Raw genomic sequence first — 57,671 nt, forward strand, 5'->3', positions numbered from 1 at the left:
CGACCTCGGCGGGCGGGGCGCCTATGGCCGTGGCCGCGGACGCCTCCCGCGAAAAGGCCGCCGAGTTCCGCCGGGCGGATGCCCAGGACAACCTGGCGAAGAAGGCCGAGGCGCCGAAGCCTGCCGCCGCGGTGGTGGAGGTGGTGGCCTCGGTGGCTCCGGCTCCTGCCGCCAAGACATCCAAGCGGGACCAGCCGGCCCAGGGTGTTGCAGCCTATTCACCCGGAGCGGTTGGCGGGGTCGTGAGCGGCGTGGCGTCCACTCCCCCGCGGCGGGTGGAGTGGAAGGCAGCGGCGGAGTTCAAGCCCAGCTGGAGCCTCGACTCCAGGCCAAACGGCCTGACCCGGATCACGGTGAAGGGGCCCGCGGGGGCTTCCTCGGTGCTCTTGAAGCGCAACGCCGCCGGCGTGGAGTTGCTGGTCCTCCGGGTGCTCGACCCCGGCGGGGAGATGGCGACCTGGTCCGCCGAAACGCGGCTGGCGTCGGGCGATGCGCTGGACCTCTACCTGCTGAACGCCCGCGCGGCCGAGCCCACGAGGCTGCCGGAAAGCGGGCCCGTGGATGGCTTCAGGGCGCGCATCCACCCATCCTCGAAAAAAGATCCGGCGCCGTGAAAGGGTTCTGATTCCTGCGGCATTCCCTCCTGAACCGCGCCATGCCGGCGCGGCCCATCCGGGAGGAACCCATGTCGCTGCGCCGCTCCACCACCGCCCTGCTCACCTGCGCGGGGCTCGCCATGACCACCCAGGGCGACGCCCAGGCCCGCATCCGCCCCACGCCCGCCGGGATGGACCGCGGGCCGAAGGGCGAGAACCCTGACGCCACGCTGTCGCCCTACTTCTTCGTGAAGAGCGATGACGCCTCGCTGGATCAGCTGCCCCTGAAGGCCACCTCGGCCAAGGTGGCCATCGCGGGCGTCATCGCCGACGTGAAGGTGACCCAGGTCTACAAGAACACTGGCACGAAGCCCCTGGAGGCCATCTACGTGTTCCCGGGCTCCACGCGTTCCGCGGTCTACGGCATGACCATGACCATCGGCGAGCGGGTGCTGAAGGCGCAGATCAAGGAGCGAGGCCAGGCCCGGGCCGACTACGAGCAGGCCAAATCACAGGGCCGCAGCGCCTCGCTGCTGGAGCAGCACCGCCCCAACGTGTTCCAGATGAACGTGGCCAACATCATGCCGGGCGACGAGATCCGCGTGGAGCTGTCCTACACCGAGTTGCTGGTACCCACGGAGGGCACCTACGCCTTCGTGTATCCCACGGTGGTGGGCCCACGCTACGCAGGCCGGGTGGGCACGGAGTCCAGCACCGGCGAGCCCTGGGTGGCCAATCCCTACACCCATGCCGGCGAGAAGCCCGCCACCACCTTCGACCTGGAGGTGAAGCTGTCGGCGGGCCTGCCCATCCAGCACATGGCCTGCGCCACCCACAAGACCTCCATCGCCTACGACGGCAGGGCCGAGGCCACCCTGAAGCTGGATCCCAGCGAAGCCCAGGGCGGCAACCGCGACGTCATCGTGAAGTACCAGCTGGCGGGCGGCGCCGTGCAGTCGGGCCTCCTGCTGGATCAGGGCCGGGAGGAGAACACCTTCCTGCTCATGGCCCAGCCGCCCAAGCGCGTGACCCCCAAGGATCTGCCGCCCCGCGAGTTCGTCTTCATCATGGACATCTCGGGCAGCCAGATGGGCTTCCCCATCGAGGTGTCGAAGGTGCTCATGAAGGAGATGATCCAGGGCCTGCGGCCCCAGGATCTCTTCAACGTGATGGTGTTCGAGGGCAGCTCGGCCCTCTGGTCGCCCACCTCGCAGCATGCCTCGCCGGAAGCCACGGCCCAGGCCCTGGCCTTCGTGCGCTCGCAGACCGGCGGCGGTGGCACCGAGCTGGGCAGCGCCATGCGGAAGGCCCTGGGCCTACCCCGGGTGCCCGGCATCTCGCGTACCTTCGTGGTGTCCACGGACGGCTACATCAGCGCCGACGGCCAGGTCTTCGACATCATCCGGAAGAACCTGGGCTCGGCGAACCTCTTCACCTTCGGCATCGGCAGTTCCGTGAACCGCCACCTCATCGAGGGCATGGCCCACGCGGGGCAGGGCGAGGCCTTCGTCATCACCAAGCCCGAGCAGGCTGCCCTTGAAGCCGAGCACTTCCGGGCCTATGTCAGCTCGCCGGTGCTCACCAACCTCAAACTCACCACCAGCGGCTTCCAGATCCAGGACCTGGAGCCCATCCAGCTGCCGGACGTGCTGGCGGACCGACCCGTGATCTGCCTCGGCAAGTGGAATGGCGAGGCCAGGGGTACCGTCACCCTCTCGGGCATCAGCGGCGCCGGCCCCTGGAGCCAGACCTTCGAGGTGGGCCAGGTGAAGGGCCGCAGCCACGGCGCCCTGCGCCAGCTCTGGGCCCGCCAGCGCATCCAGATGCTCTCGGACTATGACCAGTTCGGCCAGGACGAGGCCCGAAAGGCCGAGGTCACGCGGCTCGGCCTCGCCTACCACCTGCTCACAGCCCACACCTCCTTCGTGGCGGTGGACACCCTCGTGCGCAACACCGGCGGGCACAGCACCACCGTCACCCAGCCCCTGCCCCTGCCCGAGGGCGTGTCCGACGCGGCCGTGGGCTACGCGCGCGGTGGGATGGTCGGCGGCGTGGCCGCCAGCCCCTTGGCCTATGCGCCCGCTCCCATGGCGAAGCGCGCCGCGGGTTCCACCGTCGTGGAGGTGGTGGCCCAGGATCGGGTTGCCCGACAGGAGAAGGCGAAGGAGGCCTCTGTTCTCCGCATCCGATCCTTCTCCGGCATCACCGGCACCTCGGATCCCGCCGCCCTGTGCCGCGAGGTGGAGGCCCGCCTGCTGGAGCCCGCGCTGGCCGCAACGCTGGCGGGGATGCCTACGGGCAGCACCCTCGAGCTGAAGGTGGATGGCTCCGGCCAGGTCGTGTCGGTCCGGTTCAGCCAGTCCTTCCCGGGTGCCGCGAAGGCAAAGGCTCTGATCGTCCTCTGGCGCCTGCGGAGCTGGACCGGCGGCCTGGCCGGCAGCCTGGAGGTCACCCTGGGCTGAGCTTCCATCCGCCACGGCTTCACCACGCGCCTTTCCTCCGGGGAAGGCGCGCTGGCGTCCAGGCGGGATGGGCGTACCTTCGTAACCATGCGATTGCATCCAGGAGTGGCCTTGATGCTGAGCCTCGGGGGCTTTGAAACACCTTCGCCGGTTACGCCGGAAGATGCCGCATACGCGACCGCCCGAGCCCGCATGCTGCGCGAGCAGATCGTGGCCCGGGGCATCACGAACCTCCGGGTGTTGAAAGCCATGGGCCGCGTGCCCCGCCACGAGTTCGTGCCCGCCGAACTGCGATCCCGGGCCTACGAGGATGGACCCCTGCCCATCGGCCACGGCCAGACCATCTCCCAGCCGTACATCGTGGCCTTCATGACCGAGGCGCTCGATCCAAAACCAACGGACCGCGTGCTGGAGGTCGGCACGGGCTCCGGCTACCAGGCGGCGGTGCTCGCCGGGCTGGTGGCCGAGGTGTGGAGCATCGAGCTTGTCGAGCCCCTGGCCCGGCGCGCCGAGACCGCCCTCCAGCGGCTGGGCTTCACCCACGTGAAGGTCCGCTGCGGCGACGGCCACCTCGGCTGGCCCGAGGCGGCGCCCTTCGATGCGATCATCGTGACCTGCGCCCCGGAGGAGGTGCCCCGGGCCTTGGTGGACCAGCTGAAGCCCGGTGGCCGGATGATCATCCCCGTGGGCTCCCAGTGGGGGAACCAGGAGCTGGTGCTCCTGCGGAAGACGCCCGCGGGCCTGGAGAAGCGGGCCGTGCTGCCGGTGAGGTTCGTACCGATGCTGAGAGGGACGTGACCTGGATCAGGCCTCCGGCTGATGCAGTCGTCCGGGGGCGATGAGTGAAATCATTCCGCCCCAAGGGGCGCCGGCCTCATCACGCCTCCGGTGGCCACCCGGTGTCGGATCTTCTTCCAGGTGACAATGGCCACGAGGGAGGAGCAGGCCAGGAAGTTGCCCAGCAGCACCGCGGACATCTTCGGGTCGTGCAGCACCAGGCGGCTGTAGAAGTGCCCGGTGAGGTGCGCCAAGGCGAAATAGCTCCAGGTGACTCGCGAGATGGCGCCGGCGCCATGGGGGCACTTCAGGGCGGCCATGATCTGGGGCAGGTACGCAAACAGACGGAAAGTGTTGGTGATCACGAACAGCCAACTCACCAGGTCCACGGTGCTGGGCATGGTCATCTCCCCTGGGACGCAGGCCGTTCGGGCCCCGTGGCGCGTTCGGTGAACGGAGGATCGGCTCGTCAGTCTCTGGAATGCTCAGCAGAGAATGGATCCTGGGTGAGTGTGGTTCCGGAATCGATCCGGGAGAAGGAGGTCCGCGTCCGATCTGCGAGTCCCGTGCAGAAGGCCAGGAGGGTCTTCCACGAGGGCAGGGCTGGCGCGGCGGGCAGGGAGGAAGGAGTGCTGACCGAGACGGGCATGATGGACCTCCACCCAGGGTCGCAAGGGTACCGGACCTCGGCACCACGGACCGCTGATGGGCCAAGATTGCGACTGGCCTGGACCCACGGGCAGAGCATGAACATGCGTTTTTTTCTGGTTCGTGATCAATGTCCGGGCTTCTTCAGGAGATGAGGCCCTGGCGCAGGGCCTTGCTCACCGCTTCGGACTTGGAGTGCACATGCAGCTTCTCGTAGATGCTGCGGATGTAGTTGCGTACGGTGTTCTCGCTGACCCCCAGCAGGTCCGCGGCTTCGCCATAGCCATGCCCTTCCGCCAGGAGCGCCAGGAGCTGGAGTTCCCTCGGGGTGAGTTGCCGCTCTTGAGGTTCAGGTCGAGGGGTCTTGCGGAACAGCACCACCACCTTCCGGGCGATCTCCGGTGACATGGGCGAGCCGCCATCCCGGGCCTCCTGGATCGATTCCAGCAGCCGCGCCGGCGGCGTCTTCTTCAGGAGGTAGCCCGCGGCACCGTTGCAGATCGACTCGAACACGCTTTCCTGTTCTCCGTAGACGGAGAGCATCAGGACCTCGATGGTGGGCCATTGGTCCTTGATGATCCGGACGCCTTCGCGACCTGACATGCCGGGCAGGTTGATGTCCATGAGCAGGACATCCGGCCGGTCGCGAGCCAGGGCAGGCAAGGCCTCTTCCACCGACTCGTAGGCACCGGTGCAGACGAATCCAGGACTGCCGTGGATCAGCAGGCGCAACCCTTCCCGAGTGGAGGTGTCGTCCTCGACCAGGGCCACCTTGATCGCCGTGCGTTCATTCATCCTGGGCCTGGGGGTGGTGAGGTTCTATGGTAGGGGACGGAGGAACTTGGGGGGATGGCATGATCATGCTCCCCCCCGGAAGGGCAGGTCGAGGTGGATGGTGGTGCCCTCGGGGCCCGACGTGATGCCCAGGCGGCCACCGATGTCCTTGGCCCTGACCTGCATGTTGATCAGGCCCCGTCCCCGCCGGGAGCCCGTGGATTCCGATCCGGGCGGCTCGGGTGGCAGTCCGGAGCCATCGTCGCGGATCTGGGCACTCAGCAGACCATGCCCCAGAGACACCTGCAGGTTCACGGAGCGGCACCCGGAGTGCTTCAGGGCATTGTTGATGGCCTCTTTCAGGATGAGGTACATGCCCCGGCGCTGCTCGGGCGAGAGCTTCACCTTGGCCGGGTCCGTTGGCAGGGACATCGTCCAGCGGATGTCCTTGGCCTGGAGGGTGGCAGACGCGAATTGGCCGATGCGCGCCAGGAGGTGCTGGAGGTCGTCCCGCTTCGGATTGATGGACCAGACGATATCTGCCATGGAATCCACTAGGTCGCGCGAGGACTCGGCGATCTCCGAGAGGAAACGGGCCGTCTCCGACTGGTCTCCGGGCGTGCGTCGCTTCACCACTTCGCTGAGGATGGCGATGCGGGAGAGGCTGGCGCCAATGTCGTCGTGGAGATCGGCGGCGATGCGCGTGCGGATGCGCTCCATCTCCAGCAACTGATGGATCCTTGCACGGTAGCCCAGCCAGGCCAGGGCACCCAGGCCCCCAGTCACCAGAACGACGAACCAGCCCCGCATCCAGACGGGCGGGAGGATGGCGAAGCGGAGTTCTGCGGGAAGGTTGCTGGCCTGCCCCTCGGCCCCCACGGCCCGGACCTGGAAGCGGTAGTGGCCCGGAGCCAGGTTGGCCAGGTCGACGTGTCGCAGGCTGCTCGCCAGCGTCCAGTCATCCGACACGCCCACCAGCCGGTACTGGTAGGAGAGGGCCCAGCCCGCCAGACCATCGGGGCTGGTGAAGTCCACCTGGACGCGATTCTGGTGATGGGGAAGGGCCGGAAGTTCCCACTCGGTGACACCGGATTCGGGGAGCGTCCTGGGTATTCCGGCGATCCGGAGCCCCGTCAGGTAGACGGGGGGAGGTGGGTCGGGATTGGGTGGCAGTGGCAGGTACCTGGATAGCCCGCCGCTGAGACCAAACCAGAGCGCCCCTTCGCGATCCCGGTAGGCCACTCTGGGGATTCCGGTCGCCAGTCCCTGGGCCTCGGACAGGTGCAAGACGCGCTCATGCTGGAGGTCCACGCGATCGATGCCGGCACCAGAACCTACGTAGATCCGGCCCCAGCGGTCTTCCACTGTGGTCCAGATCGAGTTGCTGGCCAGTCCCTGCTCGGTGGTGAGGCTCCGGAAGCTGGGCCGGTCGGCCTCAGGGTTCTCGATGATGCCTGCGCCTCCGAGCGAACTGGCCAACCAGAGGCGCCCCATCGAATCTCTCATCATCGATCGGATCCACCCCTGCGGGAGCCCCTGGGCATGGCTGAAGACATCGAACTGCCCGTTCCTGAAGCGCACCACGCCCGCGCCATTGAAGGCGACCCAGACGTGGCCCGCCCGGTCCTCCACAAAGGCGGTGGGCAGGGAATCGAACAGGCGGGGCAGGCCGTCCTTGTCCCTGAAACCCTCGACCCGATCCTGCGACCTCCGCCAGCGTCCCAGGCCATTCGTGATGGGCGATGCGACCGAAAACCAGATATCACCCCGGCTGTCCTCGAACAGGGCGAAGGCCTCGTCCACGCCTGTGGCCTCCGAGAGCTTGTAGATCCGGGGCTGTTTCCGGGTGGCCAGGCCCTCCGCGCCTGTTACCTGTTCAAAACGGGCAAGCCCGTGCGTCGAGGCGAGCCACCAGGCGCCAAGATGGTCCTGCAGCAGAGCCTGGTTCCAACTCCAGCCGGGAGTATGGGGACCGACGGGGAGGCGGGTGGGGACGAACCCCCGGGCCTTCTGGCTGTCCAGCCAATAGGTCGCGCCTCGAGCCCGCCCCGCAACCAGGGTGCCCTGCTGGTCTTCAAAAAGGGCATCCACCCGGGAATCCGAGAGCCCTTCGTTCTGCGTGAAGGTGGTCAGCCCATCGTGGCTCCAGCGCTGGACGCCGCTGTCGTTGCCCAGCCACAGGTCGCCGTTCGCGTTCTCCTGGAGGACGAAGACGGGTGCCTTGATGCCCTGGGCTGGTCCAAGATTCCGGATGACGCCGTGATCGAAAACCGTCAAGCCCACTGCCGTTCCCGCGAGGATGGTCCCCGACCCCGAGCAGAGCAGCACTTGGACGTCAGGACTGTCCATGCCGTTGGTTTTGGAAAACCGCTGCAACCCTTCCGGTCGCTGGGCGCCCGAGGGCATCCGGAACTTGGCGATGCCTTTGGAGGTGGCCACCCAGAGCGTTCCGTCCTTCTCGCAGGTGAGGGCGCGGACTTGGCGGGTGGGCAGACCTTCCGCCTCCGTGAGTCGGGTCACGCGGCCGTCCAGGTCCAAGCCGTAGAGCCCGCTCCCGGTTCCGACCCAGAGGCCACCACCCTCCTTCTCGGCGAGTGCGGTCACGACTGGATCGTCGTAGAGCTTGTGGGGAAGGCCCAGGTCCACGGGTTGGAGTGTCGTTCCGGCGGGGTCCAACCGGAACAGACCGCCGGTCGTCCCGCACCAGAGCACGCCCCTCTTGTCCTCCAGGAGATGCGTGGGTGCCAGGGAGCCGGGCGGCGAGGGAAGGACCTTGATCCGGGGTCGATCGGCCTGCCCATGTGGGGCAGTGGGATCGAGTCGACACAGGCCTTTGCCTGTCGCAAACCAGAAGCAGCCATCCCGAGTCTGGATCAGGTCGTGGATGACCTGGGACGGCAGCCCTGCCTCGATGCCAAAGCGGACGAAGGCGTATCCGTCAAAGCGGGCGGTGCCCTCGGCGCTGCAGAACCAGAGGAACCCGTGCGAGTCCCGGACGATGCGCCCGATGCCGCCTCCCGGGAGACCGTCTGATGCCAGAAAGGTCTTGATGGGAAGCCGCTGCCCGCTTAGTGCGGAGGGCGCCAGCAGGGCGAGGGCTGCCATGAAGGTCGGGAGAATCCTCACTCGGCCGCCTACCGTTGGCCTGGTGGCAAGGAGATCTGGATGCACGAACGATCCAGGCGCATGGCATTCCATTCAGCAAGGGAAGAATCCCGATGGTAACCGCGGGTCCAGCACGTTCCTCCTGGTTCCTTCGAAGCTGGGGTCCTCCTGTCCCTCCCCTGATCACGTCATGGCTTGCGCACCAGGGGCTGGCTGGGTGTGGTGTTCATGCCGCTGGAGCTCCGGGCCACCACGCGGAGGCTGAAGGCCCCCTCGGGCAGGGTGAAGCCCGTCTCCGTGGCGGGTAGGATCCCGCTGATGCAGACGAAGTCATCCTCCTCGCCGGAGAAGGAGCGCCACACCGTGTAGTCCGCGGCGTCCTGGGCGGCCTTCCAGGTGAGGCGATTCCCGGCCAGGGCCAGCTGGGTGGGGGCGTCTGGCACCGGCTCACCGGGTACCAGCACCTCCAGCCAGCCCACGGGATCGCTGAGGTTCCCCGTGGCGTCGATGGACCGCAGGGTGTAGCGCTGCAGGCCCGCGGGGGCCTTCACGTCCACCCAGCCCCCCGTGGTGACCGCCGAGGCGGTGACCCGCTCGGCCGGTCCCGCGCTGCCGGTGGCCTTGGGCAGGCCGTCCACCAGCGTGTAGGTCATCTGCTGCCGGTCCACGAACACGCCGGCCAGATCCCGGGCCGCCGGTTGGGACCAGCTGAGGGTGGCATCCAGCGTGGCACCGGCGCCCTCCTTCAGCTTGATCGCCCCAGCCACGGGGCTCGGCGGAGGCAGGATGTCCGGCAGCCGCACCTCGATGGGGGCGCTGAGGGGCCCCTCCACGCGGCGACCGAACTCCTTGGTGACGCACTGGATTCGGAAGTAGAAGGTGGCGCCGCCATACTGGGCCGCCTCCGCCGGGAAGGTCACCAGGTAACGCTCGGTGGTGACCGGGGCCTCGTTCACCTGAGTGAAGGCGCCAGGGCCACTCTTCACTTCCAGGGTGGTCCGGTGGTCCTTGCGGACCGTGGAAAGCTGCAGGCCTTCGCCATGCATGGCCACGACGCCCTTGACCGCCAGCGTGTGCAGGGCGGGATTGGACACCAGCATGCCGGCTGGCAGGGCCGCGGCGGTCGTTACCGGACTCACCCCGCCGGGCTTGGGAGCAGGTGCCGCCGGTGCGGTCATGGGGTGCAGGGCGCTGGCGCCGACGCCGGGCTTGAGCACATCCAGGCCCTTGATGCCGGCCTGGAAGGAGACAGAGGGACGGGGCAGGGAGATGACGTCGATCTTCTGGGGCGCCTGCTGGATGACATATTCCAGCGCCATGCCTTGGAGGGGCTTGGCCCACTCCAGGAGAACCTGGATCTCCTTCGGGGTGGCCGGGGGCAGCAGCATGACGTTGAGGCTACGGGCGACCGAGGTGAACACGGGCTTCACGACCGCCGTGATCTTGAGGGCGCTGGCATCCACCTTCGGTGCAGCGGTCACGTCCTTGGCCAGGGCCACCTTCGAGGCCGGCGTCAGACCAACCTGCGGTCGGACCTTGGGGGCCAGGGTGGTCTTGGGGGCGTGGAACTGAGCCGCCTTGGCCTCGGAGGCCTGGGGCACCTGGATGGCGCCCCGGGCCGCCTTGAGGCTGCCGGAGGCCAGCACCTGGGTGGAGGGACGGAAGAATCGGCGCACGGGCAGGGTGGGGTGGGCCTCCTTGGTGACCTGGCCGGTGAACTGCGAGACGGCCAGGCGGCCGGGCAGGCTGCTGTCGCTCACCTCGATGAGTCCTTCGGCGGAGCGCGCGCTCACGTTGCCCAGCTTGTCCACGGAGCAGATGGCATAGCGGTAGGCCACACCTGCTTCCAGGGTGGTGTCGGTCCACTCCGGAGTGGAGGTATCGGCCACCTTGTTGAATGTGCCACTGCCCGTGGCCCGGTGCACCTCGTACCCCTTGAGGTCGGGATCCGGCGAGGCCTGCCACACGAGGTTGGCGGGCGGCACAGTGCCATCGGAGTTGGAGCGCAGCACGGCGGATTCCCCCAGCCGCTGCAGGGCGGACACGGGCATGGTGGCCGCGGTGCGGGAGAGCTTCATGCGCTTGGTCTCCCCCACGGAGAGGTTGCCGGCATTCGCCGAGGCAGTGCCTGCAGGTGAGGTGGCCAGGGGGGAGGCGGTGCTGGCCTGCGGCGCCGCCAGCAGGAAGGGCGTCATGGGGGCTGCCGCGACGGGACGCCGGGCGGCCAGGCTCTGGTCCAGGGCCATCAGGCGGGAGTCCTTGAGACGGGCATTCTGCGCCACGCGGAGGTCCGTGCGGGCCAGGGCCTCCGTCTTCAGCATGGGGCGCCCGGGAACCTGCGGGGGCTCCAGATCCTTGGGGATGCCCGGCACGGAGGGGGCGGTGTCCAGGGACTGCTCCTGGCCGCCGAGGTCCACGGCCGTGACCTTGTAGACGTAGGTCTTCTCGTCCTGGAGGGGATTGCCCTCGGTGCGTCGGCTGTCGGTGTAGAGCGACTTGGGGGCCTGGCGGCCCCCGGGCCGCAGGCGGCCCGCCGCGACGGAGTCCTTCACGGCCTTCGAGGTCGCGGCGCTCAGGGCGGGCAGGCCACCGGGCTTGTCCAGGCCCTCGATGGCCTGGCGGTGGGCGTCCTGGATCTTCTGCGGTGTGCGGGCCACCTCGGGCAGCGGCTTGAGCATGCGCTCCATGGAGCTCTGGATGCCCAGGGAGCGTCGCAGGGTCTGCTCCGGATCCTCAAGCTCCAGTTCCACCTTCTTCACCGGGTCGGCATTGAGGCGCCGCCAGGGGCCACTGGGGCTATCGGCGCGGTAGACGTTGTAGCCGGTCACGGCGTCGGAGGGCGTCTCATCCCAGTTCAGCAGCACCTCGCCATTGCCGCTGGTGGCGGAGAGGTTGATGGGCTGGGGGACAGGTGTGGGCTCCAGGGTGTTGAACACCTTGGGGGAGACCACCTCCACCGTGCCGCCCTCGGCCAGGTTCACGGTGATCTTGTAGCGGAACTGGCCCTTGCCGGGGTCGTCGGTGTATGTGAGGCCGAGCACCTCGGCCAGGCCCGAGTCCATGTCCGCGCGGACATGCATGAGCTGCAGGTCGGTGCGGTTCAGCTTGCCCGTGGCCCGCAGCTCCCGGAACTTCTGGAGGGACTTGTCGATGGAGAGGTCCTTGGCGCGCTCGGGGAGGGTTCCCCTGGGGGCGCCGACGGCGGCCCGGGGCACGTCCAGGGATCGCAGTTTCGTCACGGGGTCATGCTGCACGTTGCCGAAGGGGTAGGCCAGGATGCGCTCGCGCTCCTCTATGGGCATGGCGTTCAGGCGCTTCTCGGCGGCCTTGCCCTGGAGGAAGCCCAGGGGCTTGGAGCCGGTGAGGTCCTTCCAGGCCGTCTCGCCGACCTTCTGCCGGAAGACGCGGACGCCTTCTGTGGGCATCTCGCCCTGGTCGTTGGCCCAGCGGAGCACCACGGTGCGGTCCTTGCGGACCAGTCCCGTGAGGTGGAAGGTGCCCTGGGTCTTGCCCCCGGGCAGCAGGTTCGCCTTCAGGGCCAGCCGGGGCTGGAGCAGGGACCGCGTGCCCGTACCGGGGCCTGCCATGGTGGCGGCAGACGATGCGGAGGTGGTGGTGACGGTCTTTGCCTGCGGCACCAGGGGCTGGGCCGTGGTGGCCAGCAGCAGGAAGGAGAGGGTGGTCAGAGTGGGATTTGCCATGGCGGGCTCCCTCACAGGTCCAGGTGGGCGGAGACGGAGCCGCTGAAGGCGCCTCCCAGCACGCTGTAGTGGATGGACACGGAGCCGGACAGGGTCGGGCTCCCGGGCATCTGGAAGGCCATGTTCGTGGCGATGCTGCCGCTGAAGATCGTGATTCTGTAGGTGTGCCAGAAGGTCTCGAACTTCATGCCGAAGGAGGCACCGCCGTCCGCCGCGATGGTGCCCAGCAGGTGCGGGTTCTTGTCGGCGTCGATCTCGATGATGAGATCCCCCCGGACATTCAGCCAGGCGTTGCCCCAGATGATGCCGAAGTCGCCCTCCTTGCTGTAGCTGAGGGCGACCCCGGCGCCGAAGGCAGCCCCGCCGTTGGCGAAGTCGGCGGTCATGTAGCCTGACCCGTCGTAGGCGTTCAGGATCCGGGCGGTGATGGGGGTCTCCCGTGTCCCGATGTGCACGAACTGCTTGTCCGGTGCGAAGTGCAGCTGGATCTCGCCCTGGGGCTTGAGCATGCCGCCGAAGAGGTTCAGGTTCGCGGTGAGCGTGGCATCGAAGGTGTCGGGCTTCCGAGTGAAGCGGATGTCCGCGGTCACCACGTTGTCCTCCGGTTCCTTGTCCCGCCCACAGTAGAGCCAGCCCTTGCCCTGGAGGATCGTGGTCAGGTTCTGACTGACGTAGAGATCCAGGCCGCCATGGAACGTGGACTTGTCGCTGGTGCCGGCGTCCACGCCCGCGATGACCGCCATGCCGAGGGAATTGTCGGGGTTGCCCTTGATCTCGGTGGTGTTGCGGATCTCGTCCGGCATGAAGTTCTGGGCGAGGCCGCCAACCAGGCCGTAGACCTCGAGATTGGGGGCGACGGGAATGCCCGCGTCCGGCATCTCCAGGTGGCCCAGTGCGTAGAAGTACGGGAAGGAGGAAGAGCCCTTGTAGCTTCGGCCGAAGCGCAGACCCGCCTTCAAGTCAAAGGAGCTGTCGCCCATGGCCACCTTCAGGTCGCCGTTGCCCAGGAAGTAGGCATCGCTCACCACGTCGTTGGCGCTCTTCACCTGGAAGCCCAGGCTCGCATCGAAGGAGCCCATGCTGGCCACGCTCTGGGCCACATGGTAGGGATGCTCCAGCTCCACGGTGCCCTTGCTCTCGTCGCTCGGCTCGGTGGTAAAGAGCAGGCGGTTGTAGAAGGAGGGCAGGATGGGGTTGATCTCCATGTCGCCGCCCAGGCCCACGTAGAAGCGACCGTCGCCCAGCACGCCGTAGCCGGTTTCTCCGAGCCCAAGGGGGAAGCCCCAGATGTTCAGATGCGGCCGATCAGCCAGGTTGGACCAGCGGGAGCCCTTGAAGTCGAGGCTGAGGGGATCATGGCTGCCATCGATGCCGGCGCCGCTGGCCTCCAGCACAAGGTGGTCGAAGTCCACCGAGGGGATGGGCGCCCCGGCGATGGCGAAGTCGAAGCGGCCGGTGAAGTCCAGGTTGGTGGCGTTCAGGCGGGCGGAGTCGAGCACCATGTCGATGCCCACCAGCCGCGTCTTGACGGCCATGGGGCCGCCAGGAGTCTGGGTGTTGATCTCGATCTGGGTGGCCCCGGCCTGGGTCATGTGGAAGGTGAGGGGGGCCTTGAAGTTCACCAGCAGCGGCTGGGCGGTCATCTCCAGCTGGGCCTTCACCACGGGGCCATCGATCAGGGACCCCTCCATGAAGTGCAGGTCGAAGGGCTCCATGCGGATGGGGGCGATGTGCAGGTTCACCAGGTCGGGAAGATTGACGTTCACCGAGCCGCTGAAGGTGCCGTTCCCTTCGAAGCGACCGTTCTGGCCTGGCACCAGCACGGGCTGACGCTCCCACGCCGCGGTGTAGTGGAAGAGCTCGGCTGGCAGATACAGCATGTAGTTGGGCGTGAGGACGCCCATCCAGCCTGCGGGCAAATCAGCGGGCGAGTGGGACGGTGAGAAATCGCAGATCGTGCCGCTGTATGCCCCAGAAACCTTGAAGGAGCCCACGGGCACGAGCCCGGGGATGGAACCGCCGGTCACGTACAGACCATCCACCAGTGAGGCGGGCATCTTGCCGAATTGGGTGATCGAGGAGAAGCCCGGACCCCAGGCCACATTCCCGGAGAGGGTGGTGCCCGTATGGCTCTGCAGGCCCTTCGCCACCTGGAGGGAACCTTGGTCAATGGTGAGACGGTAGCTGGTGAGGCCCGAGGGGTGGAGGGTGGCGGCGGGCAGGGGGAAGGTGCCGCTGAAGCCCTCCCAGCCGAGGTCGAGCTGGACGAACTGGGCGCTGGGGGAGGTCTTCCTCAGGGCGATGGCCCGGGTCCGTGCCGGAGGCGGCGGGGCGGGCGCGGGCGACCGGCCGCGGATGGAGCCGGTGATGGACCCGGTCAGATAGGGCTTGTCAGTGGCCCCCACCTGGCAGAACACGTTGAGGGGGAACTGCAGGCGCACGGGCCCGCTGAGCAGGGGCGTGCCCCGCTCGAAGGTGAAGGCCAGCTGCTGCACTTGCCAGGTCTGGCCTTTGTGGAGCAGGGAGATGTTCGTGGCGAGCGTCGGGGCGATGGGACCGGAGCCGGACAGGATGGTGCTGTCGAAGGCCACCGGGCCGCCTTCGAACTTGGGCTCCTCCCCCGTGGCGCCGTTGCGCACCGGCGGCTCGATGACCACCTCCAGCTGACCCTTCAGCTGCACGCCGGCCGGTGCGAAGACCGCCTCGCCGGCGATGAGGGTGGCGGTGAAGGGGCCTTCCGCCAGGGGGATGTCGCCGGGGCTGAGGGTTCCCGCCAGGCCCTGCTGGGTGAGGGTGAGGGGGGCCACGTTCAGCTTCAGGCCCGCCAGGGTCGCGGTGCCCTCCACGCGGCTGCCCTTGTCGGACAGCACGACCTTCGACAGGTGGTAGGTCCACCCCTGGTGCTCGTTGGTGACTTCCTTCAGGGCCTCGTCCAGGGTGCCTTCGGCCACGGCGCCCTTCAGCACCAGGTTCTTGAACTCCAGCTTCCGGGGCCCCACGGGCATGGGCAGCTCGAAGTAGGCGCTGCCGCTGAACTTCTCGGGGGTGGCATCGCCATCGGGTTCGACCCGGATGGCCTTGAACCCACCCAGGGTGAAGCTCTCCACCTGCATCTTCGGCTTGAGGAGCTTGTCCACCAGCTGGGTGGCCACGGGCTTGAGGGCCTGGATCACCTGCGGTGGAACCTGGGGCGTGGCTGGCGCGGCCGCGAGCAGAGCGATGAGGAGGGTGCAGGCACGGTGAGAAGGAGCCACGGGGACCTCGCAGGGGATCAGGCGTGATGGAGATGGACCCGTGATGATAAGAGAAAAGGTCCCGCCGATCAGAAGTCCACGCTGGAAGATTCCGTTAATTTTTTATCAGGTCCCCCTGGTGTCATGAACGGGGGACCCATGGCGCGGCCACCTGCGAAGCCTTGGTATGACTGCTCCCAGATGGCGGCACCGCCTCACGTTCTCCCCTGATTGGCCCGGTCTCTCCGCGGCATCTGGGTGCATCGGAGCGGTGTTCCTGGTCGGATTGAAGTGAGACGGAGGTGAGGGGCGCCCCGCCGGAGGCAGGATCGCCTGGGGGTTGCTGCTGTGGCGGGGGGTGTCGTTGCGAAGAGAAGGCGATTCCCACACCCCATGAAGGAGCGCGCCGCCAGCACCTAGGCGGGCGGGTCGGGATGCTGGTCCTCATACCTGCGGTCCACGGAGATCTCGACGGCGATGGCCGCCGCCTGTCGGGCGCCCACGCCCTCGGTGCGCCGCTCGTATTCCTCCTCCTCGAGGTCATCCCGGGCGCGCAGGGCCGTGTCGGCCACGAGCTCCTGCTCGCCGGGCAGATCCACCCGCAGCTCCTCGATGAGCATCATGATCGTCGCCGCGACGGGCAGCGCGAGGAGGGCCCCGAGGATCCCCATCAGGGTGCCGCCCACCATGAGGGAGAAGAAGACCACGGACGAGGGCAGGCGCAGGGCCTTGCCGTAGATGTTCGGAATGAGGACCCGGCTCTCGAACTCTTCGTAGGCCAGCATCGCCAGCAGGACGATCACGGCCGTCGTGGGGCCGTGGCCGAGGGCGGCGATGACGGCCGGGACGATGGAGAGGATGGCGCCGATGTAGGGCAGGACATCCGCGACGGCGGCGAATACGGCCAGCGCCATGGCGTTCTCCACGCCGCAGGCCGTCAGCAGGATGAAGGTGAAGGCGCCGATCAGCAGGCAGGTGACCAGCTGCCCGCGGATGTAGGCCCCGATGATGGTCTCGAGGTTCAGCATGATGCGCGAGAGGCGGATGTGGTGGCTGCGGGGGACGAGCGCATAGAGACCGCCCCGCAGCCGATCGCGGTCGATCATCATGTAGAGCGCCAGGAAGATGGCACTCAGGCCGTAGGCGGCGATCTCGAACAGGCGCAGGGAGTAGGCGAAGGCCGTGGCCCCCATGGTGTTGCCGGGGGCGCCGTAGCGCAGGTTGCGCAGCCAGTCGGCGAAGGGCGCGCTCAGGTGGTAGTGCGACAGGCGGTCGGCCAGGCCGGCCCGGATCACCGGTTCCCGCTCGAACAGGGCTGCTGCCTGCGCGACCACCGAAGGGACCGTCAGGGTGAGGATCAGGACCGCGCCGAGGAAGACGCCCGAGAAGAGGATGGCGATCCCCAGCCCCCGCCGCACCTTGCGGGCTTCCAGCCAGGCCACCGCGGGGTTGAGCGTCTCCATGACCAGCAGGGCCACGATGAAGACGAGGATGACCGGCCAGAGCCGGATCACCAGCCAGGTCGCAATGAGGATGAGGGCCAGCCGGAAGAGCGTGGCCGCCGACACGCCGAACTGGACCGTGCGCGGCTCGGGGGCGGTCCGGCGCCGATCGTGGCCCGGCGGGGCAGTCGGGAGGGCTTCGGGCTGGCTCACGGCGTGGCCACTTCCATCCAGATCTCATTGCGCCGCAGGAACCAGGGGACGAAGGGGGAGTCGAACCGGGCGAAGACGGGGCCACCGGTGGTGGGAACGCCATCCTTCTTCAGGGCCGCGACGAACGCTTTGCGGTGCTTTTGATATAGGCCCTCGGACCAGCCGCCGGAATACCGGTGCACGGCCATCCGGCGCGGCGGGATCTCGCGCAGCTGGACGCGGGCATCATCGGGTTTCGGCAGCGTGGCCAGGGTGAAGCTGGCCGGCATGGCGAACTGGATCATGAAGCCCCAGGGCGACTGCTCCTGACACACGGGCGCGGTCATGGCGATCGTCTCTGACGGCGCATGCTGGGACTCGAAGGACGGCCCAGCCACCTTGGTCCTGGATTGGTTGTCGCCCGAGATGTATCTGGCCAGGAGCTTGAACCCTCTGGTCCCGGCTTCATCGAAGCCGGCTTCCACCCTGGACTCGGCCACGAGCAGGGGACCGTATTTCCTGATGTCGTATTCATCGGTTGCGGTCTCGAGGGTGAAGGGCGGCTCCATGACGGCCATGGTGGCTCCTGGGACAGGGACCCGGGGAGGCGGCGACGGGTGTGTCTCCGCCGCTTGTCCACGGGGCTGTGAGTGGGAAGGCAGATTCCATTCCGAATGGCGAAGTCGGCCTAATCGCTGCAAGGCAAGCCACCTGCCAAGGCTTTGGGCGCCAGGCGACCGGCCGGCACCCCCCTGGTTCCATCAAAATGGAGCAGCGGACCGCTCAATCCGAGCGAGGGCTCCCCATCAGGGTGATCCTGGCCCGGGCGGGGGACCCGGCTGGATCCTTCGAATTGAGGGCTGCCCGCCATCAACTTGATGGCATCGAGACTCGAGCCGAGTGCTCGCTCAATTTCTATAACCTACAAACAAAGCCGCTTGGCCGCTGGCTCGAAACGTGCCCCTTTCGACCGCAGGGAGCTCGCCCACCGGGGCCGTGGCGCCCCGGGAGGCGCCCAGCGCCGCTCAAGGCCTTCGCCGCCTGCGCTGCAGGGGGGGGAAGAATCCGCAACACCCACCAAGGAGAGCCCCATGAATGGCAAGGTCATCGTCCCAGTCTTCTCCCTGCTCCTGCTGGCAGGTTGCGTGGTGGCACCCGCCCCCGGCGGGGGTCTGCAGGTCATCCCGATCCTGCCCACGCTCGTCGAGGTCGATTACGACAACCACTATGAGCACGGCGGCTACCACTACTTCTATACCGATGATCGCTGGTACTACTCGTCGTCACGGAGTGGCCGGCGGAGCGAGCTGCCCCGGTCGCACTGGCCGAAGGAGACCCGCCGCCGCGATCACGACCGTTCCCGGTAGAGGCGCGGATTCTGGTTGCCCCCTGAGGGGCAACCCTGCTCGAGGTCGCGCATGTTGAGAACCCGATGGTCCAGGAGCGCACGGGCCGTGGCCCGTTCGCACCGCTTGTCCCACCAGGAGGGCTTCATGAAACCCAATACGCTTTTGGCAGTCCTGCTGATCACCGTCGGCATCGCCGCCCTCATCTACCAGGGCGTGACGTACACGACCCGGGAGAAGGTGGTCGATGTCGGCACCATCCATGTGATGGCCGACAAGACCCGGTCCATCCCGCTGCCGCCCGTGTTCGGGATCCTCGCCATCGTCGGGGGCGTGGTGCTCCTGACGATCGGGAACCGCAGCCGGTGAGGCAGAATGGATGCCCCTGGCCCGGGATCCGGCGCACCGCGAGGCCGTCCGGCCACCCACGCCGGCTCCATGAAACGAAGCTCCACCTGAAAGGCGGGACCCCATGCTCGGAACCATCCTGATCGTCCTCGTGATCCTGATGCTGGTCGGCGCCATGCCGCGCTGGCCCCACAGCCGGGACTGGGGCTACTACCCCAGCGGCGGACTGGGACTGGTGCTGCTCGTGCTGGTCATCCTCCTGCTGCTGGGTCGGATCTAGATCCTGGGTCGTCGCGGGAGTCACCATGGGCAGCATTCGGAGGCTCGGAGCCTGGCTCGCCATCCCCCTGGTGAGCCTGGCCGCGCCCCTCCAGGCCGCCCGGCCGGCGCGGCCCTGGAATGCGCTGGAAGCCCGCAAGGCCTCCATCGGGAAGATCGAGATCGAGATCATCGATGTGTTCGATGTCGCCAAGCCCGAGGAAAACACCTGGCTGGGTCGGATGGCCAACCACCTCCACATCTCGACGCGGGAGGCGGTCATCCGGAGGGTGCTTCTCTTCGCCGAGGGCGAGCCGGTGCGGGAGCGCCGCATCTATGAGACGGAACGCCTGCTCCGGGCCCTGCCGTTCCTGAAGGATGCGCGCATCACCCCGGTGGTCGAACCCGACGGCACCGTGGTGGCCCATGTCATGGTCAAGGACGCCTGGACCACCCAGGTGAACGTCTCCTTCTCCAGCGTCGGTGGCCAGAAGTCCATGGGCCTGGGCATCGACGAGAAGAACTTCCTGGGGGCGGGCAAAAGCGTCGCCTACGACCTCTCCAAGGACCACGAGCGCAGCACCTGGGGGTTGGCCTACGGCGATCCTCAGCTCTTCGGCAGCCGCTGGACCCTGGCCGCGCATACCCAATACCTCACCGATGGGTTCAGCCGGAGCCTCCAGCTGGAACGCCCCTTCTTCGCCCTGGACACCCCCTGGTCCACGGGGCTCGCCCTGTCCCACAGCCATACCAGCCTCTACCTCTACGACGAGGGAAAGCAGGTCTTCCAGGCCCCCTTCATCCAGAACGAGGTGCGGGTCTTCGGGGCCAAGCTCCTGTCCACCTCGGCGGACCGGGTCTGGCGGGGTGGGTTGGCGCTGCGGCGCCAGGACACCAGCTACGGCCTCATCACCACGACCGGTGTGCCCGGCCTGCTGCCGCCGCCACTCCTCCAGGATCGGCGCCTGCGTGGTCCGGCGCTGACCCTCTCCACCCAGGAGGATGCCTTCGACACTTTCGTGGACCTGCAGGGCATGGACACGCCCGAGGACTACAACCTGGCCTGGACGGGCGACCTGGAGGTGGGCGCCTACACCCGCGCCTGGGGCTCCTCCATGGCGGCCCCCTTCTTCCGGGTGCAGGTGGCCAAGGGCTGGTCCGAAGCTAGCGAGGACCTCACGCTCTTCATGGCTTCCTGGGATGGCCGCAGGCCCGCCACCGGGCTGGAGAACACCCACCTGGCCCTGTCCCTGGTGCAGTACCACAAGCTGACCACCCACCAGATCCTCGCGGGCATGGTGACCGTGGATCGGGCCCAGCGCCCAGATCCCGAGACCTGGTACTACGTAGGGGGCGACCAGGGCCTGAGGGGCTTCCCCAACCAGCTCCACCCCGGCGATGCCCGGTGGACGGCCTCCTTCAACTACCGGCTGCTGACGGACCAGCGCTGGTGGGGGCTCGTGCGGCTGGGCTACAGCGTCTTCGTGGACATGGGGTCCGTCCGGCGCCTGGATGGCCTGGGCTGGACGCGGACTTACTCGGACGTGGGCGTGGGGCTTCGCCTCGGCAACCTCAAGAGCTCCATGGGCCGGGTCATCCTCCTGAGCGTCGCCATGCCCCTGAACCGCGAGCCCTACCAGGCCCGCTACCAGTTCACCATCGGCAACGCCATGAAGTTCTGAGGGCCTCCCGGAGGGGGGTTGGTGATGCGAGGCGTGCCGCGCCACGGGCTCAGATTGATTCACCTGGCTTTCATTTCGATGGAAGGAAACAGGATGCGGCTGCGGCGCAATCGGCCCAAGGCTTGGCCCCAAGGAGGATGCGCGATGGAACGAATCCTGCTCAATGGCTCCATGGCATCCCGCCCTGCGTGGGTCGCCTTCCCCTCGACCCCCCCCCTGCCATTCAGCGGCAGGCCCCCGCAGGAGGGACTTGAAGGGTCATGACGAGCAAGTTCCAACAGCTCCGCCTCGCGTTCAGCGAGGTCACGGGTTCTTGCCCACCCGCTGGAGACGCATTCATCCGAAATCGTCGACCCTGACGGTTTTCCGGTCCGGATGAGCGTATAACCAGCTGAGGTGGTTCCTGCACCCACGGCCTCGCGATCCGCAAGTCCCTTCGCGGTATTCCAGAGGTCGGCCGTGTCCAACAGCATCAGTACCACCCCCCCTCGTTCCACTGCGGCCATCGCCGCGAGTCGGCGCGCACGGCGCATGGCCTCCTTCCCCCAGGCGTCGCCAGGCTACGCGGGGAGGGCGTGATGGTCCTGAAGCCGACCAGCCGAAGCCTCGCCACAGCCATCGGAGCCCTCCTTCTGGTCGCGCTGGTCGTGGCGCCCTCCTTCTGGGTCTTTGCCCAGATGCGAGAGGCTGCCCGGGTACGACAGCAGACCTTCCATCTCATCTTCCAGGCTACGTCCCTCCAGGCCGACCTCAGTGAGGCCGAAACCGGCGCACGCGGCTTCGCCCTCACCGGCGAGGATGCCTTCCTCGAGCCGTATTTGGCCGTCCGAGGTCAGCTCCGCAGCCAGCTGGTGGAACTGCGACAGCTGACGATGCTCGGGCCCTCCCAGGTGCAGCTGGATGCCTTGGCCCCCCTGCTCGAGAACCGCATCGAGGAACTGGCCCGGGTCATCGATGCGCGCCGGTCGCAGGGTGCCCTGGTCGCCGCCGCAGTCGTGAGCAGCGGCAAGGGGAAGCGGATCATGGATGCCATTCGCGCCGGGCTCGAGGCCTTCATGCGGCTGGAGGAGGAGCAGCTGAGCCAAAACGAGACGGTCTTCCAGGCGCGGATGGACCGGATGTCCACCGTCATGGTGGTCCTTGGCGTGCTGGCCTTCCTGGTGGCCATGGTCTATATCTATTCGAGCCGACGCCGGCAACAGGATCGGCTGAGGGCCCTGGTCCACCTCGAGACACGGGACCTGCTCGGCACCCAGGAACGCCTGAACGGGCAGCTCCAGCAGACCAACCTCGCCCTGCTGGAGAACCAGGAGAAGCTCGCCGTGACGCTCAACTCCATCGGCGATGCCGTCATCGCGACGGATGCCAAGGCCAGGGTGCGCCTCATGAATCCCGTGGCCGAGCAGCTCACGGGCTTCACCCTGGCCCAGGCCGAGGGCCTTCCCGTCGATGAGATTTTCCGGATCATCAACCAGGAAACGCGCCGCACGGCAATCACCCCCGTCGGGGAGACCCTGCTGCAGGGCACCATCCAGGGCCTGGCCAACCACACACTGCTGATTGCCCAGGACGGCACCGAGCGCGCCATCGCCGACAGCTGCGCCCCGATCCGGGGGCGTGACGGCGGGGTTATCGGAGCCGTGCTCGTCTTCCACGATGTCACCGAGGAATATGCCGTCCAGAAGGCAATGCGTGACAGCTCCGTACTGGTCCGGACCATCCTGGACACCGTCGTGGATGGCATCATCACCCTGCGCGCCCAGGACGGGCTGGTGGAAACCATCAACCCCGCGGCCCAGCGGATGTTCGGCTACCCGGCCGCCGAGGTCATCGGGCGGCCCTTCTCCCTGCTGATTCCGGCACTGGGGGAAGAGCAGCTCTACGGCTCCATCGAGCCCTTCCGGTCCAGCGACAAGGACAAGGCCCATGACCATGGCCGGGAAATCGTAGGCCGGACCAAGGAAGGCCTGGCCTTCACCCTGGAGCTGGCCGTCAGCGACATGGACCTGGGCGGCGAGCGCCACTTCACCTGTCTCCTGCGCGACATCACCCTCCGCAAGCAGACCGAGGAGGCCCTGATCAAGTCCAACGCCCTGCAGACGGCCATCTTCGACAGCGCCAACTTCTCGAGTATCGCCACCGACGCCAAGGGGGTCATCCAGATCTTCAACGTGGGCGCCGAGCGCATGCTGGGCTATCCCGCCGACGAGGTGCTGAACAAGATCACCCCGGCCGACTTCTCGGATCCCGACGAGGTGGTGGCCCGGTCCCTGGCCCTGAGCGAGGAGCTGGGAACCCGCATCGCCCCGGGTTTCGAGGCGCTGGCCTTCAAGGCTTCGCGGGGCATCGAGGACATCTACGAGCTGACCCTCATCCACAAGAACGGGGTCCGCTTCCCGGCGGTGATCTCGGTGACCGCCCTGCGCGACGGGAAGGGAGCCGTCATCGGCTACCTGCTGATCGGCACCGACAACTCGGCCCGCAAGCAGGTCGAAGCTGACCGGGAGCTCCTGGACCAGGCCCTGAAGGACAAGAACGCCGAGCTGGAGACCGCCATCCTCGTGGCCGACAAGGCCAACCTCGCCAAGTCGGAGTTCCTGTCCAGCATGAGCCATGAGCTGCGCTCCCCGCTCAACGCGATCCTGGGCTTCGCGCAGCTGATGGATTCCTCGACCCCTCCTGCAACCCCGTCCCAGAAGGCGAGCATCGACCGGATCCTCCATGCCGGCTGGTACCTGCTGGAGCTGATCAACGAGATCCTGGATCTCGCCGTGATCGAATCCGGGAGGCTGTCCCTGTCCGCAGAGCCGGTGTCCCTGGGCGATGTGCTGACCGACTGCAAGTCCATGATCGAGCCCCAGGCCCAGAAGCGCGCCGTCACCCTGACTTTCCCCACCTTCGCCGTCCCCCTGTTCGTGCAGGCGGACCGGGTCCGGCTGAAGCAGGTCCTCATCAACCTGCTTTCCAACGCCATCAAGTACAACCGCGCGGGCGGTTCAGTGGTGGTGGAATGCGGCCCGGGCGCCCCGGGTCGCATCCGCATGAGCGTCCAGGACACGGGGCTCGGGCTGTCCCCCGAGCAGCAGCGACAGCTCTTCCAGCCCTTCAACCGGCTTGGCCAGGAACACAGCGGCGAGGAAGGCACGGGGATCGGGCTGGTCATGAGCAAGCTCCTGGTGGAGCTGATGGGCGGCGAGATCGGCGTGGAGAGCCAGGCCGGTGTCGGCAGCACCTTCTGGTACGACCTGGATTCCTCCAGCGCACCCAGCCTCGAAGGGCCCGCCTTCGGCGCCATGAGCATCTCCCGGCCACCCGTGGCGAGCGATGCCCCGAAGCTGACCCTGCTCTATGTCGAGGACAACCCAGCCAATCTGGACCTGGTCCAGCAGATCATCGCCCGTCGGCCGCACCTGCACCTGCTGAGTGCCGTCACTGCCCTGGAGGGCATCCGCTTGGCGAAGCGGCAACAACCCGCGGTCATCCTCATGGACATCAACCTGCCCGGCATGAACGGCATCGAGGCCCTGAAGATTCTCGGGGAAGACCCGGAGACCGCCCACATCCCCGTGATCGCCATCAGCGCCAACGCCATGGTGGGGGACATCTCCAAGGGCCTGACCGCCGGCTTCCTGCGCTACCTCACCAAGCCGATCATTGTCCACGAGCTGCTGGACGCCATCGACTACGCCATCGACCTGGGGAAGACCATCTCACCCAAGGCCAAGTAAGGAGCTGCGGTCCACATGATCACTGCAAGGGACATCCTCCAGGGCAGGATCCTGATCGTCGATGATCAGGAGGCCAACGTGCTCCTGCTCGAGCAGATGCTGCGCGAGGCCCACTACACCTCCATCAGCACGACCATGGACCCCAGCCAGGTCTGCGAGCTCCACCTCACCAACCACTACGACCTGATTCTGCTGGACCTGCAGATGCCGGGCATGGACGGCTTCCAGGTCATGGAGAACCTCAAGGAGATTGAAACGGGGGGCTACCTCCCCGTCCTCGTGGTCACCGCCCAACCGAGTCACAAGCTGCGGGCGCTGCAGGCCGGGGCCAAGGATTTCGTCAGCAAGCCCTTCGACCTGCCCGAGGTGCTGCTCCGGGTCCACAACATGCTCGAAGTCCGCCTTCTCCATCAGGAGACCAAGAAGCTCTACGAGCGCATCCTGGCCGAACAGAAGGTGTCCGAGCGGCTCCTGCTCAACGTGCTGCCGGGCGCCCTGGCTGAGCGGCTGCAGGCGCGGCCCGACGCGAAGGCCGGCACCTTCACGGAGCTCGTGACCGAAAGCTACGCGGAAGTATCGGTGCTGTTCGCCGACATCCTGGCCTTCACCAAGTTCACGGAGGGGGCCAGCGCCGAAGTCCTGATTGGCGTCCTGGACGAGATCTCCCACCGGTTCGTGGAGGGCATTCACCATCCCTCCATGGACCGGACCCGGACCATCGGCAATGCCTACCTGGCTGCCATCGGCCTGACCGACGAGATGGCCGAGCGCACCATCCAGGCCTCCCGCAAGGCCCTGGACATCATCGAGGCGGTGGACCGCTTCAACGAGCACAGCCGCTACAAGCTGAATCTGCGCATCGGCATGGATGTCGGCGCCGAGGTCTCCAGCATCGTCCACCAGCGGAAGGTCGTCTGCGACCTGTAGCCGGGCCAGGGGCGCCGGATCAAGCGAGAGGATGGGGACATGGACGCCGAAGAGATTGCCATTGAGCCTGGAGACAAGCTGTCCGATCTGCTGGGTGCAAATGAGGTCCTGGCTGCCGAGCTGATTGCCACGAACAAGGCCCTGACCGCAGAGAGCGAGACCCTGACCGCCGATCTGGTCGCCGCCAACCGGGCCCTCGTCCTCCGGAACGAGGCCCTCACGACCGAGCTGGTCCTGGCCCATCGGCAGATCGCCGACCACGCCGAGGTCGAGAAGGGGCGCGTGACGGAATCCGCCGCTTCCGACCTGGAGCGCCAGTCCAGGCAGGACGAAAAGGAGGAGCGGGCGGCGGAGCTGGTCGTGGCCAACGAGGAGCTCCAGTTCCAACAGGGCGAGAAGCAGAAGCGGGCCGACGAGCTGGCCGTCGCCAACCAGGAGCTGCTCTTCCAGACGAGTGAAAAGGGGAAGCGGGCCGCCGAGCTGGTCGTCGCCAACCAGGAGCTGCTCTTCCAGACGGGGGAGAAGGGGAAGCGTGCCGCCGAGCTGGTCCAGGTGCTGAAGCGGCTGGCGCTGGAGACGGAATGCGGGGAGCGGGCCGCCGCCCTGGCCATCGCCAATGGCCGGCTGGCCGCGCAGAACCTGGAGCTGGAGCAGCGGGCCGCCCAGCTGGTGACCTCCAACAAGGTCCGGTTGGAGCTCCTCGCTCAGCTGCTGCAGTCCCAGAAGCTGGAGAGCCTGGGCACCCTGGCCGGTGGCATTGCCCACGACATGAACAACGTACTGGGCGCCATCCTCGGGCTGGCCACCACGCACCTCGAGCTCCAGCCCCCGGAGAGCAGCGCCTACCCGGCCTTCATGACGATTGCCAAGGCGGCGGTCCGCGGCGGGAAAATGGCGAAGAGCCTCCTGAACTTCGCCAGGCAGAGTCCGGCCGAGGAGCACGAGCTGGACCTCAACACCATCCTGCGGGAGGAGGTGCGGCTCCTGGAGCGCACCACGCTCTCAAAGGTCAATCTCAGGCTGGCGCTGGCCCTCGACCTGCGCCCCGTGCGGGGCGATGCCAGCGCCCTGACCCACGCCCTCATGAACCTCTGCGTGAACGCGGTGGAGGCCATGTCCGACCAGGGAACCCTGACGCTCCGGACCCGGAACCTCGAGGGTGACTGGATCGAAGTGGAGGTCGAGGACACCGGGAGCGGGATGACCCGCGAGGTGCTGGCAAAGGCGCTGAACCCCTTCTTCACCACAAAGGCGGAGGGGAAGGGCACAGGGCTCGGTCTCTCGCTGGTCTACAGCGCGGTCAAGGCCCATGGGGGCCAGCTGGACATCCAGAGCGAGCCTGGCCGGGGCACCACGGTGACCATGCGGTTCCCCACCTGCGAGCCGGGGCCCCAGGTGCAGCCTGCGGAGGCCGAGCCGCCCTCGGAGCCTGCCCTCGTGACGCTGGCGGTGCTGCTCGTGGATGATGACCCGCTGATGCAGAGCTCCTCGCGGGCCATCCTGGAATGCCTGGGACACACCGTCACCGGGGTGACCAGTGGCGAAGCGGCCCTGGCCTGGATGGAGGCGGGCCATCTGCCGGATGCGGTGATCCTGGACATCAACATGCCGGGCCTGGGTGGGGCCAAAACCCTGGCGCGCCTCCGCAGCCTCCAGACCAGCCTGCCCGTCCTGCTCACCACGGGCAGGGTCGATCAGGCGGCGCTCAACCTCGTCGAGGCGCACCCGAACGTCACCCTGCTCCCCAAGCCCTTCAGCCTGAACGAGCTCAGGGCACACCTGAACGCGCTTGCCCAGGGCCCTGCCAGTCCCAAGCAGGGCTAGGAATTCGTCTTGCCCGCGCCGATCAGCCCGTAGCTCTTGAGCTTGCGATACAGCGTGGCGGAGCCGATCTGGAGCTGCTCGGCGGTGCGGGTCTGGTTGCCGCTGTTGAGGGCCAGGGCTTGCAGGATGTAGTCCTTCTCCACCGCATCGAGGGGCCGGACGGTGCCGTCGGAGACGGCTGGGAGGGGGCGGGCCTGCCGGACTTCTTCGGGCAGGTCCTCCAGCTCCACCCGGGTTCCCGGTGCCAGGGCCACGGCCCGCTCCATGGCGTTCTCCAGCTCGCGCACATTCCCGGGCCAGCTGTAGCGGATGAGCTGGTCGGTGGTGCCCGGGGTCAGCCCGGTGATCTTGCGCTTCATCTGCAGGGCCGAGGCGGCGAGGAGGACCCGGGCCAGGGGCAGGATGTCCTCCCGCCGCTCCCGGAGGGCCGGCACGGGCAGCTCGACGACCTTGAGCCGGTAGTAGAGATCCTGCCGGAAGGTGCCGGCGGTGACGTCTGCAGCCAGGTTGCGGTTGGTGGCGGCGAGGATGCGGACATCCACCTTGCGGCTCTTGTTCTCGCCGACGCGCCGGATCTCCCGCTCCTGGATGGCCCGCAGAAGCTTCACCTGCATGCCCGGGGACACCTCGCCGATCTCGTCCAGCAGCAGGGTCCCGCCGTTGGCCGATTCGAACAGGCCTGGACGGTCATGGGTGGCGCCCGTGAAGGCGCCCCGGGCGTGGCCGAAGAGCTCGCTCTCCAGCAGGGTCTCGGTGATGGCCCCGCAGTTGACGGCGATGAAGGGGCCGGCGGCCCGGGTGGATTCCTCATGCACCAGCCGGGCGATGCGCTCCTTGCCCGAGCCGCTCTCGCCGGTGATGAGCACCGTGGAGTCCACCTTGGCCACCCGGCAGGCCAGATCCACGAGGCGCTTCATGCCCGGGCTCTTGGCAATGATCCCGAGTGCGGGCGCCTCCCCTTCGGGCAGCACGAGGACGAGGGCCCGCTTGTGCTCCTTGAGCTTCCGCTCGGCGGCCTTCAGGGTCTCGGTCACCCGGTGGATGGAGACGTCCAGGCAGTCGGCCAGGCGGGTCTTGTCGAAGAAGCGCAGCTCCCCCGCCCGCGCATCGCCCCACTCTTCCCGGGTGCGGCCGAAGAGGTGGCAGCCCGCATCGCCCTTGCCCAGGCAGCGGTCCTCCAGGACGAATATCTCCTGGCCCACCGTGCGGCTGAGGTAGCCGCTGATGAGTCCGCTTATGGTCCAGCACATGGGCGCGTCCGCCCGGCCGAAATGGAGCAGATGCTGCTCCGCCTCATACGAGGCCACCAGCATCATGCCTTCCTTGGACAGGGGATCCCGGCTTCCCGCTTCTATTCCGAACAGGCCCCCAAGGCTGGGTAGGTGGCTGCCGGCGCGGCGCCACTCCTCGTCGTTCCGCCACTTGTACTCCGCATGCAGGGCCTCGGCCATGCGCCAACCGTGGGCGAAGCCAAACTGGGTGAGCACCGTGCGGGCGGCGGTGAAGCCGAAGTTCTCGACCAGGTACTTGCGCAGCAACCCCATGGCCACCGCATCGAGGATGATGGCCCGCTGACCGGCGAAGCGGATGACCCCTCCTTCTGGATCCAGCTCCAGAAGTTCCTTGTGATCCAGATCCTCGGCACGCATCGGTGGCCTTCATCCTTCGGACTGAAGGAGTGGGTCGTTCATCTTGATTGACCATAGCACCGATGCCATCAAATGAAATAAATATAAATGTTGATTTAATTAATATTTAATAAATGGCTCGGATCCTGCTCTTTAGAACTCCAGTCGTAGAGGAGTTCCACCTTGAGTATCCCTGACACAGTGATTCGACGGACCGGCTTCTGGGCCGCCGTGCTGACGGGCGTGGCTCTGGTGGGTTCCCAGTTCGCCTGTGATCAACCTCAAACGACCCTGGCGGCCCCGGGGTTTCCTCACGCCAGTCGAAGGGTTGCACCGCCAGCGAAACCTATGGTGGCGGAAAGGATTACTCCATCCAGACCCGTCTCCGTCACCCAGAAGGCGGCTTCCAACGGCTGAGTGAACGCCCGTATCGATTTTCCCCAACGGTGTGCGCTACCGGCGTCCGCTTGGCTTTGCCCCGCACGTCCTAATCCACGTCTAACTGGAGTTCCACATGCACTGCACGAAACGACTGTTTGCCTGGCTGACGGTCCCGCTGGGCCTGCTACTTCTGGTCACAGGTTGCAACGGGCAGAAGCCTATCCTCGGTGGTGGTGGAAGCGCCACCCTGGCCCCTACCGTGACGCTGGTCAGCCCCACTGACAACGCCAGTACCGTGTCCATCACAACCACCATCACCGCTGGATTCAGCGAGCCGGTGGCACCGCTCACCGGGGGCGCCTCCTTCACCGTGACCGGCGCGGTCGTGGGTACCAATCCCACCGGTACCGTCACCCTGGATCCTTCCGGCCTGGTCACCACCTTCACCCTCACCCCGACCACCACCCTGGCGCCCTTCACCTATTTCACCGCCACTATCACCGGGGCGAGGAGCCTCGCCACGGGCTTGCCCATGGCAAGTCCCTTCGTCTGGCACTTCACCAGCGGCTCGCCCTTGGACATCATCCGGCCCAGGGTGACCGTAACTACGCCCGTGACGACGAGCCCGGGACCTTCCCCATTGGCACCGGCCAATGCGTCCATCACGGCGACCTTCACGGAACCCCTCGCCCCCGCCACGGTCACCGCCAGCAGCTTCACGGTCACAACCCCTGACCCCGGCACGTCGCCCGTGGGACTCGTGACCTACTCAACCGCCAGCCGGACAGCCATCTTCACACCCGACGCACCGCTGACAGTCGGCACTGTCTATACCGCCACCATCCTTGCTTCAGTCACAGACCTAGCCGGCAATCAATTGGCCGGGAATCAGGCACTGCTGCCCGCGTTCAGCACCTACATCTGGTCCTTTACCGCCACAGCCGCCGATGTCTCGGCACCCACGATCATCCTGACCAGCCCAACCCAGCTCGCCACCGAAGTGGCCACCAATGCCGCCATCAACGCCACTTTCAGCAAGGCGATGGATCCCCTCACCTTCACCACCGCAACCTTCACCGCGCAGACCATGGGGATGCCCACGGGGCCCATCCTGGCCGGCACGGTCAGCTATGACCCCCTGTCCCGGATCGCCACCCTGCTTCCTTCGAGCGAGCTTGCACCTAGCACGACCTATGCCGCGACGGTCATGGGTGCCCAGGACCTCGCCGGCAACCTCCTGGCCGCGGGCATCGCTCCCAACCCATGGACCTTCACCACTGGGACGGCACACCTGCCCATGTCCATCGCCCTGGGTGCGGCCGCGGTCAACGGCATCATGGCCACCTCCGCCATCACCAACACTGGCGCGGCAACCATGATCAACGGCAACGTGTGCCTGGAGCCCGGAACGTCCAATGGCCTGCTGCCTGTGCAGGTGAACGGCCAGGTCCACATCAACGACACCGTCTCCCATCAGGCCGCCATCGACCTGCTGGTGGCCTACACCTTTGCTAAGAACCTGCCCCCTGGCACCACCGTGACTGCGGGTGCGGACTTGGCGGCCGTGTATCCCTTGGGCATTCCCCCCGGAACCTACACTTCTGGCAGCACCATCCTCGTGTCGACGCCCCTGATCATGGATGCTGGTGGGAACGCCAACGCAGTATGGGTGTTCCAGATCGGCTCATCGCTGACCACCACCGCCAACATCAGCCTTGTGAACGGTGCTCAGGCCAAGAACATCTACTGGGTGCCCACCCTGGACGCGACCATCGGTGTCGGCTCGACCTTCTACGGAACGGTCGTGACAGGCCGGGATGCCACCGCCAAGACCGGGGCCGTGATCAACGGTCGAATCCTGGCCGGGGCGACCCTTGCCGGAACCATCGCCCTCGACACCAACACCGTCAACGTCCCCGCCCCCTAACGGGACTCTCAAAATCCCCCCCCACCCTCTCAAGGAGAACACATGAAGCTGTTCAAGATTTCAGGAATGCTCGGTCTGGTGGCCCTCGCCCTCATCGCCAGCACCCCGATCCAGGCCCAGGATTCAGGTTGGTATGCCGGATTCAATGTCGGCAAGACCAAGGCGAAGATCGATGACGAGAAGATTACCAGCGGCATCGTGGGAGCGGGTTTTACCGTCACCTCGATCCAGGATCATGACGATGGCACCGGCTTCAAGGTGTTCGGCGGCTATCAGTTCAACAAGTACTTCGCCTTCGAGGGCGGCTACTTCGACCTGGGCAAGCTGGGCTACGAGGCCGCTACCCTGCCCCTGGGCGCGCTGAACGGTCAGATCAAGGTCAAGGGCTTCAACTTCGACGCAGTCCTCAATCTCCACTTCACGGAGAAATTCTCCGCCTTCGGGCGGGTCGGGCTTACCAACGCCGAAGCCAAGGATTCCTTCACGGGAACCGGTGCCGTGGTCGTGCTCAATCCTGATCCCAGCGAGCGGGCCACCAACGTCAAGTTCGGCGCCGGCCTCCAGTACGACTTCACCAGGTCCTTCGGGATGCGCGCCGAGATTGAGCGCTACCGAATCAATGACGCGGTGGGCAACAAGGGGGACATCGACATGCTCTCCCTGGGCATGCTCTTCCGCTTTGGCCGCAAGGCTCCCGCTCCGGTGGCCTACACCCCGGCCCCCGAGCCTGTGGTCGAGCAGCCGCCCCCCTACGTGGCACCTGTCCCGGTGGTAGTGGTTGCTCCGGTGGAGCCCAAGATCCAGCAGTACTGCACCATCCTGGAACTCACCTTCGAGATTGATAAGGGCGTCATCCAGCGCGATGACATGGAAAAGCTGGCCGTGGTTGGGACGTTCATGACCAAGTATCCCGGCACCACCGCGGTGATCGAAGGTCACACTGACAACGTCGGCACGGAAGAGCACAACCTGAAGCTGTCCAAGGAACGGGCTGAAAACGTGGTCACCTATCTGGTGGACACCGTCCATGTGGACCGCAGCCGCCTGTCGGCCGTGGGTTACGGCTGGACGCGCCCCATCGCGGACAATGCAACCGACGAAGGCAAGCGCGAGAACCGTCGCATCAACGCAGTCGTTTCCTGCGCAACGGATCTCGAAGGCCTGACGGTCAAGCCTGCCCGGATCACCATCGCCCTGGAAGTGGAATTCGATCTTCTGAAGGACGAAGTGAAGCCCGAGTACCGTGACGGACTCCGCAAGGCGGCTAACTTCCTGAAGGCCAATCCCGCCGTCACCGCGACGGTGGAAGGCCACTCCGGCAAGACCAAGACCACCGATGCTTCGGCCATGGCGATTTCAAAGCGCCGCGCCGAGAACGTTGTCACCTACCTGGTGGACAACTTTGGGGTGGAGCGCTCACGCCTCACCGCCGAGGGCTTTGGCAAGACGCGCCGGTTTGCCTACAGCGACACGCCCGAACTACAGCAGGAGAACCGTCGGGTCAACATCATCATCAACTACCCCAGCTCTATGAAGAAGTAGAGGACAGCCATGACGACCTTCGAAGTGCCTCAGATCCCCACCAATCCCACCAACGATCCTCGGCCCCAGAATCCCGGCCAGGAGCGGCAGATCGGGGATACCCCCAACCCCCGCGAGGTGACCGCCTCGAAGAAGGTGGACGACCTCTCCCGGCACGATTCCAAGCACAGCCTCGACCCCAAGCAGGACCCCAAGCACAACCCGCGGGAGAAGGTGACGGAAGCCCCTAAGCCCGGCTGCTGTGATCCAGCCCCCGGTGCCCCCAAGAAATAGCCACCTCAGCGGACCGACCCGACCTCAGGGTCGGCCCGGTGCCTTCAACGCAGCGACTGCCATCGAGTTCCCGAGCCGAGTGGAATCCGATGAACCCAACTTCCACCTGGACCCGCCTTGGCCACTGGCCGAATACAGGCGGCCCCGCTGGGAGGACTTCGAAACCCCAATCGCCCATCGGGCAGAAACGAGAACCCACCATGCGTAATTTCAAGATTGCTCCCTCGACCGCCATCATGGCCTATGCGTCCATGGTGATGCTGACTGGCGTACCTGTTCTGGCATCGGATGCCGACCACAAGATCGAGCACGCCGCCAAGACCAGCTACAACTTCAAGACTCACCTCAAGGACGACCACATCAAGGTGGATGCCAAGGATGGCGTGGTCACCCTGACGGGGACCGTGGCCCGCGACTACCACAAGTTCCTGGCCCAGGAGACCGTGGCCGGCCTGCCGGGCGTGAAGAGTGTGGACAACAAGCTGGGGGTCGTGGGTGAGCAGCCCGCCGAGCACTCCGATGGTTGGATCACCATGAAGGTGAAGACCGTGCTGGCCTTCCACAAGAACGTCAGCGCCTCGGGCACCGAAGTAAACACCCAGAACGGCGTGGTCACCCTCACCGGCAAGGCCGACAACCTCAGCCAGAAGCAGCTGACCGGCGAATATGCCAAGGATGTGGAGGGCGTCACCGAAGTCCGCAACGACCTGGTGATCGCCAAGTCCGGCCGCCGCACCCTGGGCGACAAGGTGGACGACACCTCCATCACCGCCCAGGTGAAGTCCACCCTGCTGTTCCACAAGTCCACCAGCATGCTCGCCACCAAGGTCTCCACCCTGAACGGGGTGGTCAGCCTGCACGGCGAGGCGAAGAATGCCGCTGAGCGGGATCTGGTCACCAAGCTCGTCGAGGACATCCACGGCGTGCAATCCGTCCACAACCGTATGACGGTGCGTTAGGTCCTTCCCTTGCCCGGTCCCCGGAAGGTTCGGGGCCGGGGCTTCACCGTCCTTAGAAAGGAGCCTCCATGCTCTGGACCATCGCCATCATCCTGCTCGTCCTGTGGGCCGTGGGCCTCGTCAGCGCCTACACCATGGGCGGCTTCATCCACATCCTGCTGGTCGTGGCTGTCGTCGTCGTCCTCATCCGGCTCATCCAGGGCCGGAGAGTCCTCTAAGGAGCGCCCCCATGCTCAAGAAACGCAAGGCGTACGAAAGCAACCTCGAGGCCCAGCTGGCCATGTGGAAGGCCGACATCGACGTGCTCCAGGCCAAGGCCAAGCGAGCCGAAGTGGGCGCCAAGGTGCAGTACGACAAGACCCTCGACAGCCTTGAGCGCACCCACGCCGAGGCCGGCAAGCGCCTGCGCAGCCTGCAGGAGGCCGGTGACGACACCTGGGACAGCGTCAAGGCCGGAACGGAAAAGGCCTGGGCGGAGTTCCGCGATCTGTTCCACCCCACCAAAAACACACGCTGACCCCGGACCCCCAGGCCCCAAGGCCCCGCCCGGATCCCGATCACCCATTCCCTCCCTATGGAGCCAGACATGAGCAAGCATCCCGCGGTCCTCGAGCACGAGCTGTTCAACGAGAAGACCAGCATCGAGCTGGTGGCCCTGCTGAACCAGTCGCTCGCGGACACCCTCGACCTGGCCTACCAGACCAAGCAGGCCCACTGGAACGTGAAGGGGCCGAACTTCTACGGCCTCCACCTCCTCTTCGACCAGCTCTACATCCAGCTGGGCACCACCGTGGACGATCTGGCCGAGCGCGCCGTGGCCCTGGGCGGTCAGGCCCTGGGCACCATCCGCGCTGCCGGGAACGCCTCCCATCTGGAGGAATACCCCCTGGAGGCGAAGCAGAGCATGGATCACGTGAACGCCCTCGTGGACCGCTATAGCGACTACACCAGCCGGGTCCGCCATGCCATCCGGAAGGCCGAGAAGCTCGGTGACCAGGACACGGCAGACCTCTACACCTCGGTGAGCCGCGCCATGGACAAGGCCCTGTGGATGCTGACAGCCAGCCAGGAAGCCTGAGTTCCTCCTCCTGGAGCATGCCATGCCCATCGCCCTCGAGATCACCCTAATCCTGGTCCTGGTCGCCTTGGCCGTCGGCCTGGTGCCCCTGCTCCACCAACTCCGTCGGACGGCCCAGAGCCTCGACCTCTTCCTGCTCTCCACCCGGAGGGACCTGACGCAGATCGCCGAGGATGTCCATGCTTCCAGGCTCCGCATGGACCACCTGGCGGGCTCCCTCGCGGGCTCCCTGGCCGAGCTGTCGGTCTTCGCCAAGTCGGTCGGGGAAGTGGGCACCACCGTGTCGGAGTGGCACACCCGCTTTCGAAACACCATTGACTCCGCCTCCCGCAATTTCGGAGGTGTCATCGGAGGGATCAGCGCCGTGCTGGCCTTCTTCAAGAGCAAGTCCACCCAGCAAGATCCCGAATAGGACCCTGACCATGAGCGAACCCAAGACCTCTTCCTACGGCACCACCCTTCTCACCTTTCTCGCGGGCGCCGCCGTCGGCGCGGTGGTGGTGGCCCTCACCACCCCCAAGACCGGCCCCGAGCTCCGCGGCGACCTGAAAGACCTCTCCCTCCGCGCGAAGCGCAAGGCTGGGGAGTTCGCCGATGACGCGAGCGACACCTGGGAGGACCTGAAGGGCCGCACCGCCCTCGCGGCGGCAGATCTCAAGCGCGGCATGGCCGACGCCGCCAACGACCTGCGGGGCTGACCATCCCCAGGGGTTTCGCCGACCCTTCCACCCGTCCGGAACCCGACCGTTCCCAACCAGCTCTTCCTTGGCCATCGACGCCCACGTACGGAGCTCGGTCGGCCCACCCATGGACCCACTGAAAGGCACCCCATGAACCTCTGGAAAACACTTCCCTTCGCCAGCGCCCTCCTGGTCGCCCAGGCGGGGGTGGCCTTCATCACACCCACTCCGAATCCCAACCTAGCCCCCGCACCGGTAGCCCAGTCCTCCGACGTACCCCTTTACCGGGTGACGGTGGTGCAGGGCTCGGCCAAGGCCATCAACTACCGGAACCTGAAGTATTCGACCGAGATCGATCTGCTCGGCACCGTGCTAGTGCCCCACGCCTCGGGCGAGGCGCGGGTCAAGAGCATGGACGGGGCGATCCAGATCTCGGCCAAGTTCAAAAACCTGCCTCCAGCCTCGACCTTCGGAGGGGAATTCCTGACCTATGTGCTGTGGGGCATCTCGCCAGAGGGCCGGGCCTCGAATCTGGGTGAGGTCCTCCTCAAGCATGGCAAGGGCAGCGTCAAGGTCAGCGAGAAGCTGCAGACCTTCGGCCTCGTGGTGACCGCAGAGCCCTATTTCGCGGTGACCCAGCCCAGCGACGTGGTCGTGCTGGAGAACGCGGTGCGGAAGGGCTCCAAGGAGCAGTTCGAGTTCATCGACGCCAAGTATGAGCTGCTCAAGCGCGGCCAGTACACCTTGAACCTGAACCCCCTGGAGCCGCTGGTCATGGATGCCAAGACCTCGCTCGGGGTCTACCAGGCCCGCAATGCGGTGCGCATCGCCCGGGCGGCAGGCGCCTCAGCCTACGCTCCGGATGCCTTCGGCAAGGCCCAGCAGTACCTGGCCCAGGCCGAGACCCCCAAGGAGGGTGCCAAGGTCCGGGCCATCGCGGCCCGGGAGGCCGTCCAGCGGGCCGAGGACGCGCGTCTCATCGCCGTCCAGCGGCAGCAGGTGGAGCAGGTGGCCCTGGAACGGAAGCTGAACCAGGACAAGGTGAACGAGGCCAACCGGGAAACCGCCAAGGCTGCCGCCGCCCAGGATGCCGCGCTCCGCCTGTCGCGGCAGGCCGCTGCGGAGAACCAGGGCCTGCGCACCGCGAACGAGGGGCTGCAGACCCGGAACCAGGGGCTGGAGGTCCGCAATGAGAACCTGCAGGCCCGCAACGAGGGGCTGCGGAACCGGTTGATGGTGGAGCTCAATGCCGTGCTCCAGACTCGTGCGACGGCCCGGGGCCTCATCGTGAACATGTCCGGCGTCCTGTTTGAGAATGGCAAGGCGGAGCTAGTACCCGCCGCCCGGGAGAAGCTCGCCAAGATCGCCGGGATCCTCTCCACCCACAAGGGGCTGAAGATCGAGGCCGAGGGCTTCACGGACAGCAACGGCAGCGATGCCTCCAACCAGGTCCTGTCCGAAAAACGGGCACAGAACACCAGGGACTACCTCGTGCAGCAGGGCGTCGCCACGGACGCCATCAGCTTCAAGGGCTTCGGCGAGAGCAATCCCATCGCCACCAATGAGACATCAGCCGGGCGCCAGGAGAACCGGCGGGTCGAGCTGGTGGTCTCGGGCGAGGGCCTTTCGGCTCCCAAGGCCGCCGGCCTCTGAGGCAAACCCAGGGGCGCCGGGGAGATCCCGGCGCCCCATCCCATGTCCATGCCTCACCTGCCAGGAGCCAATCAATGAGCCAGCTCGTCATGTTCTCCAACTCACCCGTGAAAGCCTCGTCGATCATCGGCACCCGCGTGGTCAACGCCAAGGCCGAGAGCCTGGGCGAGATCCGGGAAATCGTCATCGATCCGAAGACAGGCCGGGTGGCCTACGTCGTCGTCGCGTTCGGCGGATTCCTCACCATGGGGGAGAAGCTGTTCGCCATCCCCTTCACGGCCTTCGACTACAACTTGACCAACAACGAATACGTTCTCCACGTCCCCAAGGAGCGCCTCGAGCAGGCCCCTGGCTTCGACTCGGAACACTGGCCTTCCATGTCCGACGAAAAGTGGAATCGCGACGTCTACAGCTTCTACGGACGGGCCCCCTACTGGGAATAGCACCATGCCCGAGGCACGGCGGAACCCTGGTCCACACCACCGGGACCCCCGCCGAGCCACCAGTCGGTGCCAGAGCCCCCGCCCGAACCGTCAGCCCAAACCAGGAACGGAGTCCCGCCATGAGCCAGTCGAACCCACCTTCCGTGATGCCCGCGCTGCTCACCTTTCTCGCCGGCGCCGCCCTCGGTGCCATCGTGGTGGCCCTCACCACGCCCAAGTCGGGCCCCCGGCTCCGCAGGGACCTGAAGAACCTGTTTCGCCGCAGCAGGGATCGCGCCCATCGGGCCGCCGAAGGTCTGCGCGGCCAGGGGCCCCGATCCCGCCGGACCTATGTCTGGCACATTCCGGGCGCCAAGGGCGACCACCCGATCTCTGTGAACGACCTGCCCGGCTGAGCCGGACCCGAATCCGCCCATGCGCCAAGGAACCCGAAAACACGAGAAGGGAATCACGATGATGGCCCTGGTCCATGGGGAACGGCTGGCCTACACGGATGAGGGGGAGGGACCACCCCTGCTCTTCGTCCACGGCTTTCCCTTGAACGGGGACTGCTGGTCCAAGCAGCTGGACGCCTTCAAGGCCACGAACCGCGTGCTCACGCCTGACCTGCCCGGGTTCGGCGCCAGCGGGCCCCTGGTTGGCCCCGCCACCATGGCCCGGTACGCCGAGGATCTCTTCACCCTGTGCCAGCACCTGGAGACCGGCCCCGTGGTCATGGTGGGCCATTCCATGGGGGGCTACATCGCCCTGGCCTTCGCCAGGGCCTATCCCCTCTTCCTCCGGGGCCTGGTACTGGTCAGCACGAAGGCCGCAGCCGACGCACCCGACGTGGCCGCGACGCGGCGCGAGACGGCAAAGAAGGTCCAGGGCGGCGGCTTCGGGGCGCTCGTGAAGGGCCTGATGCCGAAGATGCTCTCGGCCCGGCCCTCGAACCCAGGCCTGGACCAAGCCGTGCGCAACATCATGTGGACGTCCAGCCCCCATGGCGTGGTTGCCGCCCTGCTGGGCATGGCGGACCGGCCGGATCAGCGGGGCCATCTCGACGAACTCCGAATGCCGACCCTGGTGGTGACCGGGGCCGACGACATGCTCGTGCCACCCGGCGAAGCCGCGGAGCTGGCCCGGGGTATTCCCGGGGCCGAGCTGGTCATGATCCCCGAGGCCGGCCACCTGGTGGCCTACGAGCAGCCCTTCGCCTTCAACGAAGCGCTGAAGGCCTGGCTGGAAGCCCTTCCGGACCACGAGCCGGGGCAACCTCCGGCCCGCCTGGTCACGCCACCTCACACCCCCTCCCAAGGAGACCCATCATGAACGAGCGCAACGCAGTGGTCGGCGTGTTCCTCACCCACCTGGAGGCCGAAGGCAGCATCAAGGAACTCCAGCTGGCAGGGTTCAACATGAAGAAGCTCTCCATCGTGGGCAAGGACTTCCACACGGAGGAGCACGTCATCGGCTACTACAACGCCGGGGATCGCATGAAGGTCTGGGGCAAGCTCGGCGCCTTCTGGGGCGGTTTCTGGGGCTTGCTGTTCGGGTCCGCCCTCTTTGTGGTGCCCGGTCTGGGTTCCCTGGTGGTCTTCGGACCCCTGGTGGGCTGGATGGTGGGCGCCCTGGAAGGGGCCCTCACGGCTGGGGGCTGGGCGTGGTGGCCGCGGCGCTCTACAGCCTCGGCATCCCCAAGGACAGCTGCCTCCAATACGAGACCGCCGTCCGTTCCAACCGCTTCCTGGTGATCACCCACGGCACCGCCGAGGAAGCCGACAGGGCCAAGGACATCCTCATGCTGGCCGGGGCTGCGCATACCGGCGTACACGCGGAATGCTGCCGCGAACTCGTCAGCGTCACCTGAGCCACCGCCCGGCCGCTCCTTGCGTGATCCAGGCCGGACTTGAAGAGAGGAACCACCATGCGAGCCCTTGTCTACCATGGCCCCGGCAAGAAGGCCTTCGAGGAACGGCCGGACCCCGTCCTCGTGGACGCCAGCGATGCCATCGTCCGGATCACCAGGACCACCATCTGTGGCACCGACCTTCACATCCTGAAGGGCGATGTCCCCACGGTGGCGGAGGGCCGGATCCTCGGGCACGAGGGGGTCGGCATCGTCGAGCAAGTGGGGGGGAGTGTCACGAACTTCGCGGTCGGGGACCACGTCCTGATCTCGTGCATCTCCTCCTGCGGGCGGTGCGCCAACTGCAGGACGGGCATGTACTCCCACTGCGAGAGCGGCGGCGGCTGGATCCTCGGCAACCTCATCGACGGCACCCAGGCCGAGCGGGTCCGGATCCCCTTCGCCGACCACAGCCTGTACCCCATTCCCGCCGGCGTGGATGAGGAGGTGCTCGTCATGCTGAGCGACATCCTCCCGACGGGCTTCGAGTGTGGCGTCCTCAGCGGCGCCATCAAGCCCGGGGATTCCGTGGCCATCGTCGGGGGCGGCCCCATCGGCCTGGCCGCGCTCCTCACGGCCCGCTTCTACTCGCCGGCGGAGATCATCGTGGTCGATGTGGATGACAACCGCCTCGAGGCGGCGAAGCGGTTCGGCGCCACCTGGATCGTGAACAACAGCGATGGCCAGGCCGTGGAACGCGTGATGGCGCTGACCGGGAACCGAGGCGTGGACGTGGCCATCGAGGCCATCGGGCAGGCCGCGACCTTCGACATCTGCCAGGCCATCGTCACTGCGGGCGGGCACATCGCCAACATCGGCGTCCACGGCAAGCCGGTCCAGCTGAACCTGGACAAGCTCTGGTCGCACAACATCACGCTCACCACCCGGCTGGTTGACACCGTCTCCACCCGCATGCTCCTGAAGTCGGTGGTCGCCGGGAAGCTGCAGCCGACGCAGTTGATCACGCACCGATTTCCCCTGGCCCAGGTCCTGAAGGCCTATGACACCTTCAGCCAGGCCAAGGAGGAGCGGGCCCTGAAGGTGATCTTGACCAATGAGTAGATACCGTACGCTCACACTCGCGGGTGCTGCCCACCTGGGGCGGCCGGGACGGCGGAAGGGCTTCCACACCCAGCAGCCCGGCGAGGTGGCCTCGAAGCTTCTGGGCGTGCCGTTCGAGACCCTGGACGAGCAGGCCCAGCGGGTGGCGGAGCACGTGGCGGAGGGCCGCCACATCGCCCGGAACGTCACGGACGACTACGACGAGGGCACGACCTTAGGCCAGCGCGCCGCGGACGTCGTCGCGAGCTTCGGCGGCTCCTGGACCTTCGTGGGGCTCTTTGCCAGCGTCATGGTCGTCTGGGTCGGCCTCAATGCCTTCTTGCTGGCGAGCCGCGGGAGGACCTTCGACCCCTACCCCTACATCCTTTTGAACCTCTTCCTGTCCATGCTGGCGGCCATCCAGGCGCCGGTCATCCTCATGTCCCAGAACCGCCACTCGGAGCGGGACCGGCTCAATGCCCAGCATGACTACGAGGTCAACCTCAAGGCCGAGCTCGACATCATGCTGCTGCACGAGAAGCTGGACCTGCTGCGTGAGAAGCAGTGGGAGGAGCTGCTGGCGATCCAGAAGGAGCAGCTGGAGCTCCTGGCCACCTTGCTCCCGAAGCGGGACCTCGCCCCGTGAGTTGCGCACCCGGCCGCCCGGCCCACCAGGCCAGCCCGCACCGGCTCTCACCGTCCTGGGTCCTGGTCAGCTGTCTGCTCTGCTCGGGGTGCGCGCGCCTGCCGGACCTGAAGTATCTGAAGGAGCCGCTCCATGCCCCCACCATTCCGCGGGTGGTGGATGGTCAGGGCGTGCTGAGCGAGAAGGCCGCGTCCGCCCTGCTGGCCCGTCGGCTCGGCCATGCCAAGGTCGATGCCGGGTACCTTGCGGGCCTGGAAGAGGCCGCCACGGGCCGCCCCCTCATCGCCGGCAACCAGGTGACGCTCCTCTTCGACGGGCCCATGACCATCGCCGCCATGATGGTGGCCGTGTCCCAGGCCCGGGATTCCATCAACCTGGAGACCTACCTCTTCGATCAGGATCCCCTGGGCATGCAGTTCGCCGATCTGCTGATCGCCAAGCAGAAGGAGGGGGTCCAGGTCAGCATCATCTACGACTGTGTGGGGACACTGGGCACGCCGCAGGCGTTCTTCGACCGCATGCAGGAGGCCGGCATCCGCCTTCTGCCCTTCCAGCCCGTGAGTCCCCACCACAAGCTCCTGGGCTGGCGCATCAACAACCGCGACCACCGGAAGATCCTGGTCGTGGATGGCAGGGTGGCCTTCACGGGCGGGGTGAACATCACCGCGAGCTATTCGCGCAGCTCGCTGTTCCGCTCCACCCGCAAGGCGAAGGCCGGGGTCGTGGGGTGGCGGGACACCCACCTGCAGATCGAAGGCCCCGCCGTGGCCGCCCTCCAGTGGATGTTCCTGGACAACTGGACCAGCCAGCAGGCGGGCGCCCTGCCGGCGCGCGACTACTTCCCCACCCTGGCCCCGGCGGGCGACAAGGTGGTGCGAGTGCTCGGCAGCCAGCCAGGGAGCCACCACGAGATCTTCAAGGCCTATTTCGTGGCCATCCAGGGCGCCCGCACCTCGATCCACATCGCCTCGGCCTACTTCGTGCCGGATGCCCAGATCTCGAAGGCCCTGCAGCAGGCGGCGCGGCGTGGCGTGGACGTGAAGCTCATCCTGCCCAGCGTCTCCGACAACTGGCTGACCTCCCAGGGCTCGCACTCCTTCTACCAGGCCATGCTGGACGCAGGGGTGAGGATCTACGAGCTGAAGACCTCCGTCCTGCACGCCAAGACCGCCGTCATCGACGGCGTCTGGTCCACGGTGGGCTCTACCAACCTGGACACGCGCAGCTTCCTCCACAACAAGGAGGTGAACGTGGTCGTCCTGGGGGACGCGTTTGGCCTGGAGATGGAGGACGCCTTCCAGGCTGACTTGAAGGGCTCCAAGGAGATCACTCGAGAGACCTGGAAGCGGCGCCCCTACCTGCAGCGGTTCAAGGAGTGGTGTGCGCGCCTCACGTCCTACTGGCTGTGAACAGCCTCGGACACGGACGGAACCATGGGCCGATCCGAGCCGCCCCGCCAATCCACACCAGGAGATGGTCATGTACAGCCTTGAAGAGACACTGATCCACCAGGGGTGGACCGATCAGGCTGGGGCCGCTGCGGCAGCGCCCCGGGCACCCGTGACTCCCTCGGCCGCTGAGGGACCGCAGGGACTGGTGGATGGCCCCAGGCCCCTCGATGCCACCCAGGCTGCGTACGCCCTGGTTCCGGGTCGCCGCCCCGGCCCAGAGGAGAGTCCCCGTGGATGGGCGACGGAGCGGGAGATCGCGGCCAGGGCGCGCGATCACATCTATACCTAGGCCGATTCGTTGGCTCCCTTTTTCGATCCCTCACCCTGAAGGAACGCCCATGTCAGCGGATTCCGCCTCAACCCGACCTGCAGACTCCGACCTCGATGGGTTCGCAGGGCTGACGGAGGACGAAGCCAGGCAGCGCCTGCTGCGGGATGGCCCCAACGAGCTGCCCTCCAAGGAGAGCCGGGGCCTCCTGGGCATCGCCTGGGAGGTGGTCCGGGAACCCATGTTCCTCCTGCTGGTGGGTGCGGGTTCGCTCTACCTGCTGATGGGAGAGCTCCAGGACGCCCTGCTGCTCCTCGGCTTCGTGTTCGTGGTCATGGGCATCACCATCGTGCAGGAGCGGCGGACCGAGCATGCCCTCGAGGCCCTCCGGGACCTCTCCAGTCCGCGGGCCCTGGTGGTGCGGGCGGGACAGCAGCGTCGCATCCCAGGCCGGGAGGTCGTCAGCGGCGACATCCTGATCGTGACAGAAGGTGATCGCGTTCCCGCCGATGCCATCTACCGGTCCGGCACCAGCCTGGCGGTCGATGAATCCCTGCTCACGGGGGAGTCCGTGCCCGTTCGGAAGAGCGCCTCCACCGAGGCGAAGGCACTGGACGTTCCGGGCGGTGATGACCTGCCGTCCCTGTTCTCCGGAACGCTGGTGACGGCGGGCCGCGGCCTGTTGGAAGTGGTGGGTACCGGACTCCAGACGGAACTCGGAAAGATCGGCACGGCGCTCGCGCTGGTGGTGCCGGAGCGCACCTTCCTGCAGCGGGAGACGGCCCGCCTGGTCCGGATCCTGGCGGTCACGGGCCTCGGGGCCTGCACCGTCGTGGTCTTCCTGTACGCCCTCACCCGGGGGAGCGACGCCAGGGCCTGGAAGGTGGGGCTGCTGGCCGGCATCACGCTGGCCATGGCGATCCTCCCGGAGGAACTGCCTGTCATCCTCACGGTCTTCCTGGCCCTGGGGGCCTGGCGCATCTCCCAGAACCGGGTGCTCACCCGGCGCCTGCCGGCCATCGAAAGCCTCGGCTCGGCGACCGTGCTCTGCGTGGACAAGACCGGGACCCTGACCCTCAACCAGATGACCCTGAAAGGCCTGGATGTGGATGGGCAGACCCCGGAGTTCTCCCAGGATGGGCCAGCCCCGCCGGAGCTGGTCCACGAGCTGCTGGAATACGCCATCCTGGCGGGTCGGCGGGATCCCTTCGATCCCATGGAGCGGGCCCTGGCGGCGGCGGGCAAGCGCTGGCTGACGGACACCGGGCGCCTGCACCCGGACTGGACGCTGGCGAAGGAATACCCGCTCGCGCCCGAGCTGTTGGCCGTCTCCCAGGCCTGGGACGATGGGTCCGGGCAGATCCTGTTGGCGACCAAGGGGGCGCCCGAGGCCGTGGCCGACCTCTGCCACCTGGCCGAGGACCAGCGGGCCGAGATCCGGGAGCGGGTGCTGCGCATGGCCTCCCGCGGGTTGCGCGTCCTGGGTGTGGCCCGCGGGCGCCGCCTCCCGGCGGAGCTCCCGGGGGCCCAGCACGACCTGGATCTGGACTTCATCGGCCTGCTTGGCCTGGAGGATCCCGTCCGCTCCAGCGTCCCCGCCGCGGTGGCCGAATGCCGCACCGCCGGCATCCGCGTCATCATGATCACGGGGGACTATCCGGCGACCGCGCAGAGCATCGCGCGGCAGGCCGGGATCGCCGACCCCGAGCAGGTCATCACCGGGCCCGAGCTCCAGGCCATGAGCGACGAGGTGCTGGCCGAGCGGATCCGGGAGGTGAGCGTCTTCGCCCGCATCGTCCCCCAGCAGAAGCTCCGCCTGGTGACGGCCCTGAAGGCCAATGGCGAGGTGGTGGCCATGACGGGGGACGGCGTGAATGACGCCCCGGCCCTGAAGGCGGCCCACATCGGCGTGGCCATGGGCGGCCGGGGGACCGACGTGGCCCGGGAGGCGTCTTCCCTGGTGCTCCTGGATGACGAGTTCGCCTCGATCGTGGCGGCCATCCGGCTGGGCCGACGCATCTACGACAACATCCGCAAGGCCGTGAGCTTCACGTTCGCCGTGCACGTGCCCATCGCGGGCCTGTCGCTGCTGCCCATCTTCATCCCGGGCTGGCCGCTGCTCCTGCTGCCGATCCACATCGTGTTCCTGGAGCTCGTGATCGATCCCTCCTGCTCACTCATCTTCGAAGCCGAGGAAGCGGAACCGGACGTCATGCGGCGGCCGCCCAGGGCCTCGGAGGAGCGGCTGTTCACCCTGAAATCCGTGGGGCTGGCGCTGGTCCAGGGCCTCACGGCCCTGGCTGCCTGTGTGGCGGTGTACCTCGTGGCCAGGCCGATCCGGGGTGATGCTGCGGCCCGGGCGCTGACCTTCGCGGCCCTGGTCGTGTCCTTCGTGGCGGTGATCCTCGCCAACCGGTCCTGGGCCCACAGCATGCTGAGCAGCCTGAGGCAGCCCAACACCGCGCTCTGGTGGGTGCTGGGCGGAACCACGGCCTTCCTGGCCCTGGTCCTGTCCTGGCCGGTCGCCCAGCGCCTCTTCCACTTCGCCCCGATCCGCGGGCTGGACCTGGTGATGGCGTGTTCGGCAGGGTTCGCCAGCATCCTCTGGTTTGAGGGGTACAAGGCGTTGCAGAGACACCAGCGGACCCCCGCACCAGCTGACCAGACCTGAGGAGCGCAAGCATGCCCCGATCTCAAGCATTGGCACCCACCCCTCCCCGTGCCTTCAAGGCATCGGATCCCATCGACCGGGTCGTCGCCTGCCTCGAGGCGGCCTCTGGAGCGGGGGCGCACTGGCTCCGGGGCTACGCCAAGGGCAAGGTGCGGATGGATCAGCTCTACCGCAGGGCCCTGCCATGGATCCCGCCCGGAGCGAACGTCCTCGACCTGGGATGCGGGATCGGCCTGCTGGGGCTGCTGCTGGAAGCGAGGGGGCTCCACAACGACACGCTCGGCATCGAGTGGGATGTGGCCAAGGCCCGGTTCGGCCAGCGGCTGGTCGAGGGCAGGGCGGCGACGCGGGTCGTCTGCGGGGACTTGTTCCAGGTGCCCTGGCCCCCCTGCTCGATGGTGACGCTGCTGGACGTGCTCCACTACCTGCCCGCCGAGCGCCAGCGCGCCTTGCTGGCCAGGATCGGCGCGCATCTCCCGGAGGGGGGCAGGCTCCTGCTCCGGGTGATGGATGCCCAGGTCGGAGGGATGGCGATCCTGACCCGCCTCGCCGAGTGGCTGGCCATCGGCTTCCGGTGGAACCTGGCGCCCAGCGTGCATTGGCGGCCCCTGGCCGACCTTCGGATCGACCTGGCCGAGGCTGGCTTCAGCCTGCTGCCGGCGCCGGGATTGACTGGATCCATGGGTGGAAACCAGCTCCTGCTCTGCGAGAAGGCGGCGAGGTGCGACCGGGGCCAGAATCCATCGAATTGAAGGGAGGGGCCCTTCGGCTTGATGGGCCGACCCGGGCCACCGCCCGTGTACTTCAAGACAAGTCGATGGGCTCAAGCATCTTCCAGGCTGGCACGGAATCCGCTGATTGACAGGTCCTGCTGGCGACCGTCCCTCGTGGAGGGTCAGCAGCTCACCGCGGGCACCCACCGGGAGCGACGACATGATCTCCATCGGACTCATCAACCTGGGCATTCTGCCCCTGCTTCTCGAGGCCATGACGCCCGCCTACGCGCAACACGATCAGCGCGAGCAGGACGCACGCAGGCAGCAGCAGGAGCCGGAGGGCAGGGGGAAACGGCCCCAGCCAGCCCGACCAGAGCGGCCGGAGAAGCCGCAGCCGCAGCACGAGGCCAAGCCCCAGGGACAGCCACGACCGGAACGGCCCGATCGCCAGGAGAAACCCCAGCCACGGCCTGCGGTGAAACCGGAGCGACCGTCCCAGCAGGAGCGGCCCACCCGCCGGGAATCGCCGCAGCAGCGGCCCGAGGTCAAGCTCGATCGACCGGCAGCGCCCGCCCGCCGGGCCGCTCCGGTCCAGGCGTCCCGGCCCACGCCGCGCGCCCAGCCACCGCATGAAAGACAGCATCAATCGGCCTGGCCTGCCCGTCGTGCGCAGAATTGGCAGACGGAACATCGGACCTGGCAGGCCCGGGGTGGCTATCGTGGCTACCGCATTCCCGACACCCGCTACCACGGCTTCTTTGGGCCCAGCCACGGGTTCCGGATGTTGCATTTCCCCCTGATTGTCATCGGCGGGTTCCCCAGGTTCCAGTTTAACGGCCTGTGGTTCAGCGTCATGGACCCCTGGCCCGAGTACTGGTCCGAGAACTGGTACGGAGACGACGACCTATACATCGAGTACTGGGGTGGCGGTTACTACATGCTCAATCGGAGACATCCGATGGATCGAATCGCCATCACAGTCCTGGTCGGCTAGGCCCGGGTAAGGGTGCCGAACGCGGTGACTGACCGCGGAGAGCCGCAGCAATGAATGTCTGAACTGGGTGCCGACATGACCGAAGCACGGCATCCATACAAACCATCCCGGTCGAGGAGGACTGCATGAACAAGACATTGGCTAGATTATTTCTACCTGCATTGTTGGCGGCGTTGGGTCCCGCGCCTGCCAGCGCCCAGATCCGGATCGGTGTGGATCTCCCATCGATCCACATCCGCATCGCGCCGGACGCCCCGCCACCCCCCCAGGTGGAAGTCCGGATGCGCCGCCCCAGCCGCAACCATCGGTGGATCGCCGGGTACTGGGATCGCCAGGATGACCGCTGGGCCTGGGCCCCGGGGCGCTGGGAACGGCCCTCGCGGCGCGGTTCAAGTTGGATCGCGGCGCGCTATCGCCGCGAGGGCGGAGCCTATCGCTACGAGCCGGGCCACTGGTCCCACCAGAAAATGTCGGAGGGGGATGACTACACCCGCTGGCGCCGGGACCACGGTCGCGGCTCCGAAGGGCGTGGCGGCAAGGACAAGGATCACGGACGAGGCGACGACCGCCGGGATCACTAACTTGCTGTAATTTCGCCTGACCGGAAAAGGGAGACCGGAAGCGGTCTCCCTTCTCAATAGATTTGGCATAGATTCGGAAGATTAGGTTGAGAACAATTAGGCCCCGCCAATCTTCAGCTGACACTTAGACTGCTGCCGTGGTGATGAGAATACTGCAGCCCTGATGAGTGCTAGATTCCCCACGCCTTCCACACTGGAGAATTATTCAGGGCTGTTCACGACTGAGTAGGCCAGTTCCTGCATGCACAATTCGCACATTTTCCGTATGGCCCCAAAAGGCAAAGGGCCAAGACCGTTAAGTCTTGGCCCTTCTAGGTGTTTTTGGTCGGCGCGAGAGGATTCGAACCTCCGACCCCTACCACCCCAAGGTAGTGCGCTACCAGGCTGCGCCACGCGCCGTGAACCTTTGACTGTAGAACGGGTGGGCCCTGGGGTCAAGGTTTGGGTGCGGAACACAGGCGTTCGTAGAGCGCCTTCACGGATTTCAGGACGGGCTGCAGGTCGGTGCTGGTGCGCAGCAGCCGTGGGAACGCGGCCTTGGGCTTCTGAACCGGGGCGGCGGGCAGTTCATCCGCCTCCAGGCCCAGGTCAAGGCGCTGGACGAGGTGGCCGTGGGCCAGCAGTTCGGCGCAGTCGGCCACCGTGAGGCCCTCGCTCAGCCAGCCCTTGATGCGCTTCAGGCGGGGCAGCTCGTCCAGGTGGTAGTAGCGGAGGTTGCCCTTGCTGCGCCGGGGCTTGATGTCCGGGATCACGTCTTCCCAGTAGCGTAGGTCCTTGGGGCCGACGCCGACGAGGGCCGCCGCTTCCCCAATCTTGAACCACTTCTTGTCGCTCATCACCGCACCGCCTAGCTCTCCCTGGGCTCGATGCCCAGGGCCTTGAGGCGCTTGTAGAGGTTGGACCGGTCCATGCCCACGCGCTCGGCCACGCGGGTCATGTTGCCGTTCTGGAAGCGCAGCTCCCGCTGGAGGTATTGGGTCTCGAACCAGTCCTTGGCCTCTTTGAGGCTGGCGAACTCGGGGAAGGAGAAGGGGTCCTGCTCGGCGAGGTGGCGCGTGGCCAGGGGGCCCAGGTCGCGGGGGCCGATCTCGCTGCCGCGGCCGAGGATGACGGCGCGCTCCATGAGGTTCTTCAGCTCGCGCACGTTGCCCGGCCAGTCATGGCGCAGCAGTGTGTCCTTGGCCTCGGGTCCCAGGTGCCGGGGCGGGCGGCCGTACTGGCGGCCGATGCGGCTGATGAAGGCCTCGGCCAGGGGCAGGATGTCCTCGGGGCGCTCCCGCAGGGCGGGGATGCGCAGGGGTACCACTGCCAGGCGGAAGTAGAGGTCCTCGCGGAAGCGCCCGCGGGTGATTTCCCCGGCCAGGTCCTTGTTGGTGGCGGCGACGACGCGCACGTCCACGCCCACGGCGCCGCCCCCGCCCACGGGCTCCACGCGGCCCTCCTGGAGCGCGCGCAGCACCTTGGCCTGGGTCTTCAGGGACATGTCGCCCACTTCATCGAGGAACAGGGTGCCGCCGTCCGCCTCGCGGAACTTGCCCTTCTGGTCGCGCACGGCGCCCGTGAAGGCGCCCTTCTGGTGGCCGAAGAGCTCGCTCTCGATGAGTTCCTCGGGGATGGCCGCGCAGTTAACCTCGATGAACGGGGCATCCTTGCGGGGGCTCTGCAGGTGGATGAGGCGGGCCACTTCCTCCTTGCCGCTGCCATTCTCGCCCGTGAGCAGGACGCGGCCTTCCGTGGGAGCCACCAGGGCCACGTCGGCCATGAGGCGCTTCATGGCGGGGCTGTCCGCCAGGAAGAAGCGGCCGCCCTCGACTTCGGCGAGCAGGCGCTGGTTCTCCTGTTCCAGCTTCGACTGGCGCAGGGCATTGCCCACCACCAGGAGCAGGCGGTCCAGGTCGATGGGCTTCTCCAGGAAGTCGAAGGCGCCGAACTTGGTGGCCTGCATGGCCGTGTCGATGCTGGCGTGGCCCGAGATCATGACCACCGGAAGGTCCGGTCGGATCTGCTTGGCCTGCTTCAGGGTTTCCAGGCCGTCCTGGCCGGGCAGCCAGACGTCAAGCAGCATGAGCTGGAGGGTCTCGCCATCGGGGTTGTGCAGCAGGTCGATGGCCTGCTCGCCCCGCTCGGCCTTCACCACGTGGTAGCCCTCGTCCTTCAGGGCTTCGCCCAGGGAGCGCCGGATACCCGGCTCGTCATCCACCAGGAGGATGGTTGTGGGGGCACGCATGGATCCATGCTGGACGCGGGACAAGCCTTTGTCTAGCAGGTGGTTGGCTGGATTATCCACAATGCCTTCCCGCCCTGACGCCAGATAGGCGCCCGGAGGCGCCTATCTCACGGGGAAGCTTGAGAGCCTCAGTCGATGGTGAATTCACCGGTGTCGATAATGGTGATCTCCGAATTCAGGAAGCGGGCGTTGTAGCCCTTCTCCTTGAGCAGGTGGTAGGCGAGCTCAGCCCGGATGCCTGTCGAGCAGTGGGTCACCACCAGAACCTTGGCGTCCTTGGGCACTTCCGCCAGGCGCGAGAGCAGGGCCGTTTCTGGGATCACCAGGGCGCCCTTAATGGTGCCGTTTTTCGTTTCATCCGGGTTGCGGACATCGAGGATGAGCACATCCTTGCGCTGTTCAGGGGCCAGGTTGGCAAGGCGGGTGAACTCGGCAGTCGAGATCGAGCCGGGTCGCGGCTTGGGCACATAGGTCACGGTCGTGGCCAGCTTGCCTGGGACCAGGGGAAGGGCAGCGGTCTGCCAGGCCTGGAACCCGCCCTGGAGGACATTCACGCCCGCGTAGCCGGCCTTGACGATCTCCTGGGCCACGGTGCGGGCGCTCTCTCCACCGTTGGCATCCACCACCAGCACCGGGGGCTTCAGCTTGGCGATCGGGAACAGCTTCAGCAGCTCGGCCGTCTTGCCCGGGGCCAGCGCCACTGCACCTTTGAGGGTGCCCTTATCCGCATCGGTACGAAGGTCCAGGACGATGGCGGGGATGTCCTTGTCCAGGAAGGCCTCCTTGAAGGACTTGGGGGCGATCACGCCGTAGTTCTTCGAGTACCAGGCGGGCATGCCTTCGATGAACACCTTGGCGTTGGTGTAGCCGAGCTTCTTGGCCTTGGCCAGGGAGCCGGGGCTCATGTTGCAGGTCTTGCCGCTGCAGTAGAAGATCACCAGGGCATTCTTGTCGGCCGGCAGCTTGTCGACCATCTTGTCGAAGGCAGGGAAGGGCATGTTCACGGCGGTGGGGATGTTGCCTTCCTGGAACCGTGGCGCCGGCCGGGAGTCGAAGAGGAAATACTTCCCCTTCTCGGGACCCATGGCCACCAGCTTCTGGACCTCATCCAGCAGGATGGTCTCGTGGGCGGCGAGTTTCACGGCGGGCTTGACGGCCACCAGGCTGGCGGTTTTAACTCCCTCCTTTTCGGTGTATTCGACCCTGACTTCATGGCCCTTCTTGATGGCCTTCAGGGTGTCCTCGAGAGTGGCGGCCTTCTCTTCGGAGACCACCTTCAGGCTGGCCTTGTCGTAGCGGAGGATCTCGGTGTTCTCGTCCACCTTCATCTGGAAGGAGGAGCTCTTGGGGGCGAGGACCTCGAAGTTGCCGCGGAGGTTTCCGGGCGTGGTGGTGTGGCAGTTGAGACAGATCTTGGCCGTCACGGGCCGGGGGGCCACGGGATCAGCCGCGAAGGCGGTGCTCGCCAGGGCAGCTGCCCAGAGGATGGTTCGCAAGGCTCGATGGTGCATGGAGACCTCCTTGAAGGGATGGAACGGTTGGTGGGAACGGGGGGTGGGGGGCTAACTGGCCTCAGGTTGGTTCTGCACCCAGAGGCTGGAGTTCTGAGGTTGGGAGGAGCCCTTCGGCGATGAGGAGGGCGACCCCGAGCAGGTCAAGCACGCGACGGTAGTAGGGGTGGGCATGCATCTGCTCCAACCGCTCCGATACGTGAGCCTGGAGGGGCCTGAGATGATCTGTGAGCAGGCGTGAGGCGGCCATCTGGAGGCTCTGGTGGACTGCCCCCTGGCCCTCCTCCATCCGGTTCAGGAAGTGCCCCAGGAGGGAAGCCATGGCGCCAAGGTGATCGGGCTCGAAGGGCGACTGAATTTCAAGATCGGCGGTGAGATAGATCCCGTGCAAGTCGTTCAATACCGCCGCACACCGAAGCTCGCCACAGCGCAGCACCGACTCCTCCAGGTGCAGGGTGGGGTGGTCGTAGCCGTGCAGGAACAACCCCGCGTAGGCGATGTCAAGCTGCTCGGCGGGAGTCTCGATCAGGTTCTGGAGGGCCGTATCCAGAGCCACCTGGTGTCCGGGTGATGCCAGCAGAGGACGGACCCCGGTTTCATACCCGAGGCCCGGGACCAGAAGGATGGCCCCGAGTTCCTGCAGCAGCGCTCCCACCTGGTCCCGGCTCATCGGAAGCCGCTCGCCTGGCCGGCGAAGACGAACACGTAACGCAGCGTATAGCCGCCCAGGATGACGAGGCTGGCGGCGGCCATGGCCAGGCGGGGGTTGAGGTGGAAGGTGCCCTTGCCGGTCAGCAGGGGCTTGAATTCGTACACCTCGATGGCGAGGGGGATCAGCAGGCCGGCGCCCAGGAACAGGCCCCAGAAGACGAGGGTGTAGGGGCCACCGAGGATCAGGGCTAGGGCCTCCCGGACGGCCAGCACCGAGAGCTCACCGTGGATGAGGTAGGGCAGCACGATGAAGAACTCGAGAGAGATGAGCACGATGTCCAGGGTGTAGAGGAACCGGACCTCCTTCAGATCCATGGCTTCCTTGTCCAGGAGGCGCACCAGCAGGATCGTGGCCGCTCCGCTGGAGAGGGCGCTGAAGAGGAACATCTGCGCCACCAGGTTGGTGTTCCAGAACGGGCGGGCTTGGACAGCTCCCAGCAGGACGCCGGTGTAGATGCCCACCCCGACTGCCAGGGGGAAACCGGCCATGGCGAGGGTGCGCCGCCAGGCGGAGGCATCCCGGTCGAGGTAGCCGCGAACCTGCGCCGGTATGCGGCTCCGGAGGCGTTCGGGAATCCGCGCCAGCAGGCCCTGGCGCTCGCTCTGCTCGAGCCATGCCCAGAGGTTCACCAGGCTCACCAGGGTGAACAGGACCAGCAGCCAGCTGCCGATGGACATGGGGCTCTGCCACCGGAAGTGGAAGAAGAGCTTCCAGAAGCGCAGCGGCTTGCCGAGGTCGAAGATCAGAAGGGCCGAGCCCAGGCTCACAGGCCAGGGTGCCAGCAGGGCCCCCCAGCGGGCGATCCGCGGGAACGCGGACTGCCCGTCCTCCTGGAACCAGGAGGCCAGGCCGGACACGAAGCAGAGGCCTGCGGAGAGGCCACCCAGGAACAGGTAGTTGACGATGAGGAATTCCCAAACAGGTTCATGCATCGCCGGCTCCTAGAGGAGGTAATAGAGTTGAGGACCATTGCCGGTCTGCGGCTTCATGACGCGGTAGCGTCGCGTGGCCAGCAGCAGGTGGATGGGGCTCCGGGAGTCGTTGAGGTCGCCGAAGACCCGCACCTTGCTGGGGCAGGTCTCGACGCAGGCGGGTAGCTCGCCGCGATCCACCCGCTGGACGCAGAAGGTGCACTTGTCCACCGTGTGCGTTTCGGGGTGGTGGAACCGGGCATCGTAGGGGCAGGCGATGATGCAGTACTTGCAGCCAACGCAGTCGTCGTAGTTCACGAGGACGATGCCATCCTCTCGCTGCCAGCTGGCTCCCGTGGGACAGACGCGCACGCAGCTCGGGTTGTCGCAGTGGTGGCACTGCTCTGGATCGAAGCTGGTCCGCAGCTTGGGATACTCGCCGCTCCTCTCGACGTTGATCCGATTGCGGTAGACGCCAACCGGAACCTCGTTCTCGGCTTTGCAGGCCACGACACAGGCCTTGCAGTCGATGCACTTCTTGGAGTCGAGCACCAGGGCGTAGCGCTTCAGTTTCTTGGCCATGGTTTCTCCCTAGACCTTCGCGACTTTGACAAAAGTCTCGTGCATGGCGGCGTTGCCACTGACCTTGTCCCAGGCTGTCTCGAGCAGGACGGCATCCGCGGCGCCCACGTTGTGCACGGCCCGGAGCCAGGGGGACTTTTTGCCGAAGCCGTGGAGCATGAACACGCAATCCGGTCGGATCTCCTGCGTGACAAGGGCCTTGATGTTCACGCGCCCCACGGAGCTGGCGACCTCCAGGAGGTCCCCCGTCTGGATGCCCAGGCGATCAGCGGATTCCGGATGGAGCCAGAGGCTGTTCTCCGGGTTGTGCTCGTGCAGCCAGGGCAGCTGGGTCAGGGCCGCGTGGGTGATGGTGGCCTTGCGGCCCAGGACGAGCCGGAACTTGCCGGTGGGCACCTTGGCGGGGGGGGAATACTTGGGAAGGGGGTCCTGTCCCGCTTCCTGAAGGCGTTCCGAGAAGAGTTCGATTTTGCCGCTCTTGGTGACGAAGCGGTGGTCGGCTTTCCGGGTGGCCCCGTATTTCGGCTCGCTGAAGGCCACCACACCGTGCTTCTTCATGTGCTCCAGGCCGTTGGGAACGGGGAGGTCCTTGGCCTCGGCCTCGATCCACTGATCGATGGTGTAGTCGAAGTAGTCGCTCAGCCCGAGGCGCTTGGCCAGGCCCTGGACGATCTCCAGGCAGGGCTTGGTGTCGTGGAGGGGCTTCACCACCTGCTGGCGCAGGACCGCGGCAGGCCAGATGCCCGGCATCACCTCGATGGGGTCGGTGCGCTCCAGGTAGTGGCTCTCAGGGAACACGACATCGGCATACCAGGCCGTGTCGCTCATGGCGATGTCGATGACGGCCACGAAGTCCATCTGCTCGATCATCTTCAAGGTCTTGCCCTGGTCGGGCACAGCGTGGAGGGGATCCTGCTTGTAGATCATCCAGGCCTTGACGGGATAGGGCTTCCCGCTCAGCACGTTCTCGCGCAGCGGCAGGTAGACTCCGTCCCCCTTGGCAGCGAGAGGGAAGTTCTTCTCGATCTCGTCCACACGGGGGGCCTTGGGCTCATCCCAGGGCATGAAGAGAAACTCGCCCTTGGGCACTTTCTGGTTGGGCACCATGCCGCCCTGGCGGTCCCAGTTGCCGACGATGGCGTTGAGGATGGCCTGGGCGCGGCGCATCTGGAAATCGTTTTGGTACCAGCTGGAGCGCCGTCCAGCGTAGAACACGGCCCGGGGCGCCGCCGCGGCGAAGTTGCGAGCGATGCGGATGATGTCCGTCGCGCGGATGCCCGTCTCCTGCTCGGCCCACTCAGGGGTGTAGGGTTTGACATGCTCCACCACCTGCTCGAAACCGAGGGTGAAGCCGTCCACGAAGGCCCGGTCGAAGCGCTCCTCCCGGATGATCACGTGGATCAGGGCCAGGATGAAGGCCAGGTCGGTGCCGGGGGCGATCGGGTACCACTCGTCGGCCTTGGAGGCCGTGACGGTGAAGCGCGGATCCAGGTAGATGAGCTTGGCCTTGCGCTCCATGACCCCGCCGATGAGGTCCATGGTGTCGGGCGTGATGATGCTCTCAAAGCGGTTCGCCCCGGCCATGATCACGTAGTCCGCGTTCAGCAGGTCGAAGCTGGGGACGGTGCCGAAGGTCATGGAGTAGGCCAGGTTCATGGAGGCCAGGCAGAGGCTGGGATGCCGGATGATGTTCGGGCTGCCGAAGGCAGAGCCCAGGTTCTTGAAGAAGACCTCCTGGAAGCCCTCCGTGCTGGCCCACAGGGTGCCCTGGGGACCGTGCTTCTCCTTCACTTCGTTCAGCTTCTTGGCGGTGTAGTCCCAGGCCTCTTCCCAGGAGACCGGCCGCCACTTGCCCTCCCCCCTGGCCCCGGCCCGGATCAGAGGCTGCTTCAGCCGGTCCGGATCGTAGACCTGCTGGATGGCCGCGTTCCCGCGGGCGCAGAGCATGTCCCGCGACTTGGGGTTCTCGGGGTTCGGGTTCAGTTTGCGGATTCGGCCCCCCTCGACCATCGCCAGCACCGAGCACTTGTTGGGGCAGAGCTCGCATGTGGTGGGGATGCCCGTGGAGAAGACCGGCTTGGCCTCCGGCTTCTTGAACAGCCAGGAGCAACCGAGGCCCGAGATGGCCACGCCGCTTGCGCCCGCTACCTGCAGAAAGACACGCCGATCCATGATTTTCCTCCGAGCTGAAACACACAGCCAGGGTCAGGGATGGCGGTCCCCGACCCTGGCTACCTGCTTTTTTAGAACTTCACTTCGATCGAGGCATACATGGTCTTCACCGCCGCGGGGAAGCCGTACTGCAGCATCGGGTTCTTGCTCAGGTCGTAGGCGTCCTCCCAGCTCTGGCCAGGCATGGCGGGGCCAGGGGAGATGTGCCAGCCGCTGAAGGCGTGGCTGTACTTGTAGTCCAGATAGCCCAGGCGGAAGGCGGCGTTCTTGGCGAACTGCCAGTGGATGTAGCCCTCCCAGACATCGCCACGGGTGCCGAGCTTCTCCGTGGCCTCGCCGGTGGCGGGGCTGTAGGTGAACCAGCGGGGCGAGCCGTGGTTGAACTCGACCCCGAACCCGAGGGTCTGGATGGGATCCCAGCGCATGCCCACGTAGTAGGCGCTGGCGGTCTGGCTCTTCGTGGCATCGCCGAGCAAGCCGCCGAAGCCGGCGAGCTGCTGGGTGCCGCCCATGTTGGCGGGGAAGGTCCAGTAGGCACCGTACTGGCTCATCTTGCCGTTGGGGTTGCTCTTGATGTGCCCGTAGCTGGCGAAGTAGGTGAAGGTGTCACCGATCTTGTGCTTCCAGGTGGCGGTCCACTGGTCCATGTCGCCCAGGTTGTTGGTGGCGGTGACGTACTGGGTGCTGGGCATGCCGCCCATGCCGGGCATGGCGGGCACAGGGAAGTTGTTGGTGCTGCCGTAGGGGATGTCCGTCATGTTCCCGAAGCGGTTGAAGCCCAGGTAGAAGTTGGCGCTCTGGATGCTCTCGCCGAGCTGGAAGAGCAGGGGCATGTCGTACATGACGCCCAGCACCGTGCTGTCCTTGAGGGGGCCGATGCTGTTCACCTGCATGGTGGCCTTGGTGGCATCAGGTCCCTGGGCGGTCCAGTTCACGTTGGTGAAGTTGAAGCCCACGGGGGCGGCATTGGCCTTGACGTTGCCGCCGCCGCCGAAGCCGGCCTCGTAACCCACGCCGTAGCAGAGGCCCAGCAGGGTGCCTTCGGGCAGGCCGAGCTTGTCGAGCTGGAACTTGAAACCGACGCCGTCCACGAGGGCATTCACGGCTAGGGCCTGTGGAGTGGCCTGGCGCTCGCCGCCCTCACGCACCTCGAACGGCGGGCCGTCGGAGGTGTTCTGGCGGCCGATGGAGAGGATGCCCATGGGGAAGTCGTAGACCAGGCTGGCGCGTTCGACGCGCAGCACGTCGGTCCCGGGGACCTTGGCATCGTTGAACGAGTTGGACACGGTGTTGGGTGAGCCGTTGAACACCGGCACGTCGGCGCCACCGTGGACCTTGTACATCGTCAAGCGGCCCATGACCTTGGCGTGCTCGTTGATGGTGATGCCCATCTTGAGGCGCAGGCGGGTGGACCACTGCACGGAGTTCGTGTAGTCCTGGCCGGGGACCTGCTGGGTCAGGGCCATGAAGGGGTACGGATAACCGGGAGGCAGCATCCCGGATGGGGCGCCTGCGCTCTGGGCGAAGCCCATGAAGGCCTGGTAGGGCTTGAAGGTCCACTTGCTGCTTTCAAAGCGGGTGCGGAGGTCGCCGCCCCACTGGATGTTGTCGCCGGCGACCTTGGTCTCGACCTTGACGAGGCGGGTGTCGATCTCCTGGGCGGCGGCGGCCTTCTCCTCGACGGCCTTCAGCT

The 57,671-nt window shown here is 66.6% G+C and carries 46 protein-coding genes, 1 tRNA gene and 2 pseudogenes (1 of these 49 running past the window's edge); 32 read left to right on the forward strand and 17 right to left on the reverse strand.

Going from position 1 to position 57,671, the window contains the following annotated elements; genetic code table 11:
• The 3 genes and pseudogenes from WAS25_RS12260 to WAS25_RS12270 form a co-directional block, all read left to right on the forward strand.
• Positions 1 to 614 (forward strand): annotated as a pseudogene (locus WAS25_RS12260) (hypothetical protein); the annotation flags it as partial.
• Between the two features lie 71 nt (positions 615 to 685).
• A complete protein-coding gene (locus WAS25_RS12265; RefSeq protein ID WP_422312487.1) occupies positions 686 to 3,058 on the forward strand; it encodes a VIT and vWA domain-containing protein in 2,373 nt (790 codons plus the stop codon).
• Between the two features lie 114 nt (positions 3,059 to 3,172).
• On the forward strand, positions 3,173 to 3,856 hold the full coding sequence (locus tag WAS25_RS12270; RefSeq protein ID WP_422312832.1) for a protein-L-isoaspartate(D-aspartate) O-methyltransferase: 684 nt from the start codon (positions 3,173 to 3,175) through the stop codon (positions 3,854 to 3,856).
• Positions 3,857 to 3,906: 50 nt separating this feature from the next.
• Here WAS25_RS12270 and WAS25_RS12275 read toward each other — a convergent pair whose 3' ends face one another.
• From WAS25_RS12275 to WAS25_RS12305, 7 genes are all read right to left on the reverse strand, one after another.
• Entirely contained in the window at positions 3,907 to 4,236 is a 330-nt protein-coding gene (locus tag WAS25_RS12275) for a hypothetical protein (protein WP_422312489.1), read from the reverse strand.
• A gap of 391 nt (positions 4,237 to 4,627) precedes the next feature.
• Entirely contained in the window at positions 4,628 to 5,278 is a 651-nt protein-coding gene (locus WAS25_RS12280; RefSeq protein WP_422312491.1) for a response regulator, read from the reverse strand.
• Positions 5,279 to 5,341: 63 nt separating this feature from the next.
• Entirely contained in the window at positions 5,342 to 8,362 is a 3,021-nt protein-coding gene (locus WAS25_RS12285; protein ID WP_422312493.1) for a two-component regulator propeller domain-containing protein, read from the reverse strand.
• Between the two features lie 188 nt (positions 8,363 to 8,550).
• Positions 8,551 to 12,063 (reverse strand): hypothetical protein, encoded by a 3,513-nt coding sequence (locus WAS25_RS12290; protein WP_422312495.1) that lies wholly within the window; start codon positions 12,061 to 12,063, stop codon positions 8,551 to 8,553.
• 11 nt (positions 12,064 to 12,074) lie between these two features.
• A complete protein-coding gene (locus WAS25_RS12295) occupies positions 12,075 to 15,317 on the reverse strand; it encodes a hypothetical protein (protein WP_422312497.1) in 3,243 nt (1,080 codons plus the stop codon).
• Positions 15,318 to 15,712: 395 nt separating this feature from the next.
• Positions 15,713 to 16,951: an AI-2E family transporter gene (locus WAS25_RS12300; protein ID WP_422312499.1), complete on the reverse strand. Its 1,239-nt coding sequence runs from the start codon at positions 16,949 to 16,951 to the stop codon at positions 15,713 to 15,715.
• A complete protein-coding gene (locus tag WAS25_RS12305; protein ID WP_422312501.1) occupies positions 16,948 to 17,508 on the reverse strand; it encodes an SOUL family heme-binding protein in 561 nt (186 codons plus the stop codon). Before WAS25_RS12305 ends, WAS25_RS12300 begins: the two co-directional genes overlap by 4 nt.
• A gap of 513 nt (positions 17,509 to 18,021) precedes the next feature.
• Here WAS25_RS12305 and WAS25_RS12310 point away from each other — a divergent pair.
• From WAS25_RS12310 to WAS25_RS12345, 8 genes and pseudogenes are all read left to right on the forward strand, one after another.
• Complete coding sequence (locus WAS25_RS12310; protein WP_422312503.1) at positions 18,022 to 18,297, forward strand: hypothetical protein; 276 nt, start codon at positions 18,022 to 18,024, stop codon at positions 18,295 to 18,297.
• 126 nt (positions 18,298 to 18,423) lie between these two features.
• Complete coding sequence (locus tag WAS25_RS12315) at positions 18,424 to 18,645, forward strand: DUF3185 domain-containing protein (RefSeq protein WP_422312505.1); 222 nt, start codon at positions 18,424 to 18,426, stop codon at positions 18,643 to 18,645.
• 103 nt (positions 18,646 to 18,748) lie between these two features.
• Positions 18,749 to 18,904 (forward strand): DUF3309 domain-containing protein, encoded by a 156-nt coding sequence (locus WAS25_RS12320; protein ID WP_422312507.1) that lies wholly within the window; start codon positions 18,749 to 18,751, stop codon positions 18,902 to 18,904.
• Positions 18,905 to 18,929: 25 nt separating this feature from the next.
• A complete protein-coding gene (locus tag WAS25_RS12325; protein ID WP_422312509.1) occupies positions 18,930 to 20,564 on the forward strand; it encodes a BamA/TamA family outer membrane protein in 1,635 nt (544 codons plus the stop codon).
• A 677-nt stretch (positions 20,565 to 21,241) separates the two neighbouring features.
• A pseudogene (locus WAS25_RS12330) lies at positions 21,242 to 22,237 on the forward strand (CHASE3 domain-containing protein); the annotation flags it as partial.
• 15 nt (positions 22,238 to 22,252) lie between these two features.
• On the forward strand, positions 22,253 to 24,292 hold the full coding sequence (locus tag WAS25_RS12335) for a PAS domain S-box protein (RefSeq protein WP_422312834.1): 2,040 nt from the start codon (positions 22,253 to 22,255) through the stop codon (positions 24,290 to 24,292).
• A gap of 15 nt (positions 24,293 to 24,307) precedes the next feature.
• A complete protein-coding gene (locus tag WAS25_RS12340) occupies positions 24,308 to 25,219 on the forward strand; it encodes a response regulator (RefSeq protein WP_422312511.1) in 912 nt (303 codons plus the stop codon).
• Between the two features lie 39 nt (positions 25,220 to 25,258).
• Positions 25,259 to 27,043, forward strand: coding sequence for a hybrid sensor histidine kinase/response regulator (locus WAS25_RS12345; RefSeq protein ID WP_422312513.1), 1,785 nt, complete (start codon positions 25,259 to 25,261; stop codon positions 27,041 to 27,043).
• On the opposite strand, the gene WAS25_RS12350 is transcribed toward WAS25_RS12345, so the two are convergent.
• On the reverse strand, positions 27,040 to 28,692 hold the full coding sequence (locus WAS25_RS12350) for a sigma 54-interacting transcriptional regulator (protein WP_422312515.1): 1,653 nt from the start codon (positions 28,690 to 28,692) through the stop codon (positions 27,040 to 27,042). The two genes, WAS25_RS12345 and WAS25_RS12350, sit on opposite strands and share 4 nt — an antisense overlap.
• Positions 28,693 to 29,185: 493 nt before the next feature.
• Between WAS25_RS12350 and WAS25_RS12355 the strand changes: the two genes are divergently transcribed.
• The 21 genes from WAS25_RS12355 to WAS25_RS12455 all read left to right on the forward strand — a co-directional run bounded on the left by WAS25_RS12355 (position 29,186) and on the right by WAS25_RS12455 (position 47,863).
• Positions 29,186 to 30,979, forward strand: coding sequence for an Ig-like domain-containing protein (locus WAS25_RS12355; RefSeq protein WP_422312517.1), 1,794 nt, complete (start codon positions 29,186 to 29,188; stop codon positions 30,977 to 30,979).
• A gap of 42 nt (positions 30,980 to 31,021) precedes the next feature.
• Positions 31,022 to 32,521, forward strand: a complete 1,500-nt coding sequence (locus WAS25_RS12360; RefSeq protein WP_422312519.1) for an OmpA family protein — start codon at positions 31,022 to 31,024, stop codon at positions 32,519 to 32,521.
• Positions 32,522 to 32,530: 9 nt separating this feature from the next.
• Entirely contained in the window at positions 32,531 to 32,794 is a 264-nt protein-coding gene (locus WAS25_RS12365) for a hypothetical protein (RefSeq protein ID WP_422312521.1), read from the forward strand.
• A gap of 200 nt (positions 32,795 to 32,994) precedes the next feature.
• Positions 32,995 to 33,753 (forward strand): BON domain-containing protein, encoded by a 759-nt coding sequence (locus WAS25_RS12370; RefSeq protein WP_422312523.1) that lies wholly within the window; start codon positions 32,995 to 32,997, stop codon positions 33,751 to 33,753.
• Positions 33,754 to 33,821: 68 nt separating this feature from the next.
• The gene (locus tag WAS25_RS12375; RefSeq protein ID WP_422312525.1) at positions 33,822 to 33,971 is read left to right on the forward strand and encodes a lmo0937 family membrane protein; all 150 of its coding nucleotides are present in this window, start codon (positions 33,822 to 33,824) and stop codon (positions 33,969 to 33,971) included.
• Positions 33,972 to 33,982: 11 nt separating this feature from the next.
• Positions 33,983 to 34,270, forward strand: coding sequence for a coiled coil domain-containing protein (locus tag WAS25_RS12380; protein ID WP_422312527.1), 288 nt, complete (start codon positions 33,983 to 33,985; stop codon positions 34,268 to 34,270).
• A gap of 69 nt (positions 34,271 to 34,339) precedes the next feature.
• Positions 34,340 to 34,831 carry a DNA starvation/stationary phase protection protein Dps gene (gene dps / locus WAS25_RS12385; protein ID WP_422312529.1) on the forward strand — a complete coding sequence of 164 codons (492 nt, stop codon included), beginning with the start codon at positions 34,340 to 34,342 and terminating at the stop codon, positions 34,829 to 34,831.
• A gap of 22 nt (positions 34,832 to 34,853) precedes the next feature.
• Positions 34,854 to 35,243, forward strand: coding sequence for a hypothetical protein (locus WAS25_RS12390; RefSeq protein WP_422312531.1), 390 nt, complete (start codon positions 34,854 to 34,856; stop codon positions 35,241 to 35,243).
• Between the two features lie 10 nt (positions 35,244 to 35,253).
• Complete coding sequence (locus tag WAS25_RS12395; RefSeq protein ID WP_422312533.1) at positions 35,254 to 35,529, forward strand: YtxH domain-containing protein; 276 nt, start codon at positions 35,254 to 35,256, stop codon at positions 35,527 to 35,529.
• 132 nt (positions 35,530 to 35,661) lie between these two features.
• Positions 35,662 to 37,164, forward strand: coding sequence for an OmpA family protein (locus WAS25_RS12400; protein WP_422312535.1), 1,503 nt, complete (start codon positions 35,662 to 35,664; stop codon positions 37,162 to 37,164).
• Between the two features lie 74 nt (positions 37,165 to 37,238).
• Positions 37,239 to 37,607, forward strand: coding sequence for a PRC-barrel domain-containing protein (locus WAS25_RS12405; protein WP_422312537.1), 369 nt, complete (start codon positions 37,239 to 37,241; stop codon positions 37,605 to 37,607).
• Between the two features lie 119 nt (positions 37,608 to 37,726).
• A complete protein-coding gene (locus WAS25_RS12410; RefSeq protein ID WP_422312539.1) occupies positions 37,727 to 38,002 on the forward strand; it encodes a YtxH domain-containing protein in 276 nt (91 codons plus the stop codon).
• 19 nt (positions 38,003 to 38,021) lie between these two features.
• On the forward strand, positions 38,022 to 38,918 hold the full coding sequence (locus WAS25_RS12415) for an alpha/beta fold hydrolase (RefSeq protein WP_422312541.1): 897 nt from the start codon (positions 38,022 to 38,024) through the stop codon (positions 38,916 to 38,918).
• Positions 38,915 to 39,340: a general stress protein gene (locus WAS25_RS12420; RefSeq protein WP_422312543.1), complete on the forward strand. Its 426-nt coding sequence runs from the start codon at positions 38,915 to 38,917 to the stop codon at positions 39,338 to 39,340. The genes WAS25_RS12415 and WAS25_RS12420 overlap by 4 nt, the downstream gene beginning before the upstream one ends.
• Positions 39,341 to 39,513: 173 nt before the next feature.
• Complete coding sequence (locus tag WAS25_RS12425) at positions 39,514 to 40,557, forward strand: zinc-dependent alcohol dehydrogenase family protein (RefSeq protein WP_422312545.1); 1,044 nt, start codon at positions 39,514 to 39,516, stop codon at positions 40,555 to 40,557.
• The gene (locus WAS25_RS12430) at positions 40,550 to 41,182 is read left to right on the forward strand and encodes a DUF1003 domain-containing protein (protein ID WP_422312547.1); all 633 of its coding nucleotides are present in this window, start codon (positions 40,550 to 40,552) and stop codon (positions 41,180 to 41,182) included. The genes WAS25_RS12425 and WAS25_RS12430 overlap by 8 nt, the downstream gene beginning before the upstream one ends.
• Positions 41,179 to 42,591, forward strand: coding sequence for a cardiolipin synthase (gene cls / locus WAS25_RS12435; RefSeq protein ID WP_422312549.1), 1,413 nt, complete (start codon positions 41,179 to 41,181; stop codon positions 42,589 to 42,591). The genes WAS25_RS12430 and cls overlap by 4 nt, the downstream gene beginning before the upstream one ends.
• A 380-nt stretch (positions 42,592 to 42,971) precedes the next feature.
• Entirely contained in the window at positions 42,972 to 45,572 is a 2,601-nt protein-coding gene (locus tag WAS25_RS12440) for a cation-translocating P-type ATPase (RefSeq protein WP_422312551.1), read from the forward strand.
• Positions 45,573 to 45,583: 11 nt separating this feature from the next.
• Entirely contained in the window at positions 45,584 to 46,324 is a 741-nt protein-coding gene (locus WAS25_RS12445) for a methyltransferase domain-containing protein (RefSeq protein WP_422312553.1), read from the forward strand.
• A 181-nt stretch (positions 46,325 to 46,505) separates the two neighbouring features.
• The gene (locus WAS25_RS12450; protein WP_422312555.1) at positions 46,506 to 47,282 is read left to right on the forward strand and encodes a hypothetical protein; all 777 of its coding nucleotides are present in this window, start codon (positions 46,506 to 46,508) and stop codon (positions 47,280 to 47,282) included.
• Between the two features lie 125 nt (positions 47,283 to 47,407).
• On the forward strand, positions 47,408 to 47,863 hold the full coding sequence (locus tag WAS25_RS12455) for a hypothetical protein (RefSeq protein WP_422312557.1): 456 nt from the start codon (positions 47,408 to 47,410) through the stop codon (positions 47,861 to 47,863).
• A 322-nt stretch (positions 47,864 to 48,185) separates the two neighbouring features.
• Here the strand turns inward: WAS25_RS12455 and WAS25_RS12460 are convergent.
• From WAS25_RS12460 to WAS25_RS12500, 9 genes are all read right to left on the reverse strand, one after another.
• A tRNA-Pro gene (locus WAS25_RS12460) sits at positions 48,186 to 48,262 on the reverse strand.
• Positions 48,263 to 48,297: 35 nt separating this feature from the next.
• Entirely contained in the window at positions 48,298 to 48,699 is a 402-nt protein-coding gene (locus tag WAS25_RS12465) for a helix-turn-helix domain-containing protein (protein WP_422312559.1), read from the reverse strand.
• An 11-nt stretch (positions 48,700 to 48,710) separates the two neighbouring features.
• Positions 48,711 to 50,090, reverse strand: coding sequence for a sigma-54-dependent transcriptional regulator (locus tag WAS25_RS12470; RefSeq protein ID WP_422312561.1), 1,380 nt, complete (start codon positions 50,088 to 50,090; stop codon positions 48,711 to 48,713).
• Between the two features lie 128 nt (positions 50,091 to 50,218).
• Entirely contained in the window at positions 50,219 to 51,601 is a 1,383-nt protein-coding gene (locus tag WAS25_RS12475) for a rhodanese-like domain-containing protein (RefSeq protein ID WP_422312563.1), read from the reverse strand.
• Between the two features lie 61 nt (positions 51,602 to 51,662).
• Complete coding sequence (locus WAS25_RS12480; RefSeq protein ID WP_422312565.1) at positions 51,663 to 52,271, reverse strand: molecular chaperone TorD family protein; 609 nt, start codon at positions 52,269 to 52,271, stop codon at positions 51,663 to 51,665.
• Entirely contained in the window at positions 52,268 to 53,245 is a 978-nt protein-coding gene (nrfD, locus tag WAS25_RS12485) for an NrfD/PsrC family molybdoenzyme membrane anchor subunit (RefSeq protein ID WP_422312567.1), read from the reverse strand. Before nrfD ends, WAS25_RS12480 begins: the two co-directional genes overlap by 4 nt.
• A gap of 9 nt (positions 53,246 to 53,254) precedes the next feature.
• Positions 53,255 to 53,806, reverse strand: coding sequence for a 4Fe-4S dicluster domain-containing protein (locus WAS25_RS12490; protein WP_422312569.1), 552 nt, complete (start codon positions 53,804 to 53,806; stop codon positions 53,255 to 53,257).
• A gap of 9 nt (positions 53,807 to 53,815) precedes the next feature.
• Entirely contained in the window at positions 53,816 to 55,978 is a 2,163-nt protein-coding gene (locus tag WAS25_RS12495; protein ID WP_422312571.1) for a molybdopterin-dependent oxidoreductase, read from the reverse strand.
• A gap of 71 nt (positions 55,979 to 56,049) precedes the next feature.
• Positions 56,050 to 57,671: the 3' portion of a DUF3373 family protein gene (locus tag WAS25_RS12500; RefSeq protein ID WP_422312573.1), read on the reverse strand. The gene runs 106 nt beyond the window's last position; the window shows 1,622 of its 1,728 coding nt (coding positions 107-1,728); its start codon lies beyond the right edge, outside the window; it ends in the stop codon at positions 56,050 to 56,052.

Origin of the sequence: Geothrix sp., assembly GCF_049292215.1 — a bacterium.
GTDB lineage: Bacteria > Acidobacteriota > Holophagae > Holophagales > Holophagaceae > Geothrix.

Bases quoted from the DNA above. Each gene is read 5' to 3' on its own strand.
- WAS25_RS12265 (WP_422312487.1), top strand. From the start codon at position 686: ATGTCGCTGCGCCGCTCCACCACCGCCCTGCTCACCTGCGCGGGGCTC.
- WAS25_RS12270 (WP_422312832.1), top strand. From the start codon at position 3,173: ATGCTGAGCCTCGGGGGCTTTGAAACACCTTCGCCGGTTACGCCGGAA.
- WAS25_RS12275 (WP_422312489.1), bottom strand. From the start codon at position 4,236: ATGCCCAGCACCGTGGACCTGGTGAGTTGGCTGTTCGTGATCACCAAC.
- WAS25_RS12280 (WP_422312491.1), bottom strand. From the start codon at position 5,278: ATGAATGAACGCACGGCGATCAAGGTGGCCCTGGTCGAGGACGACACC.
- WAS25_RS12285 (WP_422312493.1), bottom strand. From the start codon at position 8,362: ATGGCAGCCCTCGCCCTGCTGGCGCCCTCCGCACTAAGCGGGCAGCGG.
- WAS25_RS12290 (WP_422312495.1), bottom strand. From the start codon at position 12,063: ATGGCAAATCCCACTCTGACCACCCTCTCCTTCCTGCTGCTGGCCACC.
- WAS25_RS12305 (WP_422312501.1), bottom strand. From the start codon at position 17,508: ATGGCCGTCATGGAGCCGCCCTTCACCCTCGAGACCGCAACCGATGAA.
- WAS25_RS12310 (WP_422312503.1), top strand. From the start codon at position 18,022: ATGAATGGCAAGGTCATCGTCCCAGTCTTCTCCCTGCTCCTGCTGGCA.
- WAS25_RS12315 (WP_422312505.1), top strand. From the start codon at position 18,424: ATGAAACCCAATACGCTTTTGGCAGTCCTGCTGATCACCGTCGGCATC.
- WAS25_RS12320 (WP_422312507.1), top strand. From the start codon at position 18,749: ATGCTCGGAACCATCCTGATCGTCCTCGTGATCCTGATGCTGGTCGGC.
- WAS25_RS12325 (WP_422312509.1), top strand. From the start codon at position 18,930: ATGGGCAGCATTCGGAGGCTCGGAGCCTGGCTCGCCATCCCCCTGGTG.
- WAS25_RS12335 (WP_422312834.1), top strand. From the start codon at position 22,253: ATGCGTGACAGCTCCGTACTGGTCCGGACCATCCTGGACACCGTCGTG.
- WAS25_RS12340 (WP_422312511.1), top strand. From the start codon at position 24,308: ATGATCACTGCAAGGGACATCCTCCAGGGCAGGATCCTGATCGTCGAT.
- WAS25_RS12345 (WP_422312513.1), top strand. From the start codon at position 25,259: ATGGACGCCGAAGAGATTGCCATTGAGCCTGGAGACAAGCTGTCCGAT.
- WAS25_RS12350 (WP_422312515.1), bottom strand. From the start codon at position 28,692: ATGCGTGCCGAGGATCTGGATCACAAGGAACTTCTGGAGCTGGATCCA.
- WAS25_RS12355 (WP_422312517.1), top strand. From the start codon at position 29,186: ATGCACTGCACGAAACGACTGTTTGCCTGGCTGACGGTCCCGCTGGGC.
- WAS25_RS12360 (WP_422312519.1), top strand. From the start codon at position 31,022: ATGAAGCTGTTCAAGATTTCAGGAATGCTCGGTCTGGTGGCCCTCGCC.
- WAS25_RS12365 (WP_422312521.1), top strand. From the start codon at position 32,531: ATGACGACCTTCGAAGTGCCTCAGATCCCCACCAATCCCACCAACGAT.
- WAS25_RS12370 (WP_422312523.1), top strand. From the start codon at position 32,995: ATGCGTAATTTCAAGATTGCTCCCTCGACCGCCATCATGGCCTATGCG.
- WAS25_RS12375 (WP_422312525.1), top strand. From the start codon at position 33,822: ATGCTCTGGACCATCGCCATCATCCTGCTCGTCCTGTGGGCCGTGGGC.
- WAS25_RS12380 (WP_422312527.1), top strand. From the start codon at position 33,983: ATGCTCAAGAAACGCAAGGCGTACGAAAGCAACCTCGAGGCCCAGCTG.
- dps (WP_422312529.1), top strand. From the start codon at position 34,340: ATGAGCAAGCATCCCGCGGTCCTCGAGCACGAGCTGTTCAACGAGAAG.
- WAS25_RS12390 (WP_422312531.1), top strand. From the start codon at position 34,854: ATGCCCATCGCCCTCGAGATCACCCTAATCCTGGTCCTGGTCGCCTTG.
- WAS25_RS12395 (WP_422312533.1), top strand. From the start codon at position 35,254: ATGAGCGAACCCAAGACCTCTTCCTACGGCACCACCCTTCTCACCTTT.
- WAS25_RS12400 (WP_422312535.1), top strand. From the start codon at position 35,662: ATGAACCTCTGGAAAACACTTCCCTTCGCCAGCGCCCTCCTGGTCGCC.
- WAS25_RS12405 (WP_422312537.1), top strand. From the start codon at position 37,239: ATGAGCCAGCTCGTCATGTTCTCCAACTCACCCGTGAAAGCCTCGTCG.
- WAS25_RS12410 (WP_422312539.1), top strand. From the start codon at position 37,727: ATGAGCCAGTCGAACCCACCTTCCGTGATGCCCGCGCTGCTCACCTTT.
- WAS25_RS12415 (WP_422312541.1), top strand. From the start codon at position 38,022: ATGCGCCAAGGAACCCGAAAACACGAGAAGGGAATCACGATGATGGCC.
- WAS25_RS12420 (WP_422312543.1), top strand. From the start codon at position 38,915: ATGAACGAGCGCAACGCAGTGGTCGGCGTGTTCCTCACCCACCTGGAG.
- WAS25_RS12425 (WP_422312545.1), top strand. From the start codon at position 39,514: ATGCGAGCCCTTGTCTACCATGGCCCCGGCAAGAAGGCCTTCGAGGAA.
- WAS25_RS12430 (WP_422312547.1), top strand. From the start codon at position 40,550: ATGAGTAGATACCGTACGCTCACACTCGCGGGTGCTGCCCACCTGGGG.
- WAS25_RS12440 (WP_422312551.1), top strand. From the start codon at position 42,972: ATGTCAGCGGATTCCGCCTCAACCCGACCTGCAGACTCCGACCTCGAT.
- WAS25_RS12445 (WP_422312553.1), top strand. From the start codon at position 45,584: ATGCCCCGATCTCAAGCATTGGCACCCACCCCTCCCCGTGCCTTCAAG.
- WAS25_RS12450 (WP_422312555.1), top strand. From the start codon at position 46,506: ATGATCTCCATCGGACTCATCAACCTGGGCATTCTGCCCCTGCTTCTC.
- WAS25_RS12455 (WP_422312557.1), top strand. From the start codon at position 47,408: ATGAACAAGACATTGGCTAGATTATTTCTACCTGCATTGTTGGCGGCG.
- WAS25_RS12465 (WP_422312559.1), bottom strand. From the start codon at position 48,699: ATGAGCGACAAGAAGTGGTTCAAGATTGGGGAAGCGGCGGCCCTCGTC.
- WAS25_RS12470 (WP_422312561.1), bottom strand. From the start codon at position 50,090: ATGCGTGCCCCCACAACCATCCTCCTGGTGGATGACGAGCCGGGTATC.
- WAS25_RS12475 (WP_422312563.1), bottom strand. From the start codon at position 51,601: ATGCACCATCGAGCCTTGCGAACCATCCTCTGGGCAGCTGCCCTGGCG.
- WAS25_RS12480 (WP_422312565.1), bottom strand. From the start codon at position 52,271: ATGAGCCGGGACCAGGTGGGAGCGCTGCTGCAGGAACTCGGGGCCATC.
- nrfD (WP_422312567.1), bottom strand. From the start codon at position 53,245: ATGCATGAACCTGTTTGGGAATTCCTCATCGTCAACTACCTGTTCCTG.
- WAS25_RS12490 (WP_422312569.1), bottom strand. From the start codon at position 53,806: ATGGCCAAGAAACTGAAGCGCTACGCCCTGGTGCTCGACTCCAAGAAG.
- WAS25_RS12495 (WP_422312571.1), bottom strand. From the start codon at position 55,978: ATGGATCGGCGTGTCTTTCTGCAGGTAGCGGGCGCAAGCGGCGTGGCC.